44 protein-coding genes and 1 pseudogene (1 of these 45 running past the window's edge) are annotated in these 57,671 nt (G+C 61.7%); 8 read left to right on the top strand and 37 right to left on the bottom strand.

Annotated elements, in window-relative coordinates; all coding sequences use genetic code 11:
- Positions 1-1,583: the 3' portion of a YhgE/Pip domain-containing protein gene (locus tag BW11_RS08030; protein WP_140445253.1), read on the top strand. Its footprint begins 622 nt before the window's first position; only the last 1,583 of its 2,205 coding nucleotides appear in the window; its start codon lies off the left edge, out of view; it ends in the stop codon at positions 1,581-1,583.
- A gap of 10 nt (positions 1,584-1,593) precedes the next feature.
- On the opposite strand, the gene BW11_RS08025 is transcribed toward BW11_RS08030, so the two are convergent.
- From BW11_RS08025 to BW11_RS07970, 12 genes are all read right to left on the bottom strand, one after another.
- Positions 1,594-2,130 carry an FMN-binding protein gene (locus tag BW11_RS08025; protein ID WP_140445254.1) on the bottom strand — a complete coding sequence of 179 codons (537 nt, stop codon included), beginning with the start codon at positions 2,128-2,130 and terminating at the stop codon, positions 1,594-1,596.
- 4 nt (positions 2,131-2,134) lie between these two features.
- Positions 2,135-2,935, bottom strand: a complete 801-nt coding sequence (locus tag BW11_RS08020; RefSeq protein ID WP_043167371.1) for an ABC transporter ATP-binding protein — start codon at positions 2,933-2,935, stop codon at positions 2,135-2,137.
- Positions 2,936-2,975: 40 nt separating this feature from the next.
- Complete coding sequence (locus tag BW11_RS08015) at positions 2,976-4,328, bottom strand: ABC transporter permease (RefSeq protein ID WP_140445255.1); 1,353 nt, start codon at positions 4,326-4,328, stop codon at positions 2,976-2,978.
- A gap of 57 nt (positions 4,329-4,385) precedes the next feature.
- Complete coding sequence (locus BW11_RS08010; RefSeq protein WP_140445256.1) at positions 4,386-5,693, bottom strand: ABC transporter permease; 1,308 nt, start codon at positions 5,691-5,693, stop codon at positions 4,386-4,388.
- 37 nt (positions 5,694-5,730) lie between these two features.
- Positions 5,731-7,008, bottom strand: coding sequence for a DUF2318 domain-containing protein (locus BW11_RS08005; RefSeq protein WP_043167377.1), 1,278 nt, complete (start codon positions 7,006-7,008; stop codon positions 5,731-5,733).
- Between the two features lie 101 nt (positions 7,009-7,109).
- The gene (locus tag BW11_RS08000) at positions 7,110-7,817 is read right to left on the bottom strand and encodes an iron transporter (RefSeq protein ID WP_140445257.1); all 708 of its coding nucleotides are present in this window, start codon (positions 7,815-7,817) and stop codon (positions 7,110-7,112) included.
- Positions 7,818-7,928: 111 nt separating this feature from the next.
- Positions 7,929-9,755 (bottom strand): FTR1 family protein, encoded by a 1,827-nt coding sequence (locus tag BW11_RS07995; RefSeq protein ID WP_375137652.1) that lies wholly within the window; start codon positions 9,753-9,755, stop codon positions 7,929-7,931.
- A 270-nt stretch (positions 9,756-10,025) separates the two neighbouring features.
- Positions 10,026-11,411, bottom strand: a complete 1,386-nt coding sequence (locus BW11_RS07990) for an MFS transporter (RefSeq protein ID WP_107044346.1) — start codon at positions 11,409-11,411, stop codon at positions 10,026-10,028.
- Between the two features lie 141 nt (positions 11,412-11,552).
- Positions 11,553-12,749: a hypothetical protein gene (locus tag BW11_RS07985; RefSeq protein ID WP_140445258.1), complete on the bottom strand. Its 1,197-nt coding sequence runs from the start codon at positions 12,747-12,749 to the stop codon at positions 11,553-11,555.
- Between the two features lie 32 nt (positions 12,750-12,781).
- Positions 12,782-13,408 carry a response regulator transcription factor gene (locus BW11_RS07980; RefSeq protein ID WP_258184600.1) on the bottom strand — a complete coding sequence of 209 codons (627 nt, stop codon included), beginning with the start codon at positions 13,406-13,408 and terminating at the stop codon, positions 12,782-12,784.
- Positions 13,409-13,674: 266 nt separating this feature from the next.
- The gene (locus BW11_RS07975; protein ID WP_140445260.1) at positions 13,675-14,220 is read right to left on the bottom strand and encodes a hypothetical protein; all 546 of its coding nucleotides are present in this window, start codon (positions 14,218-14,220) and stop codon (positions 13,675-13,677) included.
- A gap of 54 nt (positions 14,221-14,274) precedes the next feature.
- Positions 14,275-14,817 carry a hypothetical protein gene (locus BW11_RS07970; protein WP_140445261.1) on the bottom strand — a complete coding sequence of 181 codons (543 nt, stop codon included), beginning with the start codon at positions 14,815-14,817 and terminating at the stop codon, positions 14,275-14,277.
- Between the two features lie 214 nt (positions 14,818-15,031).
- Here BW11_RS07970 and BW11_RS11870 point away from each other — a divergent pair, with 214 nt between their 5' ends.
- Entirely contained in the window at positions 15,032-15,157 is a 126-nt protein-coding gene (locus tag BW11_RS11870; protein ID WP_258184601.1) for a hypothetical protein, read from the top strand.
- A gap of 349 nt (positions 15,158-15,506) precedes the next feature.
- On the opposite strand, the gene BW11_RS11680 is transcribed toward BW11_RS11870, so the two are convergent.
- Both BW11_RS11680 and BW11_RS07960 read right to left on the bottom strand, forming a co-directional pair.
- Positions 15,507-16,259 (bottom strand): hypothetical protein, encoded by a 753-nt coding sequence (locus tag BW11_RS11680; RefSeq protein ID WP_219846740.1) that lies wholly within the window; start codon positions 16,257-16,259, stop codon positions 15,507-15,509.
- 14 nt (positions 16,260-16,273) lie between these two features.
- Positions 16,274-16,645: a hypothetical protein gene (locus BW11_RS07960; protein ID WP_140445262.1), complete on the bottom strand. Its 372-nt coding sequence runs from the start codon at positions 16,643-16,645 to the stop codon at positions 16,274-16,276.
- 337 nt (positions 16,646-16,982) lie between these two features.
- On the opposite strand from BW11_RS07960, the gene BW11_RS07955 reads away from it, so the two are divergent.
- From BW11_RS07955 to BW11_RS07945, 3 genes are all read left to right on the top strand, one after another.
- Positions 16,983-18,347: an FAD:protein FMN transferase gene (locus BW11_RS07955; protein WP_181162548.1), complete on the top strand. Its 1,365-nt coding sequence runs from the start codon at positions 16,983-16,985 to the stop codon at positions 18,345-18,347.
- A 353-nt stretch (positions 18,348-18,700) separates the two neighbouring features.
- Entirely contained in the window at positions 18,701-18,976 is a 276-nt protein-coding gene (locus BW11_RS07950; protein ID WP_107044342.1) for a DUF1778 domain-containing protein, read from the top strand.
- Positions 18,967-19,500 (top strand): GNAT family N-acetyltransferase, encoded by a 534-nt coding sequence (locus BW11_RS07945; protein WP_258175636.1) that lies wholly within the window; start codon positions 18,967-18,969, stop codon positions 19,498-19,500. The genes BW11_RS07950 and BW11_RS07945 overlap by 10 nt, the downstream gene beginning before the upstream one ends.
- Before the next feature lie 91 nt (positions 19,501-19,591).
- Here the strand turns inward: BW11_RS07945 and BW11_RS07940 are convergent, their stop codons facing one another.
- The 10 genes from BW11_RS07940 to BW11_RS07895 all read right to left on the bottom strand — a co-directional run bounded on the left by BW11_RS07940 (position 19,592) and on the right by BW11_RS07895 (position 38,216).
- Positions 19,592-21,439, bottom strand: a complete 1,848-nt coding sequence (locus BW11_RS07940) for an ABC transporter ATP-binding protein (protein ID WP_140445264.1) — start codon at positions 21,437-21,439, stop codon at positions 19,592-19,594.
- An 85-nt stretch (positions 21,440-21,524) separates the two neighbouring features.
- Positions 21,525-23,309, bottom strand: a complete 1,785-nt coding sequence (locus tag BW11_RS07935; protein ID WP_140445265.1) for an ABC transporter ATP-binding protein — start codon at positions 23,307-23,309, stop codon at positions 21,525-21,527.
- A 297-nt stretch (positions 23,310-23,606) separates the two neighbouring features.
- Positions 23,607-24,080 carry a MarR family winged helix-turn-helix transcriptional regulator gene (locus BW11_RS07930; RefSeq protein WP_140445266.1) on the bottom strand — a complete coding sequence of 158 codons (474 nt, stop codon included), beginning with the start codon at positions 24,078-24,080 and terminating at the stop codon, positions 23,607-23,609.
- An 82-nt stretch (positions 24,081-24,162) separates the two neighbouring features.
- Positions 24,163-25,191 (bottom strand): aldo/keto reductase, encoded by a 1,029-nt coding sequence (locus BW11_RS07925; RefSeq protein WP_140445267.1) that lies wholly within the window; start codon positions 25,189-25,191, stop codon positions 24,163-24,165.
- 1,215 nt (positions 25,192-26,406) lie between these two features.
- A complete protein-coding gene (locus BW11_RS07920) occupies positions 26,407-27,585 on the bottom strand; it encodes a class C sortase (protein ID WP_140445268.1) in 1,179 nt (392 codons plus the stop codon).
- Between the two features lie 22 nt (positions 27,586-27,607).
- The gene (locus tag BW11_RS07915; protein WP_140445269.1) at positions 27,608-29,548 is read right to left on the bottom strand and encodes a SpaH/EbpB family LPXTG-anchored major pilin; all 1,941 of its coding nucleotides are present in this window, start codon (positions 29,546-29,548) and stop codon (positions 27,608-27,610) included.
- Between the two features lie 69 nt (positions 29,549-29,617).
- Positions 29,618-32,314: a SpaA isopeptide-forming pilin-related protein gene (locus BW11_RS07910; RefSeq protein ID WP_181162549.1), complete on the bottom strand. Its 2,697-nt coding sequence runs from the start codon at positions 32,312-32,314 to the stop codon at positions 29,618-29,620.
- 677 nt (positions 32,315-32,991) lie between these two features.
- Positions 32,992-34,536, bottom strand: coding sequence for an amino acid permease (locus BW11_RS07905; RefSeq protein ID WP_375137651.1), 1,545 nt, complete (start codon positions 34,534-34,536; stop codon positions 32,992-32,994).
- Positions 34,537-34,765: 229 nt separating this feature from the next.
- A complete protein-coding gene (locus BW11_RS07900) occupies positions 34,766-37,498 on the bottom strand; it encodes an FtsX-like permease family protein (protein ID WP_140445270.1) in 2,733 nt (910 codons plus the stop codon).
- Between the two features lie 13 nt (positions 37,499-37,511).
- A complete protein-coding gene (locus tag BW11_RS07895; protein ID WP_140445271.1) occupies positions 37,512-38,216 on the bottom strand; it encodes an ABC transporter ATP-binding protein in 705 nt (234 codons plus the stop codon).
- A gap of 246 nt (positions 38,217-38,462) precedes the next feature.
- Between BW11_RS07895 and BW11_RS07890 the strand changes: the two genes are divergently transcribed.
- The gene (locus BW11_RS07890) at positions 38,463-39,947 is read left to right on the top strand and encodes an amino acid permease (protein ID WP_140445272.1); all 1,485 of its coding nucleotides are present in this window, start codon (positions 38,463-38,465) and stop codon (positions 39,945-39,947) included.
- Between the two features lie 13 nt (positions 39,948-39,960).
- On the opposite strand, the gene BW11_RS07885 is transcribed toward BW11_RS07890, so the two are convergent.
- From BW11_RS07885 to BW11_RS07830, 13 genes are all read right to left on the bottom strand, one after another.
- Positions 39,961-41,370 carry an ATP-binding protein gene (locus tag BW11_RS07885; RefSeq protein WP_140445273.1) on the bottom strand — a complete coding sequence of 470 codons (1,410 nt, stop codon included), beginning with the start codon at positions 41,368-41,370 and terminating at the stop codon, positions 39,961-39,963.
- 305 nt (positions 41,371-41,675) lie between these two features.
- Positions 41,676-42,728 carry a ketol-acid reductoisomerase gene (gene ilvC / locus BW11_RS07880; RefSeq protein ID WP_043166757.1) on the bottom strand — a complete coding sequence of 351 codons (1,053 nt, stop codon included), beginning with the start codon at positions 42,726-42,728 and terminating at the stop codon, positions 41,676-41,678.
- 620 nt (positions 42,729-43,348) lie between these two features.
- On the bottom strand, positions 43,349-44,401 hold the full coding sequence (gene ilvC / locus BW11_RS07875; RefSeq protein ID WP_140445274.1) for a ketol-acid reductoisomerase: 1,053 nt from the start codon (positions 44,399-44,401) through the stop codon (positions 43,349-43,351).
- Positions 44,402-44,771: 370 nt separating this feature from the next.
- On the bottom strand, positions 44,772-46,124 hold the full coding sequence (locus tag BW11_RS07870) for an MFS transporter (RefSeq protein ID WP_140445275.1): 1,353 nt from the start codon (positions 46,122-46,124) through the stop codon (positions 44,772-44,774).
- A gap of 516 nt (positions 46,125-46,640) precedes the next feature.
- Positions 46,641-47,759 (bottom strand): hypothetical protein, encoded by a 1,119-nt coding sequence (locus tag BW11_RS07865; RefSeq protein WP_140445276.1) that lies wholly within the window; start codon positions 47,757-47,759, stop codon positions 46,641-46,643.
- Positions 47,756-48,511 carry an ABC transporter ATP-binding protein gene (locus BW11_RS07860; protein ID WP_140445294.1) on the bottom strand — a complete coding sequence of 252 codons (756 nt, stop codon included), beginning with the start codon at positions 48,509-48,511 and terminating at the stop codon, positions 47,756-47,758. The genes BW11_RS07865 and BW11_RS07860 overlap by 4 nt, the downstream gene beginning before the upstream one ends.
- A gap of 35 nt (positions 48,512-48,546) precedes the next feature.
- Positions 48,547-49,680 (bottom strand): peptidoglycan-binding protein, encoded by a 1,134-nt coding sequence (locus BW11_RS07855; protein WP_140445277.1) that lies wholly within the window; start codon positions 49,678-49,680, stop codon positions 48,547-48,549.
- A gap of 78 nt (positions 49,681-49,758) precedes the next feature.
- Positions 49,759-50,517, bottom strand: coding sequence for a hypothetical protein (locus tag BW11_RS07850; protein ID WP_140445278.1), 759 nt, complete (start codon positions 50,515-50,517; stop codon positions 49,759-49,761).
- Between the two features lie 706 nt (positions 50,518-51,223).
- Positions 51,224-52,285 (bottom strand): hypothetical protein, encoded by a 1,062-nt coding sequence (locus BW11_RS07845; protein WP_140445279.1) that lies wholly within the window; start codon positions 52,283-52,285, stop codon positions 51,224-51,226.
- Positions 52,286-52,396: 111 nt separating this feature from the next.
- Complete coding sequence (locus BW11_RS07840; RefSeq protein WP_140445280.1) at positions 52,397-53,038, bottom strand: response regulator transcription factor; 642 nt, start codon at positions 53,036-53,038, stop codon at positions 52,397-52,399.
- Positions 53,039-53,164: 126 nt separating this feature from the next.
- A complete protein-coding gene (locus BW11_RS07835; protein ID WP_140445281.1) occupies positions 53,165-53,911 on the bottom strand; it encodes a hypothetical protein in 747 nt (248 codons plus the stop codon).
- Positions 53,912-54,469: 558 nt separating this feature from the next.
- Positions 54,470-55,060 carry an IS3 family transposase gene (locus BW11_RS11865; protein WP_258184604.1) on the bottom strand — a complete coding sequence of 197 codons (591 nt, stop codon included), beginning with the start codon at positions 55,058-55,060 and terminating at the stop codon, positions 54,470-54,472.
- On the bottom strand, positions 54,978-56,039 hold the full coding sequence (locus BW11_RS07830; protein ID WP_258184605.1) for an IS3 family transposase: 1,062 nt from the start codon (positions 56,037-56,039) through the stop codon (positions 54,978-54,980). The genes BW11_RS11865 and BW11_RS07830 overlap by 83 nt, the downstream gene beginning before the upstream one ends.
- 364 nt (positions 56,040-56,403) lie before the next feature.
- Between BW11_RS07830 and BW11_RS11860 the strand changes: the two are divergent.
- Positions 56,404-56,805: pseudogene (locus tag BW11_RS11860) on the top strand (transposase); the annotation flags it as partial.
- Positions 56,806-57,005: 200 nt separating this feature from the next.
- Positions 57,006-57,671 carry a transposase gene (locus tag BW11_RS11855; protein ID WP_258184606.1) on the top strand — a complete coding sequence of 222 codons (666 nt, stop codon included), beginning with the start codon at positions 57,006-57,008 and terminating at the stop codon, positions 57,669-57,671.

The following is a 57,671-nucleotide window of genomic DNA, read 5'->3' as shown; positions in this document are numbered from 1 at the left end:
TCGGCAACACGTCGTCGATGATCGGCGACTACGCGTCGATGACCGGTTCGGCCGACGCGCTGCTCGCTGATTCGGCCGAGCTGATCGCCGGAGTCGGCGGTTCGGCCGATGCCGCCGGCAAGACGCTCAAAAGCGCCAGGTCGGGGGTCGACGACGTGTCCGGGGCGATGAACGATGCGGCGGACGCGCTGTCGAACGCGCTCAAGGCGAGCGCGGCGAGCTACGGCGCGGTGTCCGACGCAGCCGACAAGCTGTACGCTTCGACCGCCACTCAGGCCGAGGACACGGCCGCCGCCCTCGACACGCAGGCGGCTCACGTGGGCGATCAGATCGCCGAATACGAGTCGATCCGCGCCGATATCGCGTCCGTGCAGGCGGCACTTCCCGAACGGCTGCAGGGGTTGCTCGACCCGACGCTGGATCGTCTCGACACGGCGATCGCCCTGCAGAAGACCTTGCAGCAGCGTCTGAGCGACGCGGCCAAGACCGTGCGCGATCGCAGCGCCGACTCGCAGGCGCGTCGCGCCGAGATCAAGAAGCTGGCGGCGCAGGCGAAGGCCGCGATCGAGGGCGTGAAATCCGATTTCAACGCGTCGATCCAGACGCAGATCGACCAGATCGAGTCGTCGGTCAATCAGGCGACGGGCGCGCTCGACACGGCGTCGGCGAAACTCGACGGCACGCTCGACGAACTGGGCACGACGGTGTCGGGCGCGCGCAAGAGTCTTGCCACCGTACGCACGACGCTGGAATCGGTGTCCGCCAAGCTCGCGAAGGCGGGCAAGGAGCTGGGATCGTTCAACGAGCGGCTGTCGAAGGCGCTCGACAGCGGCGATATGGCGATGGTCAAGGAGGTGCTCGGCAACGATCCGGAGACGCTGGCGAGCGTACTGTCGGCGCCGGTTGAGTTGAAGCGCAAGGCCCTGTTCCCGGTGAGCAACTTCGGTTCGGCGCTGGCCCCCCTGTACATCATCCTGCCGCTGTGGGTGGGCGCGCTGCTCATGGTGGTGACGCTCAAGACGAGCGTGTCACGCCGTGTGCGCGAGGAGCTGACCGAGCGGGCGGGCGGCGTCGAGCCGCGGCCGCATCAGCTGTTCCTCGGCCATTACGGGGTGTTCGGGCTGATCGCGCTGATGCAGAGCACGTTCTCGCTGGCCGGTGCGCTGCTGTTCATCCACGTGCAGTCGGTGCATCCGATGCTGTTTATGCTCACCGGATGGGTGAGCTCGTTGGTGTTCTCGTTCTTCACGTACACGATGACGGTGAGTTTCGGCAACGTGGGCAAGGCGATCGGCGTGCTCATGCTCATCGTGCAGATCTCCGGCTCGAACGCCGCGTATCCGTTGCAGATGCTGCCCTCGTGGATCGGACGGATCAGCCCGCTATTGCCGATCACGCATTCGGTCAAGGCCCTGCGTGCGGCGATTGCGGGCATCTATGCGATGGATTACTGGTGGGCGTTGGGCGCGCTGCTGCTGTTCGTGCCGCCGCTGCTGCTGATCGGGCTGCTGCTGCGCAAGCCGCTGGTGAGGTTCAACCGGTGGTACGTGGAGAAGGTCGAAAGCACCAAGGTGATCGCGTAGCGTTGCAACGCTACTGGACGGAGGCCTGCTGACGGACGACGTCGAGGGCCTTGTTGAAGGCGTCGGACGTCCAGCTGGCGCCGGCGACCTTGTCGACCTTGAGGCCCTTGAGCGGCTTGCCGTCGACGACGCCGTTGATCGCGTTGGCGAAGTCGGTCTGATGCTGCTTGGAGATCTGCGTGAACGGGTGGCCGATCACCTCGACCGTCTCGACGTTCTGATCCTTGATCGTGAAGTGGACGTCGATCGAGTCCTCGCCCACCGGGCCGTACTGGCCGTTGACCGAGTAGGTGCCGTCCTTGTAGTTGCCGGTGTCCTTGCCGCTTGCGGCGTCGGAGGAGGCCGAGTCGTCCGTCCCCGCGTCCGCGTCGCCGCTGGACTGCGACTGCTCCTCCTGGGACTGCTGGGTCTCACCGGAGTTGCCCGAGTACTGGTCGTCCATCGGCGTGGCCTTCGACTCGCTGCAGCCGGCCACCCCGCCCAACAGGGCCAGCGTGGCGGCGGTCAGGGCCACAGCCTTGACGGCCTTATCGTTCCTATCGCTCATATTCTCACTCCTCGCCGCCGGTTTTGGCGGCCTTGGTCGGATCGGCGAACCCGATCGGCAGGTCGCCCTCGCGCTGGGCTCCCTCCTCGGTGGAGCCGGTGAACGCCGGGCGACCGCCCTCGGCCTCGTACGCGGCTCGGGCCTTCTCATCGTTCCACTTCTCACCGACGAGCACGCCGTGGTTGAGCATGATCTCGCGTTCGGCGCAGCTGGCGACCAGCGCGTCGTGCGTGACGACGATGATCGTCGTACCCTGATCGTGCAGCTGGCGGAACAGGTCGAGGACGATCTTCTCGTTCTTCTCATCGAGGTTGCCGGTCGGCTCGTCGGCGAGGATGAGCTTCGGATCGTTGATGAGCGCGCGGGCGATGCACACGCGCTGCTGCTCGCCGCCGGAAAGCTGTCCGGGCAGGTGGTGGGCGCGGTCCTTGAGTCCGACGCGATCGAGCGCCTCGAGCGCCTGCTTCTCGTCGACGACCGAATGGTAGTACTGGGCGACCATCACGTTCTCGACGGCCGTCAGATGCGGCACGAGGTAGAACTTCTGGAACACCAGTCCGATCATGTTCTTGCGTACGTCGGCCAGCTGCGCGGCATTCAAGTCCTCGAGCTTGCGGCCCTCCAGCTTCACGGAGCCCTTGGACGGCGAGTCCATGCAGCCGATCATGTTCATGAGCGTGGTCTTGCCGGAGCCGGACGAGCCGACGATCGCCAGCCATTCGCCCTGCGGCACGGTGAGGTTCAGGTCGTCCACGGCGTGCAGATCGCCGTAGATCTTCGAGATGTGATCGAGTTCAAGCAGCATGATGATTCCTTTTTCGCGGGTTGACGCGGATTGTGCGCGATTACTCCTCGCGCAGCACGATGGCGGGGTCGATGCGCGAGGCGCGCGAGACGGGCGGGATGGAGGCGAGCACGGCGATCAGCGCGCTGAAGAGCACCGATCCGATCGCGAGCGGCCAGTTGACGGGCAGCGATCGCTGGAAGACGACGCCGGTGAGCACGCGGGCCAGCGCATAGCCGACGCCGGTGCCGATCAGGCCGCCGATCAGGCCGTACAGCGCGCTTTCGACGTAGAACTCCATGCCGATGGAGGCGCTGGATGCGCCGAGCGCCTTCCTCAGGCCGATCTCGTAGCTGCGCTGGGAGACGATCGAGCTGATCGTCGTGGAGACGCCGACGAGGGTGAGCACGAGCACGACGATCGAGACGATCCAGAACAGGGTCTGCAGCATCGTGATGATGCGCGTGTCGGAGGAGGTGATCTTGGTGACCTGCTGCGCCTTGACGTGCATCGAGGTCATGTCGTTGATCGACTTGACGGTGGCGGCGAGGTCGTCGCCGGATGCGGAGGCGGAGTATTCGATCACGTCGACGCCGCGCGTGACGCCGGTGAGCTTGTCGACGTCGGTGCTGGTCGCGTAGATGATCGAGTCCTCGCTGCCGCCGGTGTCGACGATGCCGGCGACGCGGAATTCGGTGCCCTTGGTGTCCATGATGTCGCTGGAGACGCGGCCATCCTGCGTGGGTTGGGCGGAGGTCTCTCCGGTCTGGCCGGAGGTCTCTCCCCCGGTCTCGGCATTCGCCGAGCCAGCCCCCTCGTCAGAGGGGGCCGAGGAGGAGGAATCCGTCGCACCGGACTGGGTCGAGGAAGAGGAGGCGGCGTTGTCGGAGGCTCGGTAGCCGATGGTGATGCCACCGCCGATCTTGGCGTTGAGCGCGTCGGCGACGTCGCGGCCGATGAGCACCTTGCCGTCGGTGGGCCAGGAGCCTTCGACGTTCCAGTGGTGGTTGAGGTTCTCGACCTGCGCGGGGTCGACGCCGGCCATCACGTACGGCGCGGCGTTGACGCGCACGTTCTCGTAGCGATAGGTCGCGTACTTGGCGGAGCCCTTGGCGCGCACCATCTCGGTGGTGTGCTTGACCATCGCCGCGTCGATGCCCGACTTCGCGGCGGAGGAACCAGCCGAGTCGGACGACGCAGAATCCGTCGTCTCGCCGGTCGGGGTGACGATGAGGTTCGCGCCGTACGCGCGCATCTCGTCGTTCATCTGCTGCGGCACGGCGATGCAGATCGCCGCGAGGCAGAACAGCGTGGCCGCGCCGACCAGCGACGCGACGACGGCCATGATCGCACGCGAACGACGGCGGAACACCGCGCCGAAGAGCATGCGGAAGAACATACCGGTATTGGTCATAGGTCGGTTCCCTCCATCACGATGTCGTTTGCGATTCCCCGCATCACGCGCTCCAACTCAGCGTCCATGGAGCACCTCCGCGGGCTTGACGCTCAGAATCGAGCGGATCGACGAGGATGCGGCGACGAGCACGGTCAGCGCGAGCAGCACGAACACGAGCACGAACACCATCGGGCGCATCGTGATGCCCGAGGAGAACACCACCTGTCCGATGAGCTGCGCGACGCCTGAGCCGAGCAGCGCGCCGACGAGCGCGCCGACGAGCGAGATCGCGGCGGTTTCGGCGAGCATCAGGCGGGAGACCGCGCCGTCGGTCGCGCCGATCGCCTTGAGCAGTGCGAGCTCGCTGGAGCGTTCGGAGATCGAGGCGGCCATGAGATTCGCGACCGCGACCGCCGCCGCGACGAGGCTCAGCGCGGTCATCAGGATCATCACAGCCTGCGTCTTCTGCAGCACGTTGCCCTGCAGGGCGGCGACCTGACGCACCTGCTTGGCAACGGCGCCCGGAATCACCTCCTCGATCTGGTAGGCGATCGAGCTCGGGTAGGCGGTGCAGTACCACGTCTCCCACTCATCCTGGCTCAGTGCGGCCGGGTTCTGCGAGGCCTTGCGCGCCAGATCGTTCTCCGGCGTGGTCAGCGCCTTGACCTCGATCTTGTCGACCGAGTCGGGCAGGTTCGCGAGCACCTGCGCGGTGGACGAGGCGATGTAGAGCGAGCCGTTGTCGTCGTCGCCGGAGTCGTAGACGCCGGTGAGCCTGATCTTCTGCTCGTTGGTCTTGCCGTCGGCGGTCTTCTTGGTGAGGGTGATCGTGTCGCCGGTCTTGACTCCCAGCTTCTGGGCGAGGGTCGTGCCGATGACGCCCTGATCGGTGTCGTCCTTCGGCCATGCGCCGTCGAGCTTCCACCACGAGCGCATGCCGTCGACGCCGACCACGGTCGACTCGCCGGACGCGAGCTTGAGGGTCTTGTTGAACCACGTGCCGACGATCGGCACGTCCACGCCGTCGACGGTGGCGTGCACGTTGAGCTGCGGCGCGAAGTTCGTGATGTTGAATGCCCAGAAGATCGTCTTGATCTTCGGCGCGTCCGATTCCTTGAGGAACGCGGTCGGGTCGGACTGATCGCCCGCCGCCGCACCGGCCTCGGTGTTGTACAGGTCGGAGACCACCGCGTCGGCCTTCGGCTGGACGGTGATGTTCGAGCCGTACGTGGACAGCTCGGCGTTGAGCTTGTCACCCACGTCGAAGACGACGCCGAGCATCGCCACCGACACCGTGGCCGACAGGCACACGGTCAGGGCGATGAGCAGTCGCCGACGCAGCTGACGCGTGAACGACCGCGCGATCATACGCAGAAAGAACATGATGTTGCCTCCCGTCTCACTGCTTGAACTGACTGCATCACTGGAAGTGGGCGCTCAGCGCGTCCAGATCGGCGGTTTGGATCGTGATCTTGCCGCCGCCCATCTTGAACGGGAACGGTATCGGGTTGCATCCGCCCTTGAAGCCGATCGTCGCCAGGTTGATGGCGACCTCGCACTTCTTGCAGATGATCTTGCCGTCCTTCTCGTAGTAGCCGGCGTCGCCGCAGTTCTCGCACGCGTCGAGGCCGATGCCGTACGCGCCGCCGTTCTTCTTGATGATGATGAAGCGCATTTCGGTGCCGTCCTTCGCCTTGTATTCGAAGCGATGCAGGTGGCCGTCCTCGACCTGCGCGAACGTGATCGTCGCGACGCCGTCCTTCAACGAGTAGTCCTCCGGCGGGGAAAGGGTGATCTGCTGAGTGGTGGCGGACACGCCGACGGTGAGCGTCAGGGTCACGCCGATCATCGCGACGAGGCTCCACACGGCCGAGGCGATCGCGTGACGGCGGAACGCCTTGTGACGGCGCACGGTCGCCTCGTTGACGCCGGGCTCGGGCTTCGTCGTCATGCGGAATCCGGCGATCATCGAGGCGACGGCCGGGATCGCGAACACCAGCGCCTGCACCATGATCATCTGCTGGTTGTGGTTGATCGAGAAGACGAGCGGCTGGAACAGGAATCGCGGGAAGTACAGGGAGTGCGCCTGAATCATCTGCAGCAGGCCGGTCGCGTGCTGGATGAACAGGATCGCCATCATCAGCACCGAGGCGACGGTGAACGAGATGCGCACGGCGGTCGAACGCATCGTGCGGAAGATCAGGGCGACGATCGCCGACATCGCGAGCCCGAGCAGGAAGCCGAGGGCGCGCAGCAGCATGTCGGAGGTGAAGACCGGAGCGTCCGGCTCCACCCAGATCGTCAGCTGGAGGATCACGTCCGGCAGGGCGTAGAAGAGGGTCAGGGCGATCGCGATCGCGGACACCGCGTTCGCGAGGTGCATCCAGATCGCGTGTTTGCGCCAGTCCTTGACGATCCACGGGGAGGCGATCACCGCGGCGATCGCGAGCAGGTCGACGACGACGGCGACCGTGAGGACCGGCTGGTTGACGAAGGTGCGCTGGTTGATGACGGCGGTGGCGCGCAGGGTGGCGAACACGATAGCCGCGATCGTGCCGAGGATGAATCCCCACAGGCGCCAATGGGAGCTGATCGGCTTGTCCTTGCCCTCGCCGACCGTGAGCATCACGCTCAGGCACATGATCAGCAACGCGGGGGCCAGCGTCCCCGGCATCACCGCAACGAATTGTTCAAGCATTCGCGCCCTTTCCTTGTGGGGTTTTGGCTAATATGCCGCAAACGGACTGAAGCCCCCTCTTGAAGTTGAGGGGGCTCTGTTGGGTTGTCATGCGGCGGAAATTACCACTGACGCGGGGTGTACTCCCAGTTGTCGAAGGTGACCTCGATCGGCTCGGTCCAGAAGTGGCCCTTGACACCGGTCTCCGGGTCGACGTGGAGCATCCAGCCCTTCTTGGCCGGGGACTCGATCGAGAGCTTCAGCTGGTAGGTGCCGGCCTTGTCGAGCTTGACGTTGGCGCCGTAGTGCGGGCCGTCGGAGGCGTTCATCTGCATGAAGGTACCGGAGGTGGCGGTGCCGCCCTCGACCTCCTTGCCGGTGGACTTGTCGATGATCGTGTAGTTGACGGTCAGGTCCGGGATGAAGTCGCCCTTGCCGTAGCCGAGCTCGGTGCCCTTCTCATTGGCGTGGATGTCGGCCTCGAGGTGGAAGGAGGCGTCCGCGGCCTTGAGGCCCATGGAGGACGGCTCCATGTCGATCGGCTGGAAGTAGACGGCGCCGACGGTCAGCGGGCCGGCCTCCTGATCCTGCTCCTCGGCGGTGCCGGACGGGCCGACCGGGACCTCCTCGAAGCCGGTGCCGGCGTCGGAGGCGGCGGCGTCATCGGAGCTGGAGGAGTCCGAGCTGGAGGAGTCGGAGGACTGCGAGGAGGAGTCCGACTTCGTGTCGGCGGTGCTGGTGTTGGAGGAGCCGCAGGCGGCCATCGTGAAGGTCATCGAACCGGCGAGCAGCAGGCCGAGCAGGGCGGCCATCTTCTTGTTCTTCATCATTTCTTGTTCTCTCCTATGTTGGGGTTGTGATTGGAGTTCACAGATTGGTTGGTTGTTGAATTATCGATTACTCGGGGAAAGTCTGTATGGGTGGATGGTGGATTCGGCCGGTCACTTCGCGGCAACGGCTCCGGCGTTCGCGGACGCCTTGAGCCTGCGCTGCTTGATGAAGCCGACCACGAACAGCGCGATCACGGCGATGGCGGCAAGCACCTGCGCCACGATGCACTCGACGTACGGGTAGAAGCCGAGCCAGTCGTTCGTTGGCACGCCCTGCAGGTAGATGGCCGGAAGCAGGTCGCCCTCGATCAGCGCGTGCACACCGCCGCCGGCGAAGACGACCACGAGCACGGACATGAGGATCGACGTGACGAGGAAGAACGGTCCGATCGGGATCTTCACCGACGTGAATCGGATGATCAGGAAGATGATGACGAGCACGACGGCCGCGGCGATGCCGCCGGTCCACATGCCCTTCGAATCCTGGCTCATCGAGTAGATCGACTCATAGAAGATCACGGTTTCGGCACCCTCGCGGAACACGGCGAGGAAGCTCAGCATCGCGAGCGAGACGACCGTGCCGAACGCGATCTGCTCACCGGATTCGACCTGCGAGGAGGCGGTCTTGACGGCCGCTTCGGTCTTGGTCCTGATGTAGCGGTTCCATGCCTCGACTGAGCTCTTGTTGAGCATCCAGTTGCTGGTCCACAGCAGCATGCACATGGCGATGAGCGCGCACACGCCCTCCATGATCTCCTGCTGCGGGCCGGAGCCGCCGAACAGCAGGCCGAAGATCACGGCGATGACGCCGGAACCGGCGAGGCCGACGAGCACGCCGACGTAGATCCACTTGGTGAGCTTCCTGTTGCCGGACTTGACGAGGTAGGCGATCACGGCGGCCACGACCAGCAGCGCCTCAAGACCCTCGCGCACGAGGATGATGAACGACTGGCCGACGGCGCTGGTGATGAACTTGGTGAAGCCGCCCTCCTTGTCCGCGGCACCGCCGTCGAGGATGCCCGCATCCTTGACCAGCATGGCCTTCAGGTCGTCGATGAGCTTCTTGGTCTCCTTGAGGGAGGCGCCGGTGTTCATCGCCTTGCGGGACATCTTGAACTGGTATTCGACCTCGGAGACGCGGCTGCCGCTGATGGCGTTCATCACGTTCTTTTCGAAGCCGAGCTTCTCGTAGTACTGGTAGTAGGCGTTGTTGACGAGGGTCGCGCCCTTGGCGCCGTCGCCCTTCTCGTAGGCCTTGTAGGCGTTGTCGAGGATCGGGGTCATCTCGTTGGCCACGTCGGTCCAAGAGCGGTTGCCCTTGCCGGGGTTCTTCTTCTTTTTGGCGTCGAGCTCCTTGCGCTCCTTGGCGAGCTGATCCTGCAGGGCCTTGGCGTAGGCGCGCGGCTTGGCGAGCTGCGCATTGGCGTCGAGCTGCTGGCCGGTGGCGTCGAGGTCGGCCGTGAGGGCCGCGATCTTCTCATCGATCTGCGCATCGTTGCCGGGCACGTAGGAGAGGTTCTGGATGTCCTGGAACGCCTGCTGCTGGGCGGCCTGCTTGTCGGCGCCGATCGTCTGGCTGACGACGGCGGTGAAATTGGAGGCCACGTAGATCGAGTTGTACGCGGCCATGAAGTCGGAGGTGGAGCCAGCGGTATTGCCGGACTTGTATTCCTTGACGCCGGACTTGAGCTGCTTGTCCATCGCCTTGGCGACGGCGGTCCACGACTCGTAGTCGGTGGCGGAGCTGGTCGACGATTCGGCCGCCGAGGCGGTCTGCGGGGCGAGGATCGCCAGCGGGCCGCTCTGACCGTTCCGGGCCGATCCCCCGAACGGGGCGACGGCGAGCGCGGCGATCATGAGCACGGCCAACAGCGCCGCGGCTGACGAGCACAGGCCGGCCGAGGCGCGTTTGAGCACAGCGAACGCGCGTGAAGACATGATGTTTGAAATTCCTCTCTAATCCAAAACTGCCCACAGGATAGAAGAAAAAAATTTTGAAACAACAGTCTTGATTTTTGGGCGCAGTCGAGGTAGTCGGGGTTTTCCGATGGTTTTACTCACGGTGAACCGTTGGGAAACGGCCAAAATTCAAGCCATCTCCCGATTCGACATGTCTCACCATGTGGACATCGGGCGCCACTGTCTCACTCTCGTTCCGCATCGCAAGACGCTGCAAACGTTCGCGGTTCCCGCATCCTTGGCCCTCTGTCACCCCTCCAGCACCGCCATCACCCTGCGCTCGTCGTAGAACGCGAAGACCACGCCGCCGATCGCGCACAGGACAGCCGCGCACACGGCGGCGATGCGATATCCGGCACCGGAGGCCATGCCGATCGTCGAGACGCCGGTGAACAGCAGCATCGCGACCGACTGCCCCATCTTCATCGCGAACGTGCGGGCCGCGTAGAACATGCCCTGACGGTCCTGGCCGGTGGTCTTCGAACTCGCGTCGGCGATGTTCGCGACGATCGCCTGCGGCAGGATGCCGAACGCGGCCATCGGGATCGCGCCGACGACCGACAGGATCAGCCCCTGCGCCATCGGAGGCAGGAACGACACCGCGCCCGAACCGAGCGCACCGGCGAACGCGAACGCGCAGGTGAAGATCACGAACGCGGCGAGCAGCGGGCGCTTCTTGCCGGCACGGTTCGCGAGGATGTTGACCGGCACGTAGAACAGCACCGATACGCCGGTCATGAGCACGAAGTAGATGGTCGTCGTGGTCTCGGGGAGTTTGAGCAGACTCGTCACGAAGAACGGCAGACCGGTCTGGAACGTGGTGATCGCCACCCAGTAGACCACGTCCGAGCAGACGAACTTGCGGAACTCGCCGTCGGAGAAGGTCTGCTTGAGCGATTCGACGGTCGATTCGGAGGTCGGCTTCGAGTCGACGTAATCGCGCTCGTTGATCGTCAGCGGCGGCACGAGCATGCACAGGCAGGCGACGATCGCCATGATCGTGAACGTCAGACGGATCGCGCCGACGCGTCCGAACGAGCCGACGAACCCGCCCCAGATGACGGGCGCGACGTACGCGACCGCCGTGCCAGCGACCCACGTGAAGGAGATCGCGGTGGAGATGGCGAGCTGCTGCTTCGAGTCGTGGCCGAGTTCGGCGATCAGCGCGTTGTACGGCGTGCAGTAGAACGTGAGCGCGATGTAGTAGCCGATCACGGTGACGAACAGGACGGCGGCGTTTACCCAGCTGGTGCCGTTGACCGGACTCCAGAACACGAGCACGGTGACGAGGGCGAGCGGGGCGGCGGCGAATTTGAGGAACGGCATGCGTCGGCCGGATCGCGCATTGCAGCGGTCGGACAGCGAGGCGACGGCCGGGTCGACGAACGCGTCGAAGAAGCGCGCGAACGCGGTGATGCCGCCCACCACGGTGACGACACCGAGGATCGCGAGGCCCTGCGGCACGAACACGGTCTGGCCCTGCGCGATGGTCTCATTGTCCGGCTGGTAGAAGTAGACGAGCCAGTTCGAGATGATGCCGCTGAGCAGCGCCCAGCCGAACTGGCCCACCGCGAACGCCCAGATCTTGGCGCCCGGCAGGTCCCTGACCGTGTTGTTCCTCACCACATCCATCATCACCACACCTCCGTGACGAGTGTTCCGACGTGTCCGATTATCGATGTATCGATGGCATCCGACCGCCAGCCTATGCGTGGCACCCACCGGCCGCCTCGCACCCTCGCGCCGGCACCCGATGTTGACACAGTGTCAATCGTATCATGGGCGCTCATATGGCAGTTGGATTCGTACGGTCCAGGTGTTGTCCTCCAGTGTGGTGCGCATGGTGCCGTTCAGACGGCGGATGATGTCGCGGTGCGTGGCGAGCCCACGCCCGGAGGATATCTTCTGTCCCCTCTGCCGGGAGCCGAGGGTGACGGTGTTCATCTGGACGATGCGTATGCGCCGTTCGTCGGTGTCCACCATGAGCGAATAGTCGTCGCCGGGAACGCAATGCCGACGTATGTTGGCGAACAGCTCCGTCACAAGCGAGCGGACCTCCTCGCGTACATCGGCGTCGTACCGGTCGAGGAATCCGGTTCCCGTCACGCCGGCCGTTCCCTCGAATCCCAGTGCGGCGAGCTCGCTGCGTCGTGCTTCGACGAATTCAGACAGCGAGCCCGATCCTGATGTCCGCGACTCATGCGGTTCGGACGATTCTGCGGCTTCGACATCCCGGGTCTCGTTCTTCGCGCGGCCACCGGCATGCGGTGCGGGTCCATACGCGTCGGGACCGTCCATGCGCAGCTGGTCGATGACGGCGTGCGCGCAGTCGAGGGCCTCGCGGGTCTTCCCGTCGATCCTCTCCAAGGTCTCTCTTTCCACGCCGTCGGCGTCCAGCATGCGCGTGTTGGCGATGGTGATCACGTAGGTCAGGTCGTTCGTCAGGATGTCATGCAGACGACGCGCGGCCAGCATGTCGCGTTCCAGTATCTCGTTGCGTTCGCTCAGCATGCGGATGCGCAGCAGGTCCCTCTGCCGTTCGCCGTACGCCCGATACCGGCGGATGCCGTATCCCACCGAGACGCTGATGCACTGGACGATGAGCACCGAGGCCGCCACCCCCATGCCGATTCCCATCGATGCGGGGACGAGAAGATTCACCGCCGTGTTGACGGCGAACAGGCCCGCCGCCATCCACATCGGAGCGAGCAGGAACACGATCCCGAACGCCGCGGCCACGCCGAACACCATATGGGAGGAATTGAACGACGGGACCGCTATGCACAGCGTGGCTGTCAGGATCACGACGACCGACCCGGTCACCGGCCTCAACGCCACTGACAGGCACGCCGCCGCGTACACCACCCCGACCACGACGTACGGCCAATCGCCCGCGGCCAGACCGCGACCCGAATACACGTCCAGGGCCAGCATGCAGCACATCATCGCAAGCAACGCCAGCCTGCGCGCCACATGCCCCCGTACCGGGCGCCCCCTCCGGCCGGTCAATGCGCCGGCCTGTCGCACAGCCACATGGAGACCAGATGCACGCGGTTGCGCGCCCCGGCCTTCGCGATGGCACGCTTGAGATACGTGTTCACCGTCGCCTCGCTCAACCCCAGTCGCCCCGCGATATCAGCCGACGTGTCCCCGCGACTGCACCACGCGACGATCTCCCGCTCGCGATCCGACAACGCCGCCACCCCTGACGCCACATGCGAGCGCAGCCGCTCGAACGCGCCCTCGGGCGAGGCGAAGACGACATCCCCATAGGCTCCGGGAGCATCCTTCGCGTGCACGAGCGCATCCACCAGTCCCTTGAGGTCCGCCTTGCCCACGATGGCCTGCGCCCCTACCTTGGCCGCATCGGCCGCGTACTCGTCAAGGCTGAACGAGGTCACCGCGATCATCACGGTCCGTGAATCCCGCTCACGGATCGCCCGGATGACCGACAGACCGTCCATGCCTCCCATCGACATGTCCACCAGCAGCACATCCACCGGTGACGATCCCAGACAACGATCCACCGCCGTCCGCCCCGAATCGGCCAGCCACGCGACCACATACCCCCGCGGCAGAACACGACGCAGATACCCGGCCATGGCATTCAACGCGAACACGTCATTGTCCACAATGCCGATCCTAACCATCAACCATCCCCACGGCCGTTCCAATCAAACCACTGCCAATCCTACCCCGCACTACACCTTGCACAAGCCAAGCAGCTTCAACCAGTAATTACACTCCCTATTAACCATCAGCTCCGCAGCTCCTGATATCTTCATTTCATTGGAAAGGACGTCTGTCTGCGATACACCCACAGGTACGGCCAAGGATGATATCAAGATACCCGACAACATCACATTAATTAGCTTCACTATTTACCTCATCTTGCTGATTATCGCCGTTTCATGCGGCGCTTATTCATTTCCGCGAACTGCCGTTGACGTTCCTCACGAATCTCCTGAGCGGTTTGACGTGTGATGGTGCGAAACTCATCCCACCTGGGGTCATCACGGCTAATTCCCTCATGCCAAGGAGTATCCACAGCAAAAACGAAGATAAGACGCACCAGCCACAGGAACGAAGCACACCACACAGCCAAGGACACATCATCAAGAACAATCATGGAAACCACAGCGGCCACCACAGCGAACAGCAGTATTTCGACAATCACCATGACAATGGGTATGCGAGGCCCGTCCCGATGCTGACGCACCACGAATCGGCGATCGATGAGAGTCTCAATCACATCACCAATCGTCACCGTGCATAGGGCAGCCAACAGCAATATCATGAATGATGCACTACGAAGAGGCGTAAGTCTCGCCGCTATGTCCAGAACGATCAACGAGACCGGAAACCTCACCGCCAACGCAACAAACAGACTGCTCTTCAGCACCAGCCCCAGCGGGTAAGGTTTCCAATCCGATTCTTCAGACATTACTATCATCTTTCCAATTTATACAAATGGAGCATATTCCGCAACACTTAAAGTTCACGAAAAACACTGTCGCATAACCCCATCAATTCCCAAAATCATTTCAAAGATTTTTTGAGCCTCACTACCCATTTGGGCCATAAACATTCCATTTCTCATAGCTCGCCAAATTCCTTTCACACCACCATATAATTTACGCGCACTCTTAATCCATCCAATAACTTTGCCAACAGGAACTCCATACTGAACAACAAGAAGTCCTATTTCATATGCGCATCCCGGGAGATTGGAATATGGCTGTACTCCATTATTGACAACTGTTCTATCAAGAGCATCATCTAAACGATGAGCATAATTAGGAGTCGTTCGAGGATCAGCCCACTTCAAATCTACAGGAGCACTTTCAAGTCGACGAAGAAGACCATCCAACTGTGCATCAGTCATAGCCGGCGTGGAAGAAATTGACATATCTTGCATAACACTATTTGTAATGTGCATCGATCCTTCAGCAGCCGAAGCAGGTACCACAGTACCAACAGCCAAAGAGACGACTGTGGCAGCTCCGACAATAGCAATCCACATAGGTTCTCTCGCTTGCATTATATCCTCCTAACTAATCATTAGCTGAATGCTAATAACTACGATAAGAGGAGGGATCCATACCATGAAATCCATGTCATCATTTTTAGGACCGTCCAGATATGACGTCTCCGTTAGCAGTGCAGCTGCTTTGTCGACATTCGCTGACATTTTGTCCGATTCCGAACTCCGTCAGAGTTACCAGGAGTCACCGAACCCCCTTACGATGAGACGTATGAGCACACCTGCACCACATACGATGGCGTTCCCGCACGCGCTCGGCACCGGACTGCTGATCCAATCGCCGCTCGACCCGGACGGTTTCGCGATCGACGACTCGCTGTCTAGTTCGAGTGGATAGTTGACGCATGTTCCGAGGCATGGTTGACGAGTTGGCGAACAGGACCGGGAAGGAGACCAGGGAGCGGATCGTGGCGCTCCGGCGCGAGCTGACGGCCGGGGGATTGGACGCGGGGCCGGAGTCCATCGCCTGTGTGTGTCAAGTTGGTGTCTGCGTTTTGTGCAGTGTTTTTCCGCACTGCGGAAAAACACTGCCAAACCTGTCGAACAAACATTGAAGCAAAACACCCGAGCCGAGGAAACGGCCCAGATCCTCGTACGCGAGGTTCGAGGCCGACCTGCCCAACGAGACGTGGCAGTCGGACTTCACCTGTATTTTAAGTTGGCGTTTCTGGTTTCGTCACTAATTTTTATCTTGCAATAACAACATAATAGGGTATTAAATAACCACCCAATTGAGCTTCATACATTACATTAATAGCAACTCCTGCAATCCCGCTATAACGATCATTATAGGAGAAATCATATCTATCACGAATAGTTACCCTTCCAGCCAATTTGCTCCAAGTAAATTTATGAATCGCATAGTAGAGATCACGCTGCTCAACACTGCCAGAATTAGGAAAAATATCTGATCCTCTAGATGCTCCACTGCGCTTGATTCGCGTAAAAACCGGAGAAGAAGATACTCGAGCAGCATTCGCTTTTAAAGGATAATAAGTATTATTTAATGAATTGTTTGAAGCAGCGTGAGTCAGAAGCTCAAAAGACAGCCGATATCCCTGCATTTGAAAATATGCATTGACCGCAGCAACTGCAGGCGTATACACCGGATGAAAACCAGCATACGTAGCATTCAAGGGCTTCTTGTAGAGAGAATACTCAGATATTTGAACATCAATAGCATCAATTATAGACTGAATTCTGATTTTTTCCGAATTCTCTACTTCACTGCTTGACAAAGCATCAACATACATCTTTCGAGCCTGCTTCAGCTCTGTCTCAACATCAGTACCATTGGCAGCCAGTTCATTCTCAATAACAGAAATGGCATCTTGCATGTCGGCACTTACGGATCTATTTTCTTGAGCATTCGCCGACAAAGGCATCATTGCAAAGAATGCGGTAGCAACACACAACACAAATGTGATTAATTTTTTCATATTATTTACCTTCATTATAAAATACTTTCAAATATGTGATATTCATTGTTCTGGGATCCTTTGATGATCACCAATGTATCGTAACCGTTGAAAACTGTTTTATGCGGTCTTCCATACAACGCACTTGGTTGTACGCCAAGATCAAATTCGGCTATCGTGCCTGCGATGATGCTCTTATCATCTTCAGTCAAATTACCTGTGGAATACGATTCGTCATCCAGAACGGTATCGGCCACCTCCTCATTATCCGCAATCGCGATCCTGTAGTATCTGAATCCATCACCGTGGAAACTTGTCTCTGACTCATCTTTCAATACCTTTACCTTTTCAGGAAAGGTTATCGAAAACTTTGAGGATATATCGTCAATCGGATTGTACGTCGCCATGTTTATAGAATATGAAACAACTACATATACTAGTGGACCAAACACGACGATAAGCACAATCGCGATCAGACAAACAATTAGCAGCTTATTCCCTGAAGATGATCTATCATTCAACATCTCTCCTTTGAAATATCTACAGCACAATCATATTGACTGCTTTGCCTTTCGGACATTTACCATGATAGAGAAAGAGCATCTCCATCGGAAACGCTTGTCATCATTTCTGGGACTTACCAATGCGGTGGCATCACCCCGTTCATTCGCGATCGCAAACGCAGGGATGAGTTACCAGGAGTCACGTTACCAGGAGTCACCGAACCCCCTTACGATGAGACGTATGAGCACACCTGCACCACATACGATGGCGTTCCCGCACGCGCTCGGCACCGGACTGCTGATCCAATCGCCGCTCGACCCGGACGGTTTCGCGATCGACGACTCGCCCTCCGCCGCCTCGAGTCCGGCACGGCGCGGCATCTCGAACTACGACGCGATCGACATCCTCATCGACGAGTACGAGCAGGCGCTCTCCCGATTCCGCAGACACTCGCTCGTCGACGAGATGCGACGTGCCGAGCATGGCGGATCGTTCGACTTCCCCGACTGGGCTGCACCGTTGTTCGATCTGTATGATGCACTCGTCTACGCCACCGACGGCGCGATCGACCCGTGCATCGGCGAGGACCTCATCCGACTGGGCTACGACGCGCAGTACTCGTTCCGTCTCTCCCCCGACGCACTTGCGCCAGCCGACTCCGGCACAGGCAAACGCGCCGGCAGCGGCAACCTCGCCGGAGACGCCGCCAACGACCACAGGCGTCCCGCCAAATCACCAGTCGCCGCAGAGACCGTCTCGGCATCGCCTGCCGCCGCAAACGGCTGGAACCTCGGCTCGATGCATGGTCGTGCCACATGGCGAGAGGATGTGGAACGTCGCGGCCCGGGAGGCACGACGCTCGTCACCCACCGCTCGGTGGCGCTCGACTTCGGTGCATGTGGCAAGGGCTATCTCGTCGACCTCATCGCACAGCGATTCCTCGGAGAGCACACGGGCATTGTCCTTTCTCAATCAGACGGAGACGCAAACGCAGCCAGCGGCCCGACCAAGGTCGGTCAATCCGGCGATGCGGGTTCCCACTACGTCATCGACGCGGGCGGCGATCTGCTCGTTCGATCCCCTGACAAACCACTGACCATCGCACTCGAAGACCCGACGAACACCGAGAACGCGGTCGGCACCGCGCGGGTCGGCACGGGCGCAATCTGCGCGAGCGCCCCCAGCCGACGCCACTGGGAAGCGGCCGGCCACCGTCTCCATCACCTGCTCAACGCCGTCGACGGCCTGCCCGCAAACAACGTCGCCGCCACATGGGTGTACGTGCCCATGTCCACACACACCGCCGCGGCCCGCCCCATCAGCACCGACTTCTCCACCGCGCTCGCCGACGGCGTGGCCACGGCCCTGTTCACCACACCAGCAAACCAACTGCACAAGCGGCTAACCGAATACACGGCTGCGCGCGGCAGCTCGCAACGCGCCCCTCATGACAGCCCGTCCAACGTCGCGCGCGCCACATCATCCGAGCCCAATGCCGCGCGCGCCGCAACCCCGAATTATGCGGCGTTCGAGTGCGCCGTGCTCAATTCCGACCGCACCGTCGTGCGATCGACCGGGTTCCCCGGCGATTTCTTCATCCGGTAGTGCCACTCAACATACGTCAATCGTTCTAAGAACGTTATGCGGCAGGATTACGTGCCGCTCAACGCCAAAATGATCGATTTTCGCGTTGAGCGGCAGCGATCTTCCACCACAGCCAGCCTCGGCGCCGCATAGTCAATATTGACAGTCTGTCAAAACGGCTATTTTCCAACGATTCGCATTGCCATCGCACTCGCTTCGACGACAGCGGACAATCGCAATGGAGGTCAAGTCTGCCGCTCAACGCAAAAACACACGAAAACCGCGTTGAGCGGCACGGTTTGCTGCCTCGACACTGCCTCGGCCCAACCCGCCAATTCACTTTATGTACGCATTTTCTCCGTACAATAGAACGTATGGCCACCATAGCAACGAATCAGAAGACCTCACGACTGGACATCAGGCTCACGGACGAGCAACGCAAGATCATCGAACGAGCCGCCGCGCTGAAGGGCTCCACCCTGACGCAGTGGACGGCGCAGCACCTGTTGGACGCCGCGCGCGCGGACATCGAGCAGGAGACGACACTTCGACTGGAATCACAGGCGTTCGACGATTTCCTCGCCGCACTCGAGGAGCCCATCCCAGATTCGACCGCGGAACTCATGACAAGGGACCCCGAATGGGCGTAGACCAGCACAACCAACAGCACAACCAACGCATCTTCCAACGTCCCCGTCGTATGGAACCCGGCGAGGATCTTGCCGACTTCCACTGTGGCGTGCCCCTCATCGACGAGTGGGCGCATACACGCGCCACGTCGGCCGCCAAACACGGAACGGCGGTGGTGTACGTCTCACGCACCACCGCCGGAGATACCGCGGGATTCTACACACTCAGCTCATACGCCGTGGAACGCAGCCGCGTGCTCGGCGGCTGGCTGCGACGCAACACCCCCGACCGCATCCCCGCGATATTGCTGGGTATGCTCGGCGTCGCACTGCCCTATCGGGGTGAGGGACTCGGCTGGAGACTGCTGCAGGATGCCATCGCTCGGGCGCGCGCGGCCAGTGAGCAGATCGGCGCACGCGCGCTCATCGTCGACCCATACGACGACTCGGCGGAATCGTTCTACGCCCATTTCGGTTTCCAGGAAATTCCCGGAACGGACAGTATGTACCTGCGGCTCGTCTGGAGACCTGATCCAGAGACCTAATCTTCTGACGCGACCCGCGGCACGGCTCGCCTCCGACCCCCGCGACCACGGACCGGCCTCACGGCCGGACCCAACTCTGTCCTCGCTCGGCTCAGCCCGCGAGCGCGAACTGGCTGTTGTAGAGGTCGGCGTAGAAGCCGCCGGCTTCGAGCAGCTGCTCGTGGGTGCCGCGTTCGATCACGTCGCCGTGGTTCATGACGAGGATCATGTCGGCGTCGCGGATGGTGGAGAGGCGGTGCGCGATCACGAACGAGGTGCGTCCGACGGTGAGCGCGTCCATCGCCTTCTGGATGAGCTCCTCGGTGCGCGTGTCGACCGAGGAGGTGGCCTCGTCGAGGATGAGGATCGGCGCGTCCTGCACCATCGCGCGGGCGATGGTCAGCAGCTGCTTCTGCCCGGCGGACAGGGACGTGTTCTCGTCGAGCACGGTGTCGTAGCCGTCCGGCAGGGACATGATGTAGTGGTGCAGGCCGACCGCCTTGCACGCCTTCTCGATCTGTTGATCCGTGACTCCGGGCTTGGCGTAGGCGATGTTCTCGCGCACGGTGCCGTGGAACACCCAAGTGTCCTGCAGCACCATCGAGAACTGTTCGTGCACGTTCCAGCGCGGTACACTCGCGGTGTCGACGCCGTCGATCATGATGCGTCCGCCCGCGATCTCGTAGAAGCGCATGAGGAGGTTTACCATCGTGGTCTTGCCGGCGCCGGTCGGGCCGACGATCGCGACCTTCTGTCCGGCTTTGACGGATGCCGAGAAGTCATGGATGATCGGCTTGCCGGGTTCGTATTCGAAGCGCACGTGGTCGAATTCGACGTCGCCCTTCACCTCGCGCCCGCCGGCGTACTTCGTGCCGAGCAGCGCGGGCTTGGCCGATTCGTCGGCCATCTCCGGCTCCTCGAGGAAGCCGAACACACGCTCGGATGCGGCGGCGCAGCGCTGGAGGTTCTGGAACGCCTGCGCGAACTGGCTGAGCGGCTGCGTGAACAGTCGCACGTACATCATGAACGCGACGATCACGCCGAATTCGATGTCTCCGTTCATCGCGAGCGCGGCGCCGACCACGCACACGACCACGTAGCCGAGGTTGCCGACGAACATCATGAGCGGCATCATGAGTCCGGAGAGGAACTGCGACTTCCAGCCGGAGTCATACAGGTCGTTGTTGTACTTTTCGAAGCGTTCGATCGAGTCGGCCTCGCCGTTGTACGCCTTGACGATGATGTGGCCGGCGTACATCTCCTCGACGTGTCCGTTGACGTCGCCGAGTGCGATCTGCTGACGCGTGAAGTAGCGTTGCGACGCCTTCATGATCGTCATCATGAGCACCAGTCCGATGAGGCTTGCGCCGATCGCGGACAGCGTCATGATCACGTTGTTGTAGAACATCATGACGAGTGCGCCGACGAACAGCGTGGTCGACGTGATGAGCGAGCCGAGCGACTGGCCGAGGGTCTGGCCGATCGCGTCGACGTCGTTGGTGATGCGCGAAAGCACGTCGCCGTAGCTGACCTTGTCGAAGTAGCTCAGCGGCAGCTTGTTGATCTTGACGCTGATCGATTCGCGCAGTCGCTGGGCGGTGCGCTGGGTGACGTTCGCCATGAGCCAGCTCTGGATGTAGCCGAGCACCGCGTATCCGACGTACAGGGCGACGAGCGTGAAGCCGATGCGCGAGACCGCGTCGAAGTCGACGGCGCCCATGACCGGTTTGCCGTGGACCATCGCGGGCAGACCCTTGGTGATCTCGTTGGTCATGTCCTTGAGCTTGTCCGGTCCGATGATCTGGAACACCGTTCCGGTGGCGCCGAGCACGAGCGCGATGATGATGACGGGGATGTAGTTACGGCAGAAGCGCACGAGCTTGCCCATGGTCTGCCCGAAATCCTGCGGCTTTTCGACGGGGCCGCGTCCCGGTCCGCCGCCCATTGGTCCTTTTGGCATATCAAAGTCCTTTCATATTCATGCATTCATGCATGTGATTCGTAGTGTTGCCGTGTTGTCGGCTGGGATTGGCTGCGGGCGACGCCTACGCCATGAGTTCGGTCTGGCTGAGCTGCGATTCGGCGATCTGGCGGTAGACCTCGCAGTTCTCGAGCAGTTCGCGATGCGTACCTTCGCCGACGACGCGCCCCTCGTCGAGCACGACGATGAGGTCGGCGTTCATGATCGTGCCGATACGCTGAGCGACGATGAGCTTGGTCGCGTCCTTCGCGTGGGTCGCGAGCGCGTCGCGCACCTCGCGGTCGGTCCTGAAGTCGAGCGCGCTGAACGAGTCGTCGAAGACGAGGATCTCCGGATCGCGGTAGACGGCGCGCGCGATGGACAGGCGCTGCTTCTGGCCGCCGGACACGTTCGAGCCGCCCTGCGCGATGGACGAGTCGAAACCGTCGTCCATGCGGGCGACGAATTCACTGGCCTGCGCGACGTCGGCCGCCTCGCGGATGCGGGCGTCGCGGACGTCGTCGCGCGCGGGTTCGCCATCCGCCTCGTCACCGTACGAGATGTTCCCCGCGACGGTTCCCTTGAACAGCACGGAGCGCTGCGGTACGTAGCCGATCTTGTCGCGCAGGTCGCGGATCCGGTAGTCGCGCACGTCAACGCCGTCGACGAGCACCTGCCCTTCGGTCGCGTCGTAGAAGCGCGGGACGAGGTTGACGAGAGTCGATTTGCCGGAGCCGGTCGAGCCGATGAACGCGACGGTCTGACCGCGCGTGGCCTTGAACGAGATGTGCTCGAGCATCGGTTCACGCGAATCGGGGTAGGTGAAGCTCACGTCGCGGAACTCGACCTCGCCGCGCAACGTTGTTTCACGTGAAACAGGCGCGGCTCCCGAGCCGTCCTTGACGATCGGCTCGGTGTTGATGACCTCCAGCACGCGCTGCGCGGACACGTCGGCGCGCGGCCAGAGCACGAACACCATGCTCATGAGCAGGAAGCTCATGATGACCTGCACGGAGTAGCTGGAGAAGACGACCATGTTGGAGAACACGGTGAGCTTGTCCGTCAGGGCGGCCGCGTCGATGAGATACGCGCCGATCCAGTAGACGGCGAGCATGAGACCGTTCATCACGGTGTTCATCAGCGGCATCATGATGGCCATCGCGCGGTTGGTGAACAGCTGCGTGTCGGTGAGCTCCTTGTTGGCCTTGGTGAACTTGGACTCCTGATAGTTTTCGGCGTTGTATGCGCGCACGACCTTGAGGCCGGTGAGGTTCTCGCGCGCGACCAGGTTGATGTTGTCGGTCAGCGCCTGCATCGCCTTGAACTTCGGCATGACCATCGCCATGAGGACAACGATCGTGACGAGCAGCACGACGACCGCGATCGCGGTGGCGGTCGTCCATTCGACGCCGTCACTGGAGATCTTGGCGACGGCCCAGACCGCCATGATCGGCGATTTGACGATGAGCTGCAGGCCCATCGTGATGAACATCTGGATCTGCGTGATGTCATTGGTCGAGCGGGTGATGAGGCTGGCGGTCGAGAACCGCTCCATCTCGGCGGGGCCGAACGACTCGACTCTGCGGAATTCGAGCGATCGCAGGCGACGCCCGAAGCTGGCGGCGACGCGCGCCGAGATGAAACCGGTGACGATCGCGCAGGCGACCGATCCGAGCGAGACGAGCATCATCTTGCCGCCGGCGATCCAGATGTCGGCCATCCGGCTGCCCGGCGTTTCGACGAGCCTGGTGATGTCGGACATGAAGTCGGGCAGCTTCAGATCGAAGTAGATCTGTCCGACGATGGTCACCAGCGCAAGAAGCATCTGAGCGATCTCCGATTTGGAGAGGTATTTCATGATGCGAAGCATTGGAATCCCCCTGTCTGGTTTGAGTTGGGTTGGATTGGGCTGAATTGTGGGCTGTGGGTTGAGTTGCAGTCCGGTTTGCGGGCCGGACCGGGTTGAGTTGCGGGCCGGACCGAGCGGATTGACCGTGGTCATCCCGCAATCCGCCCCGGACTCCGCCCAGACCGTTCCGACCGTGCGCACCAACCCACAGCCTTCTGAAATTGTTCTGAGTCTTAAATTACTTACACCCAGAGATATTACACGCGATGCTTGGCGTTTCCTGATAATGCGGCCAGAGAAATGGACTCGCTTACTGCCCTACTGCTCGAACGCCTTGCGCACTTCCTCGGCGGTAGGGCGCGGCTCGCCCGGACGGCAGATCGACATGTACGTCATGAACTCGCGCGACAGATCGACGAACTCGCGCGTGCGCCGCTCCCCCATCTGCGAGAAGATCCAGCACACCGCCGAACGCATCTCCTCCATATCGCGCCGGGCAGTCGTCTCACCGTCCCGCGTCAAGCGGACGTGCACGACGCGACGGTCGTCAGGGTCGGATTCGCGCACGATCATGCCCTTCTTCTCCAGCGCGGACAGCACGGTGGACACGCGGCCCGAGCTCACACGCAGGGCATCGGCGATCTGCGAGGGGGTCATTGCCCCGTGGACCGCAAGCTGGCGGATGACGAAATGCTCGCCATGGGAGCCGCGGGTCACCTCGCGCTGCATAGCCGACTTGTGACACCACACCTTGGTGGCGAGCTCGTCGAACGCCTCCTGCTCGAACCCCATACACGCCTCCATCTCGAGAGCAATCCCCCATAGATTATCTCATAGCGTAAACAACTCTCACCGAGAGCGATCTGTAGCGCCCCTACCCCAGCGTCGCCATCTCCTCGTCGGTCAGACGCAGGTCGACCGCGGCGAACGAGTCGCGGATCTCGTGCGGGTTGCGCGCGCTCGGAATCGTGAACAGTCGATCGTAGCGGGTCAGCTCCCATGCGAGCACGACGCGCTGATACGAGACACCGCGCGCGGCCGCGACAGCGCGGAACGGCTCGTAGGCGCGCGCGTCGAACGGATCGAGGAACCCGCCGAGCGGCGACCAGCACACGAAGTCGAGGCCGAGCTCGGCGCAATGCGCCATCGTCGACTCCGGATCGGGGTGGGACGGCGAGAACTGGTTCTGCACGGCGATCAGCCCATCCCCGAGGATCGCGCGCGCGACGTCGATCTGCGCGTTGTCGACGCGCGAGATACCGGCATAGCGGATCACGCCCTCGTCGAGCAGGATCTTGAGCGCACCGATCTGATCCTCGTACGGCACGTCCGGATCGGGCCCGTGCGAGTACAGCAGATCGAGCGCGTCCACGCCCAGATGCAACGCGGACTCCTTCGCGTCGCGGATCATCGTCTCGGGCCGCGAATCGGCCATCCAGCCATACCGGCTGCCGGCCGCCTGCAGACGCTGGCGGGATTCGCCGAGCTCATCTCGTGTAGCGCCATCACCGGACACGTCATCGGACACGCCGTCGGACGCCACAGTCGTGTCGATTGTCCTGCGATACCCGGTCTTCGTGGCGACGAGCACCTCGTCGCGCGGCCCGTCCCAGCTGGCGAGCGCATCGCGCACCAGCATCTCGCCGTAGCCGAAATCGCCGTCCACACCGGTGCCGTCCACACCGGGCGCGCTCGGCAGGTAGTACGACCATGCGGCGTCCAGGTAGCGCACGCCGGCGTCAAGTCCGGCGTGGATCGTCGCGATCGCCGTATCGCGATCCGGCCTCCCCTCGATCGACAGCGCCATCGTGCCCATGCCGAGTCGCGGGACGCGATGCCCCGCGAAATCTACGTCGTTCGCATAATCCGTCGCGCCACGCAGCGCGGAATCCCCGTTGCTCATGACTCCATCATCGCACGAAGGCGAGGCTACCGGACGCGCCACGCCACGCGAAACCGCACCACGACAAGCAAATGCCGGACAAATGAGACATCGAAGCGCGAAACGCCGCAAGGGCAATATCGAACCGGTCCAATTGCCGCGTTTCCTGTGATATACGTAACAAAATATGCGAGAAGATGTCCAAATACTGGCCAAGGGGGCACCCCGAGACTATAGTGGATTCATGTAAGGCACCGAAGCCCTCAAAGGAGAACCCGAGGAAGGGGAATATCATGGAACGGAACGTTTGCTGCATAGCCGGCTGCACCCATCAGGCGGAGGAGGCGGGCATGTGCGGAATGCACTACACCGCGGCCCTCGTCCACGGAGCACTGCAATACGCGACACCTGCCGGGCGTCCGTCGCGTTCCTGAACGCGCGACACGACGTCGGACGACACGGGACAAACCATGAATGATGAACGTCGAAAAGGTCGGCCGAATCGCACATATTGCATGAATCGTGAGTAGAGCAGCCCATGGACGGGCGATGCGCGCGGAACTGCGAACACCGTGCGCGGGAATGCTGGATCGAACCCAAGTCGAAGAGGATCGAAGAAACCGGGGTCACAACACCATCGGACATCGCGGATGACTGACACCACGACTGACAGACGTATGCTTTGAGCCGCACAACGGCGAATGACATGAGTCGATGCAATCGCAGATATAACTGAACGAACAATTGAATCACGCACGTATAAAAGCGACCGAAAGGTCGCTTTTTTCGTTCATCACGTCCTCATCACCCCCGTCACCCGTCACCCAACGCCCACTGCACAACCCAACGCCCAACACCCCGCCACCCAACACCCGTCACCCAACACCCGTCACACATCACCCGTCACACATCACCCGTCACACAACCCAACGCCCAACACCCAACACCCATCGCGCACCCCAACACCCAACGCCCAACACCCAACACCCATCGCGCACCCCAACACCCAACACCCAACACCCAACACCCAACACCCAACACCCCGTCACCCGTCACCCACCGCGCACCCATCACGCACTCTCAACACCCATCGCGCGGTGTTTTGCCCATGAAGCGGTGAGCCGTTTTGGCGAATTGGCGGAATTCCGCCATTTTCCGTCACCGCGCGATGGGAGATACACCGCTTCATGGGACAATCACCGCACGATGGACAGCGCAACCGCGCGATGGACACGATCACGGAGCACCGGCACCGACATCAGCACCGACACCGACATCAGCACCAGCACCAGCACCGACATCAGCCGCACGGTGACGCCCGGTACTTGACACGCGAAACACACGAATAGCGTGGAATAGCACGGTGCCGACGAGCACGACCGCAACGGCAAGCACCGCCGCCCAGCCGGAGCGCAGCCAGGCATCGGGCGAAGCGGGCATGCGGATCGCACGCGATCGAGCGGAACCGGACGGGTCGACGCCGGCGCGTTCGAGATCGCGGGCGCGCTCGCCGGTGACCAGCAGTCGATGCGTGTTGACGCCATACGGCGTGCAGGTGAGGAGCGTGACCAGATCGCGGCCGGATTGCGACGCGAGCAGTCCGGGTTGCGACGTGCGCAGCGCGGACTCACCACCACCAACGGACTCGCCACCGCCCGCAGTTCCACCACCACCAACGGACTCGCCGACGCCCGCAACTCCGCCACCGCCCGCAGTTCCGCCGCCGCCCACCGCCACGGCATCCGGGTCCACGACGCGGATGCCGATGACGCGGTAGACGTGCGTGTCGCCGAGCACGGTGATGGTGAACGCGTCGCCGCGCTCGAGTTCGTCGAGACGCGTGAACAGTTCGGCCGACGGCAGCCCGCGATGCCCGGCGATCACGCTGTGATTGCCCATGCCGCCAATGGGCAGCGCGCTGCCGGGTACGTGGCCGACTCCGGCTGCGAGCGCGCGATCGCCGACGCCGTGGAACACCGGCAGTTTCAGGTCGATGACCGGGATCACGAGTACGCCCATCACCCCGTCGCCGTTCGGATCGAGCAGATCCTCATAGCGCGGGGATGCGGCGGACGACCGGGACGCTGCGGACGACCGGGACGCGGCGGACGACCGGGACGCGGCGGACGACCGGGATGCGGCGGACGACCGGGACACGCCGCCGCCCGTAGCGTCCCCCGGCACATCGCCCGCCAATGCGGCGTTGTACCGTTCGGCTTCGGCGAGCAGGCGTTCGCGCCGCTCGTCCGAGACCGAACGGGACGCGCGATCGTAGCCGGCGATGATCTGTGCCTGATCGCGGCGGGCGGCGGATTCGGCGATCGCCGGGTACGCGCACAGGGCGATCCCGGCGAGGACCAGCATGGCGGCGATCGCGGACGGCAGGGCTCGCCGCACGCGCGATCGCACGCTCATGCGGTGTCTCATGCGCGGCGCCTCATCTGCGGCGTCGGCGCATCACCGCGGCCAGCGTCACGCCGCCGCCCGCGAGCAGGACGCCGATGACGCCGAATGCGATCACGCCGGCGGCACCGGTGATCGGGAGTCCGCCGCGATAGTTCCGCACCTCCCTGTACGCGTAGCCGGCGGTCTTCTGTCCGACGACCGTGCCGGTGAATTCAACGTCGGTGCGATCGTCTTCGGTCGCGGTGTCGACGATGCTGAACGGGATCGGCTGGGTGATGATGGTGTATCCGTCGGGCGCCTGCGTTTCGGTGAGCGTGTAGGAGCCCGGTCGCAGGCCGGAGATCCACAGTTGTCCGGAGTCGGAGACCGCCAGATCGCGGGTGAGTGCACCCCGATCCTCGTCGACGATCCCGCCGTCGGCGTCACGCTTCGGCAGGCGATAGCGTCCGGATTCGGTGAGCGGAACCACGCCCTCGTACGTGTCGGCGACATCGCCGCCGAGCGCGAAGACCGCGCCGGAGAGCGGCTTGCCGTCGCCACTGGTCTTGACGACCTCGAGACCGTACGAGAAGGCGGTCACGCGGTCCTTGTCGGTGTCGTGCGACTGGGAGTGATACGGGTCGTTCGAATACTCCAACGTCACCTCGTTCGGGTTGCCGGTCGGGCCGACGGCGGCGCGATCGTTGACGATCGCCCGGTAGCGCACGTGGATCGCGTCGTAGCCGCGGATGCCGTCGTAGTACGTGCCGCTCAGGTCGAGGCGGAACGTGTATGTTCTCTCGTCGGCGCCGGAGCCCTCATCCGCTCCCACGCTCAGCCCGTACTGTTCGGCGGTGAGACGCGTTTCCGCGTCATCGCCGGCAGGTTCGGCGGATGCCGTGACGCCGTACACCTCGATCGACTCCCCAACGAGCGTCAGTCCGGCGGACATCGTGTCGGCGATCGTGAAATCGCGATACATCGCATTGTTCGGGAAGACCGGCACGTCGGCGCGCAGGTCGAAAGTGACAGCGTCGCCGATCGCGATGACGTCCGAACCGGAATCCTTCGCGTCGCGGCCCGACACGTGTCCGTCGTCGCGCTGCTCGTTGATCGACTTGTCGACACCCGGGGACGAATGCTTGGCCACCGCCTCGAACCGTTCGGCGACGAGCCATTGCCTGCTTTCGGCGTCGTACTGCGGTGTGAGGTTCGCGATCACCGGCCGATGGACGCGCGGGCCGCCGGACGTGATCACGAGGTAACCGCCGAGCGGCAGTCCGGCGAAGGTCGCGACGGCGTCGGACGCGTCTCCTCCGCTCACCGCACCTGTCACGCCGGTGTGCGATTCAAGACCGGCGAGACCGTTCCCCTCGGATCCTTCGGTTCCTTTGGATCCGGCCGACCGCTCAGCGATGAACCTAGCGAGTCGATCGGCGAAATCGGCGATCTGCCCGGCCGTCGCGGTTGTCGGATCACCCGTCTCGTCGTTCTGCAGTCCGGCGTAGGCGTCGCCGACCGAATCGTCGTCCGCGATGAAATCGACGCCGTGCTTCGCGTCGTAGTCGCGCACGAACTCGCGCAATGGTTCGGCCCACGCGTAGGGCGGCGCCGCAGGCGATGCGCCGTTCACGTCGAGCTTCAGCTCGATGACCCGATGCGCGACGCTCGTCGACCCGGTTTCGACGCCGCGTACGACGAGTTCGGCGGTCGAATCCTTGGAAAGCGGAATCCCGGTCGAGGCGACGGGCAGGGTGCCGGGATTGGCGGCGAGCGCCGCCGACGGCGCCAACGATATGCCAGCGATCAGCGCGATTGCGCCGATCACCGCCGCGACCGTACGCGACGCGACTGCACGGGTTCCCCGGAACCGGGAGAACCGTGGCGTTCGGCCGGATTCGCCGCCGTTCGGCCCCGGATCGGACGTCGCCGCAACGACCGTATTCCGCACGTCACTCGTGCGAAGTGTGGACTGGTGATTGGTGAACATCATTGTTCCTTTCTATGTGATTTATGTGATTGTTGTGCGATGCCATGGGCGGATGGTGAGCCGATGCATGCGTCATCGGCGGGCGTGGCGACGCGACGCGTGGGTGACGATCAGCGCGCCGACGAGCAGCAGCGTGACTCCGGCCGCCGCGATGGCGACGATGCCTCCGGCGCCGGTTTTCGGCAGGGTGGTGGTTTTGGCGACGTTCGTGAAGACGAAGATCAGCGGGCCGGTGAACGGTCGCCTCGGGTTCGGCGTGAATCCGGTGATGGAACCGTCTTCCGCCTTGATGGCCACGTTCGTCTGCTCGGAGTCATAGGTGCCGAGCAGGGTCTTCTTGCCGACGACCGGTTTGCCGCCGGCGCCGGACGTCACCTTGGCGTAGTGCACCGTGGCGGCCAGTCCCTGATACCACTTGGGCGTGTCGGAGGTCTCAGCCTCGTCCTCATCTCCGTCCGATTCATCGGCCGGTTCACCGTTCATCTTGAACTTGCCGAGCCAGTTCGGCCCGACGTCGACGTACACCTTGTAGGACACGCCTTCGGGGTTGTAGCTGACGCCGAGATCGAATTCGTCGACTTCCTCGGTGATGGTGAGCTCGTATGATCCGGACTTGTCGAAGGTCAGCGGACTGAAGTCGACGACGCCATAGTGCTTGCCCAGTTTCGTGCCGGTCGACTTGACCCCGACCGTCTCGTGGATCTCGCCGCGACTGTCGGCGCCGTCGATGGTGAAGCGGAAGCGATCGTCCTCGAACGCCTCGTCGCCGCCCTCGAGCGTTTTGGAGGCGGGGATGCGCAGGTACACCGGCAGCGGCTGGTCCCCGATCGTCACGATATCGGCGTCCGTGGCCGCGCGATGATACACGCGTGATCCCGCGTCGACGCTGATCGTGGCGGTCGAACAGCCGAGCTGCCTGCCCTTGATCATCGCGTTGATCGCATCCTGCGCTCCGGCGGTGGTCTCGAACCGTTGCGTGGTGGCGGATTCGTCGCCCTTATCGCCGAACGTGACCGTGTACCCGCTTCCCTCCGCGGACGCTCCGGACAGGTCCGGCTTGCCGTCGTCGCCGATCGGGGCGGCCTCGGCGAGCGGCTTGAGACCGTCTCCGCTCGCCGTGAAATCGTTGATCGCGATGGCCTTGCCGCCGTTTCTGACGTATACGCCGTCGTCCACACGGATCGTGTCGAGTTTGGAGGTGCGGGTGATGTTGTTCGTGGCGGTGTACCAGCTGGACGCGTTCCTGAAGTTGTCGGCGCGCCCGGTGACGCCGTCGACGAGCACCTCGGCCTCGCTCCCCTGCCCGCCGGTGATCGACAGGCCGGTGATCGCGCTGCCGGAGTCCGTGCCGGCGACCGTGACCTTGACCGGATTCGGATCGGGCAGGTCGTAGCCGGCCGGCGGGTCGATCTCCTTGAGGTAGTAGTCGCCCGGCTGGAGGTATTCGAACCGCACGACACCGTCCTCGCCGCTGTCCGCGATGTCGGTCTCCTTCATCCTGATGCCGCCGTTCTCGTCGCGCTGGATCTGGCCGGCCATGGTGAGGTCCGCCTGACGCGCGGGCTTGGTGGCGGCCTTGTCCTCGTAGAGGCGGAATCGCGCGTATCGCAGCGGCTGCTGGTTGGTGGCGTCGATCTTGCGCGCCGCGACGTCGCCCAGAATCACCGCCTCGCCGGAGATGTGCACGGCACTCAAGTAGGTGACGCTGGTGCGGTAGTGATAGTCGAGGGATTGCAATTGCTCGACGGTACCGCCGAAATGCTGATACAGGTGAGTGAACGCCAGTCGCTCGGTGTACTCGCCGTCATCGCCGCAGGCCGGGATCGACATCGTGACGGTGTTGTCCTTGGTGGAGATCCGGTCGGTCGGATGCTGCGTGGTCTCAGGGTCCGTTCGATACTTGAACGTCGGGGTGATGTCGGTCGGATGCACGGTTTTGCCGGGTGATTCGGACGATTCGGTCGATTCGGTCGAGCTGATGGGAGTCAGGTCGACCGGCGCCCCGCGACCGGTGAGCGTCGTGTCGATGACGACCGACGCGTCCTTGCCCTTCGGGTTGCGCAGCATCGAAACGGAGAGGTTGTTACGAGCCGTGGTATTAAATGCATGATGACCGCTGCGCGCCTTGGTAAGGTTGTACTCGTACGGACGCTTCGGCAGCACGGTCAGGTTGATCGGCGCTATATCGATCGCCGGACCTTCCGGCGTATCGTACGGCCGTTCGCCTTCACCGGCCGGCTCGTATGCGTCCTCGATGAACGCCAGACTCTTGTGCGAACCGGTGTCGGCGATCTTCAGCACGCCCACGTTCGTGAGCAGCGTGACGCCGGTCAGCACAGCGCCGTCCTCCAACGGGCGCGACACGGTGATCGTCGTGTGGTCCGGGTCATCGATGCCGAAATAGGAGATCACGTCCGCGGCGGAATCGGGCATGCCCTGCGGCGCATGCTCGAGTTTTTCATCCGTGTAGTCCTGTCCGGAGTCGCGGATCGCGTCGTACACCGCGTCGGCGAACACGGCCGAATCGGGGAACTGCTCGTCGATGTAGCCGCGCACGTCCGCCCACGTCACGCCATCCGGCAGCGTGGTGGACGACGGGCCTTCGGCGACGATCGTCGTGTCGGCCGCATCCCTGTCCGCGGCAACGGCGACGGAACCGCCGCGGACCGAGGCGAACCCGGTGACGGCCACCGGGGCCGCTGCAGCCGCCGGCGACAATACGGTCAGCAGCATCGCCGCGACGGTCAGACACGTCCCCATCCTGCGCATCAGGGATTCCGGCGCACGGCGTTTCGCCGGCGTTGGCCGTGCCGATCTTGCCGGCCAGGTCGGCCTGATCGTGTCCCGTGTTCCCGAAGTTCTCCGTCTCCGCGAGGCTCCCGGCCCGCAGATTCCGCGGCCATTCGGCCTGGTGGTATGCCATTCGTGCCTCATCGCACGTCCTTCCCTAGAAATGTGTCGTTATGCGTCCCCCGAACCCCGATCCGGCGTTCAGACGAAGCGATCCCGCACACGAGTCGTCGTCGACCCGTACCAAGGAACCGCTGTTCGAACGGTCCCATGCAAAGAAGACAGCCCGACACATCGCGATTCAGGAGAATTCGGCCGGTTGGTGACCTTTCACCAGCAGATGAGAACCACGCCCAAGGCCATACAGATATCGGCTACGCGTCGATCCGCCGACAGGAAAAGACTGCAATGCCGACGATAACGCCATCTCAGGCAGACATGTCACGAACAGGCGGGCGATCCATCGCGTGCGCGCGCCTCTTTACACGCGCATCGCGACCACAACACTCCCGGCCTCCCCTGCGTCACATATGCGTCTTCACAGTTCTTTCACGCATATCGCGCGCAGCACGCCGACAATCGCGAATCGTCCGCCAGCGGAACCCACTGACGGACGAGATCAAGGTCGCACCCGGCCGACCGCCAGGGCCACGAGCTCAGCGGCCCAACGCGGCCTTGAGATCGCGATTCTGGAAATGATCGTGCAACAGGCAGTAGCCGCCGAACACGGCGAGCCACACCAAGCCGGCGATCGCGGAGCCGATCGTGTCCGAGGCGAGGAACAACGTCACATAGATGAACACGAAGAACACGATCGCAATGGTGTTCGTCACCTTGTAGGCCGGCATCACGAAGCCGTCGGGGATGAAATCGGCCGAACGGCGGTAGCGCCGATGCGCGACCATCGTCAGGATGTAGATGAAGATGATCACCGCGGACGAGGCGGACGAGAACAGCACGAACGCGCTCGACACCTGCGGGAACGCGTTGATCACCGGCGACAGCAGCACCAGCGCGGCCGACACGAGGATCGCACGCGCCGGCACGCGACGCTTCGAGACGACGCCGATCCTCTGGAACGCCGGCGACTCCGACTCGATCGCCAGCTGGTAGAGGTGACGGCCGGCCGAGTACAGCAGCGAGTTCAACGACGACGACGCGGCCGTGATCACCACGAAGAACACCAGCGCGGACGCCCAGTTCAATCCCGCGTACTGGAACACCATGATGAACGGGGAGGCGAACGAGCCGTCCTTGTTCGGCTTGAACGTGGTCCACGGCACGATGCACATGATCGCCACCAGCGCGCCCACGTAGAAGATCAGGATGCGCATGATGATCTCGTTGATCGCCTTCGGCAGCACCTTGCGCGGATTCTGCGTCTCCGACACCGTCACGCCGACGAACTCGATCGCCTCATACGCGAAGAACACCATCTGGAAGCTCATCAGGAACGCCAGCCAGCCGTTCGGCGCGATCGAGAAGTTCGTGAACAGGTTGTCGAGACCCGCATGGCCGGCGGGCGACGGCGCGCTCTGGCCGACAATCTGCACGGAGTCGTAATGGTAGCCGATCACGACCATCACCACGGCGGTGACGATCATCGCACAGATCAGCGTGATCTTGATCATCGAGAACCAGAACTCAGCCTCGCCGAACGCCTTGACGGCGATCAGGTTGATGGTGGCGAGCACGACGAGGAACGCCAGCTCGATCAGCCATTTCCACGCGCTCAGGTCGATGCCGAACGTGTTGAAGAACGTGATGAAATACGTCGAGACGGCCGTGATCTCGGTCATGCCGATGAGCACGAGCACGATCCAGTACGACCATCCGGCGAACTTGCCCCAGCCGTTGCCGAGGTAGCGGGTGATGAAGTTGATGAACGTGTGCTGGCTCGGATCGCGGTACATCATCTCGCCGATCGCGCGCATCAGCATGAACATGACCAGGCCGACGCCGATGTACACGAACACGATCGACGGGCCGGTCAGGGCGATCGACTTGCCGGAGCCGAGGAACAGGCCGGTGCCGATCGTGCCGCCGATGGCGATGAACTGGACGTGGCGATTGTTGAGGCCGCGATCCATCTCGTTGTTCGCATCGAGGCTCTCGACGGACTTCAGCGTCGCACCGTCCGCGCCTGCGCTCGTACCACCTACGCCGTTCATGCCGCCCGAACGCGTGTTCGCATCGCTCATACAGCCGACCTCACTTCTCGATTCGCGTGTTCAATGCAGGTTCAAACTGTAGCACCGGACCGGCCGAAGAAGTTCATTCAGTTCAATTATCATGTAACGTCTCTGTGAACTTTGCAAATCCGAGTTCAATTTTTCTCTTGCGCTTTGCGACTCAAAATTGAACTTTGTTGTTCCAGCGTAGGCCGCGTGGGGGCGGCGGTCCGCTATTGTGGACACGCTCAAGGCATGATTATTCGATACTCTTCAGCGAGACGGCGGGGTCGATGCGGTCTAGGACTGGGTTGGTGAGGAGCTGGACCAGTAGTGCGAAGGCGAGGGTCACTGCGGCGGCGATCAGATAGCTCGCGGGCTGCACGTGGACCTCGAAGTACATGCCGGGCATGTTGAGGGCGGCGGTCAGCAGCCCTCCGACCCAGCGCCCCAGAGGCAGTCCGACCACGATGCCAACGAGGGTCAGGATCATCATCTCCTTGTTCACGTACGTGTGCACTTCGCGATCGTAGAAGCCGAGCACCTTGAGCGTGGCCATCTCGCGCACGCGTTCGGACACGTTGGTGTTGGCGAGCGTGAACAGCACGACCAGCGCGAGTCCGCCTGCGAGCCCGACGATCAGGGCGACGACCGCGGCCATGAGCTTGAACTCGAAGCTCCGCTCGAGCTTGGCGTTGCTGACGGCGCTCAGCACCTTCGCGTCGCGGCCGAGCTTGGCGGCATAGTCGATCTGATCGTCGTCCGAACCCTTCAGGTTCGCATAGATCGCGTTCAGTTCGACGCCGTCGGAGACCGTGTCGGACGCGTCGTCCCCGGCGTCCGCGCCGAACAGCTGCTTGTAGTAGGCGGTGGTCATGTACAGGTCGGAGCCGATCACGGACTCGCTGACGGCGTAGACGCGCGCCTTGGCGCGTTCGGAACCGCCGTTGTGCAGGGTGATCTCATCACCTGCCTCGACGCCGAGCGAGGCCGCGGCGGATCGCGAAACGATCACGCCGGAGCCGGTGAAGGTCGGCGAATCGGCGACATCGGTGGCCCCGGTCCCGCCGGTATCGCCCAGCTTGATCTCGTCACCGGTGTGGTAGTCCCCCATCGTGCCGTCGGCGACGACACGCAGATCGGCGATCCGCACCAAGTCGCCGGCGGCCGGCACGGCGACCAACTGGACGGTGGTCGACTCGTCGGCGGCGTTGGTCATCTCGCCGCTGTCGATGCGTGCGGGCGTCATCGCGCCGTCGAGCTTGCCGTCGCCGCGCAGTCGCTGCTCGACGGCGGCGAGATCGTCGTGATCGGTGACGACCATCAGGTCGTAGCGGTAGATGTCCTGATACTGGCGTGCGGGGATCGCGTCGACGCTGTCGTTGATCGCGAGGCCGCACACGATCAGCGCGGTGCAGCCGGCCACGCCGCCGACCGTCATGATCAGACGCGATTTGAATCGCATGATGTTGCGCACGGTCACCTTGTTGAGGAATCCCATGCGACGCCACACCGGGCGCACGCGTTCGAGCAGAACGCGCGTGCCGGCCTTCGGCGCCTTCGGACGCATCAGCGCGGCCGGCGTCTGGCGCAGTTCGCCCGCGCACGCGACGATGGTCGCGACGACGATGCCGACGACGAACAGGGCGATGCCGGCCGATCCGTACACCCAGTCGTATTCGAGACGCACGCCGGGCACCGCGTACAGGCCCTGCAACACAACAAGCAGGAACGCAGGAATCCCGATGAACCCGGCGACGAGTCCCAGTCCGCCGCCGATCAGGCAGGCGAGCGCGGCGAACAGCACGTAGCGGGCGGCGATCGCGGCCGGCCCGTAGCCGAGGCCGACGTAGGTGCCGATCAGGCCGCGCTCCTCCTCGACCATGCGGGTCATCGCGGTCAGGCTCATCAGCACGGCGACGGTCAGGAACACGACCGGGAACGCGCGGCCGATCGATTCGATCGAGCTCACGTCGGATTTGAGCTGGCTGAACCCGCCGATCGCGGAGCGTGTGCTCACGTACCAGCGCGCCTGCGCGATCTTGTCGGGCACCTGCGCACGCTGCTGGTCAAGTTGCGCTTGCATTTGCGCCTGCACTTCGGCAGGCTGCAGACTCGCCTTGGCTCGGGCGTCGTCGATCTTCCGCTGGGCCTCGTCGATGAGCTGCTGACGGCGCGCCTTCTGGCGTTGCGACTGGATCTGCTCGGCAATACGGTCGACGACGGCTCTGACGGTCCGATCGTAGCGGTCGGAGAACGTGTCCTCGGTCTTGGCGCCGCTCACGGTGAGGCTGATCGAGGTGTAGACGTCGCCGGTCACGCCGTCGGAGGGCGCGAAGAACGCGTAGTCGGAGGCGGCGTTGTTGCGGAACGCCTCGCTGCTGATGCCGTCCGGGTTGCTCAGGTCGGCGAGGTCGAGCACCTGCCCGGTGATGGTGAGCTGCGTGGGGAATGAGGGCGAATCGTCAGCGGAATCCGTGTTGGCATCATCCGTGGCGACCGGGGTGACGGTGAGTTTGTCGCCGATCCTGTAGCCGCTGTCCTTGAGGAACTTGCGGGTGACGGCCACCTCGCCGGCCCTTGTGGGCATGCGGCCGGATTCAAGATACGGTCGGTCGAGAGCCGCGGCATCGCCCGAGCCGCCGCCGGCGCCGCCGCCTGCGATCTCGTTGATCGTCACGGTCTTCTCGGCGCCGTCGATCGGCACCTTGACGGCCTGGCTGCGCATGCCCTGCACGGTTTCGACGCCGTCGACCGCGCGCAGGGCGTCGACGTCGTCGGACGTCAGCCCGAGCGTGGAGACCACCTGGATGTCACGCAGACCCTGCGCATCGTAGAACCGGTCGGCGCCACGGAACATGTCGCGGCATCCCGCGTAGATGCCGGTGAGCACGGCCACGCCGAGCAGCGAGATCACCGCGATCGACACGAATCGCTTCCACGAGCGCAGCCAGCAGCGCAGCATGTCCTTGACGAACGCGCGTCCGGTCATCACACGCCTCCTCTCACCATTCGATGTCGGCGATGGGCGTCGGATGCTCGTTGACCTCGGCGGCGGTCACGCGGCCCGAACGGAAGTGGATCACCTTGTGCGCCATCGGGGCGAGCGCCGAGTTGTGGGTGATGATCATCACGGTCATCCCCTGCTCGCGGCAGATGTCCTGCAGCAGGGTGAGCACCTCCTTGCCGGTCTCGTAGTCGAGCGCGCCGGTCGGCTCGTCGCACAGCAGCAGCTTCGGCTTCTTCGCGATCGCGCGGGCGATCGACACGCGCTGCTGCTCGCCGCCGGACAGCTGCGCCGGGAAGTTGTCAAGCCGCTCCCCCAGCCCGACCTTGCGCAGCGTGTCGGCCGGGTCGAAATGGTCCGGGCAGATCTGACTCGCCAGTTCGACGTTCTCCAGCGCGGTCAGATTGGGCACGAGATTGTAGAACTGGAACACGAATCCGATGTCGTTGCGACGGTAGGTGATGAGGTCGCGTTTCTTGAGATCCGTGATGTCGCGCCCGCCGACGACCACGCGACCGGAGGTGGCGGTGTCCATGCCGCCCAGGATGTTCAGGGCCGTGGTCTTGCCCGCGCCCGACTGGCCGAGGATCACGGTCAGCTCGCCCTGATCGGCGGTGAAGCTCGCGCCGTCGAGCGCCCGGATCGGTCTGCCGCCGCCCGTCGGATACTCCTTGATCACGTTGTCGAATTCGATGTACGCCATGTCGCTCACCTCATTCTCTATTTAACCCTATTTCGCTGGGTAAAACGGCCGCCCCATATCACGCGGTATCACCCATATCTCGCGCAGATCGAGACTGCCGGCGAGGCGGGGACATACAATGGCGGTCATTGCGATCACGACGATTGCGATGACCACGCCCGCCGGTGCCTCCCACAACCGGGCATCCGGGACATTCGGGAGCGGTCAGACCACCGAGACAAGAGAGTTAAAGAATCGAGAGAGATCATGAGTTCCACCAATCCCGCGGCACCGCAGGTCCAAAAGCCGCGCGAGACCGATGACGTGCCGGTGCCGGCGACGCTGCGCAAGTCGCTGAAGAACCGCCATATCCAGCTGATCGCGCTGGGCGGCGCGATCGGCACGGGCCTGTTCTACGGCTCGAGCGAGTCGATCGCGCTGGCCGGCCCTGCGATCCTGCTCGCCTACCTGATCGGCGGCCTCGCGATCTTCATGATCGTGCGCGCGCTGTCCGAAATGAGCGTCGAGGACCCGAAGGCGGGCGCGTTCAGCTACTACGCGACACGCTACTGGTCCAAGCGCGCCGGCTTCATCTCCGGCTGGAACTACTGGTTCAACTACATCCTCGTCTCCATGGTGGAGCTCGCCGTGGTGGGCTCGTTCGTCAACTACTGGTTCCCGGCGATCCCGACGTGGGTGTCGGCGGCCGTGTTCCTCGTGGTGATCTGCGCGGCGAACCTGCTGGGCGTCTCCAAGTTCGGCGAGTTCGAGTTCTGGTTCGCGATCATCAAGATCGTGGCCGTGATCGCGATGATCGTCGGCGGCCTCGCGGTGATCGTCTTCGCGCTGCCGACCGACTCGGGCGTGAAGGCGAGCTTCGCGAACTGGTTCACCGTGGGCGGCGGATTCCTGCCGAACGGCCTGATGGGACGCGCGTCCGACGGCTCGTGGACGGGCCTGCTGATGGCGCTCGTCGTCGTGATGTTCAGTTTCGGCGGCACCGAACTCATCGGCATCACCGCCGGCGAGACCGAGGATCCGAAGACCACGATCCCGCGCGCCACCAACGACATCATCTGGCGCATCCTCGTGTTCTACATCGGCGCGCTGGGCGTGATCATGGCGGTCGTGCCGTGGAACACGATCGACGGCAAGTCGAGCCCGTTCGTGCAGATCTTCGACTCGGTGGGCGTGCACGCGGCCGCCGGTATCTTGAACTTCGTGTGTCTCACCGCCGTGATGAGCGTGTACAACTCCGGCCTGTACGCCAACTCGCGCATGCTGTACTCGCTCGCCAAGCAGGGCAACGCCCCCGCGTTCCTCGGCCGCTTGAACGCGCATGGCGTGCCGGTGGCGGGCGTGCTCACCTCTGCCGTGATCACCGCGTTCGCCGTGGTGGTCGTGTTCGTATGGCCCGATTTCGCGTTCAACTATCTGATGTCGATCGCCACGATCGCGGGCATCATCAACTGGACGATGATCATGATCACCGAGATGAAGTTCCGCCGCGTGGTGGCGGCCGGCGGCGCGCCCGAGGACACCGATCTGGCCGGCAAGTCCGGGCAGGAGGCGCTCGACGCGATCCACTTCAAGCTGCCGTTCGCGCGCGTCACCCCGTGGGTTGTGCTTGCGTTCCTCGCGCTCGTCGTGGTGCTCATGTGCTTCTCCGCCAGCTATCGCGTGGCCGTGATCGCCGGCGTGATCTGGCTGGCGATCCTATTCGTCGCCTATCAGGTGAGTAATAGGAAGTAACGCGCGCAGCGAATCAGTCGAACAGCTCGTCGACACCGACCAGCCGGACATCGGATTCAGACGATGCGGCGTCGTCGAGCAACGGTTGCGTGAAACCGCCAAGCGAGAACAGCACATACGTGCGACGGTCAATCCCCGTGCGCGAGGCGCGGTCGCGCAACAGGTTCAGCACCGAGCGATCCACCGGAGTATTACGGAACTTGCACTCACCCATGATCGCCGCCGCCCCCGATCCATCGACTGCCATCACGTCTATCTCATCACGCCGGTCCCACCAACGCCCGACCTCGCGCGCGTGGAACGGCAGACGCCCGGCTATGCTCTCGCGCCACACCCACTCACGACATAGCGCTTCGAACGGCTTGCCCGCGAAATCATGCAGCACCGGCCCGACATGCCGTTCGTACACGCCGTCCACATCGCCCCGCTCCAGTTCCGAGCGGTAGGGAAACACGAACGAATACCAGAATCGGAAGAAGTTGTCGCTCAACTGGTATAGGCCCCGAGCACCCTTCGCCCGCTCCTTGAGTTTCGCGGTGACCGGGAACTCGCGCTCCACGATGCCGAGTTCCATGAGATTGGCGAGATAGGACGAGACCGTAGCATTTGTCATCATCGCGTGTGTGGCGATTTCGTTCAGCGAGGTGGCGCCAAGCGCGATGGCCCGTATCACACTGTTGTATTTCGCCGTCTCCCGCAGCTCCTCATGCAGCAAGAACTCGACTTCGCTGTACAGCGGGGAGATGCGCCGCAGGATGTGGCGCTTGATGTTCGCCTCTATGGACTCGTCCGGGTCGAACTCCTCAAGGTACCGGGGGATGCCGCCCAACATCGCGTATGCGAGCACCTTGTCCTCACCGCCGTAGTCGGGGAAGAACCGCACTGCATCCCAATATGGCAGAGGCAGCATCTTCAGAATGCCGGTCGCCCGACCATACAACGGAGACTTCTCCCCCAACAGCTTCTTCTCGATGAAGCTCATAGCGCTGCCGCAGATGACGATCATCAGATTCGCATTACGCAATGTGTGATCCCAGAGATTCTGCAGCACCGACGGCAGTGATGGATCGGACTTGACCAAGTACGGGAATTCATCGAACACGACCAGTCTTCGCGCGCCGCCCCTCGGCTCGGGCAATCGTGCCAACTCGTTCAACGCGCTCTCCCAGGAGGGGTAACGGCTGAGGTAGTCCCGACCGGGGGCGCCGGCCTCGAACATCAGGCGGGAGAACGATTCCAGCTGCTCCTCCTTGGTGGCGTTCTGGGCCGCGAAAAACAGCGTTTCCTTGCCGTGCGAGAAATGACTGAGGGTCTCGGTTTTTCCCACGCGCCTCCGACCGTATACGAACACAAGCTGCGCCTTGCGCGCGGCGAAACATTCCTCAAGTTGATTCAGATCGTCTTCACGCCCAATGAATGCCATGACGCCTCCCTTGCTGTTCGCGGCCCTTGCCTCCGTCACTGCGTCGTCGGATAGCTTATTGCATCACGATTTATTGTATCACGATTATAATAATTAAGATAAGATAATGTCTACGCTGCAGCGAATCGTTCTCATTAAGAAAAGTGTGAGCCGATCGCACGGGATCGCCCACGATCGCCCATAGACGAAAATCCCCGAAACCAGCGGAAGGAAGCTGATTTCGGGGATTATTCATGTTCGATTGACGCAGCGTCAACCCTCACACGTTTGTTAGTGAGAACGATTCGCTGTACGCCTTAGATCGCTCACTGCACCTGAGCGCGGGCGATCTTGCCGGTGAAGGAGTTGGCCTCGTCGGCATCCTTGACGCCGTCCTTGTTCCAGGAGAACATGGCGCGCAGCTTCGGGCCGACGGTCTCGATGCGCTCGTTGGAGTACTTCTCCTGCAGCTCCTTGAAGTGCGGGGCACCGGCATCCTGATCGTCGATGAACTCCTTGGCGAAGGAGCCGTCCTGGATGCGGCCAAGGTGGTACTCCATGCGCTTGCGGCAGTCCTCGTTGATGACGGTGTTGGTGTAGTCGCCGTACTGGGCGGTGTCGGAGCAGGACCAACGGGCCTTGTTGAGGCCACCCTCGTTCATCAGGTCGACGAGCATCTTGAGCTCGTGGCACACCTCGAAGTAGGCGATCTCCGGCTGGTAGCCGGCGTCGGTCAGGACCTCGAAGCCCATCTCGACGAGCTTGTTGACGCCGCCCATGAGCACGTTCTGCTCGCCGAAGAGATCGGTCTCGGTCTCCTCCTTGAACGTGGTCTTGATGGCGCCGGCGCGCAGAGCGCCGAGGGCCTTGGCGTAGGCCAGGGTCAGCGCCCAGCCGTCGCCGCGCGGATCCTGCTCAACGGCCACGACGACCGGGACACCACGGCCGGCGGCGTACTCACGACGCACGATGTGGCCCGGGCCCTTCGGGGCGACCATGAAGACCGGGTGATCCTCGCTCGGCTTGATGTAGCCGTAGTGGATGTTGAAGCCGTGGGCGAACGCGACGGCCGCGCCCGGCTTGATGTTGGGCTCGATGTCGTTGGCCCAGATCGTACGCTGGTACTGGTCGGGGGCGAGGATCATGATCACGTCGGCCTCGGCGGCGGCCTCCGGGACGGACTTGACCTCGAGCCCCTGCTCCTTCGCGAAGTCGACGGACTTGGAGGTCGGACGCAGGCCGACGACCACGTCGACACCGGAATCGCGCAGGTTCAGCGCGTGGGCGTGGCCCTGAGAGCCGTAGCCGATGATCGCGACCTTCTTGCCTTCGAGCACGGAAAGATCGCCGTCGTTTTCATACCAGATCTGTGCAGCCATGTAGCACTCCTTTAACTTGCGTACCTTCCGCGACGTACGGTTCGCGCGGTCGGCACACGGTGTTGTTGTGGTTGCGCATGTAGCGCATGTGGCGTTCGTCCGTGTCCGCCGGATTGCCGGTCGATGTTCCGGTGTTCCGGCCGCGGGGTCGGGGCGATGCCAGGCGTTGAGGATTGTGTCCTCGAAACTGGGCTCCATCCTACCGACACGCGCCCCGCCGGCACGTTTCCGTCCATAAGGTGGGCCAAATCACGACTTTGTGAACCATATCGTGGACGCATCTATATGGAACGAAGACACCATGACACATTCCGGGGTCAGTCACTAATCCCGAGGGATTCAACGCCAAGAATGGCCGTATCCGCGCTGAGTCCCACCAATCCGCGCGCGAATACGTGGGACTCAGCACAGTTCCGGCCGATTTCGTCCTCGAATCCCCGGAATCAAGATAGGCACGCCACTTCCGCACATCCATACGCCCACGCATCCGCATTACATATGGACGCCAATATACGACAAGGCCGCCAACCCGATGGAGATCGGAATGGCGGCCTTTGGTCATACGACTTCAGTCGCGTTTAGGCAACGCTCATGCGGCCAAGCTGAGGGCCGCGCCGGGCTCACTGAACCTGGGTACGAGCGATCTTGCCGTTGAAGGACTCGGCCTCGTCCTGATCCTTGGCCGGGCCGTTGTTCCAGGAGAACATGGCGCGCAGCTTCGGGCCGACGGTCTCGAGGTGCGGGTGGGAGAACTCCTCCTGCAGCTTCTTGAACTTCGGAGCGCCAGCAGCCTGATCATCCATGAACTCCTTGGCGAAGGAGCCGTCCTGAATGCGCTTGAGCTGGTACTGCATGCGCTTCTTGGTCTCCTCGGTGATGACCGTGGAGGTGTAGTCGCCGTACTGGGCGGTGTCAGAGCAGGACCAACGGGCCTTGTTCAGACCACCCTCGTTGGCGAGATCGACGAGCATCTTGAGCTCGTGGAAGACCTCGAAGTAGGCGATCTCCGGCTGGTAGCCAGCCTCGGTCAGCACATCGAAGCCCATGTCGCACAGGTGGTTGATGCCGCCCATGAGGACGTCCTGCTCGCCGAACAGATCGGTCTCGGTCTCCTCGGTGAAGGTCGTCTTGATGGCGCCGGCGCGCAGAGCACCGAGAGCCTTGGCGTAGGCGAGGCACAGCGGCCAGGTCTTGCCATCCGGGTCCTGCTCGACGGCCACGACGACCGGGACGCCACGGCCGGCGGCGTACTCACGACGCACGATGTGGCCCGGGCCCTTCGGGGCAACCATGAAGACCGGGTGGTCCTCGGACGGCTTGATGTAGCCGTAGTGGATGTTGAAGCCGTGGGCGAAGGCCAGAGCGGCGCCTGGCTTCAGGTTCGGCTCAACGTCCTTCTTGTAGACGGCGGCCTGGTACTGATCCGGCAGAAGGATCATGACGACGTCAGCCTCGGCGACGGCTTCCGGAACGGACTTGACCTCGAGGCCCTGCTCCTTGGCGAACTCGACGGACTTGGAGGTCGGACGCAGGCCGACGACCACGTCGACACCGGAATCGCGCAGGTTCAGCGCGTGGGCGTGGCCCTGGGAGCCGTAGCCCAGGATGGCGACCTTCTTGCCATCGAACACGGACAGATCGGCGTCCTTCTCGTACCAGATAGTTGCTGCCATGATTGGCACTCCTTTATGTTGTTCGGTATGCCGAACGAAAACTGCACGCCCGGCAATCGGTGAGATTGCTGACGGCCTTCGGCGAGAAAGGATTGTGTCCCTTGACGTTGAAAGTCATCGATCACTGGGTCTTATTTCTAGTCGCCCGGTGACTGACGCGGTCCCCCGCGTCCAAATATTGAGTTGTGATTTTCAGTTATGAAATCTTGCCGGACTACAGCTGGAATGTTGGGCTTCAGCCGCAGTCGATAGTCCCCTTGGATCCCCTTGTCAGGGGAGCTGGCCCGCGAAACGGGACTGAGGGGTAGTCTCTCCCCCAGTCAGCTTCGCTGACAGCCCCCTCATCAGAGGGGGGGGCCGAGCAAGGAAGTCACTTGGTGAAGTCGACGTCCTTCGTCTCACGGCAGGTGAGCACCGCGACGAGGCAGCACACGGCCATCACGCCGAGGTAGATGCCCACGGAGTGCACGCCCCAGTGGGAGGACAGCCAAGTGGCGATGGTCGGCACGAAGGCCGCGCCGACGATGGCGGCGAGGTTGTAGCCGATGCCGGAGCCGGAGTAGCGCACGTTGGCGTCGAACAGCTCGGGCAGGAACGCGCCGATCGGGCCGAAGGCGGTGCCCATCAGGGCGAAGCCGACGCACAGGAACACCATGTTCGCGAAGAAGTTGCGCTGGCCGACGATCTGGCCGTTGAGCAGGAACGGGAACAGGGCGGCGAACACGACGAGGGCGCAGGAGGAGAAGGTGATCACGCGCTTGCGGCCGAGCTTATCGGCGTTGACGCAGGAGATCACGATGAACAGGGCGAACACGCAGATGGCGATCATCAGCATGAGCAGGTACTCCTGGTTGGTGAAGCCGAGGCCACCGCCGCCCTCGCCCTGCTCCTTGGTGCCCCAGGCGAGGGACCAGGTGGCGAGCGTGTAGAACAGCGTGTAGGTGACGGCCACGAGGAAGGTGGCCTGAAGGACCTGCTTCCAGGACTTCCTGAAGACCTCGGTGAGCGGGGACTTGACGACCTTCTTCTGCTCCTGGGCCATGCGGAAGATCGGGGTCTCCTCCATGTGGACTCGGACGACGAGACCGATGATCACGAGGATCGCGGACAGCAGGAACGGCACGCGCCAGCCCCAGGCGAGCATCGCGTTGGAGTCGTTGAAGGACTCGAGGATGAAGTAGGTGCCGTTGGACAGGAAGAATCCGATCGGAGCGCCAAGCTCCGGGAAGGAGCCGTACAGGGCGCGCTTGTCCTCAGGCGCGTTCTCGGTGGCGACCAGCGCGGCGCCGGACCATTCGCCGCCGAGACCGATGCCCTGAATGAAGCGCAGCAGGCACAGCACGGCGACCGCCGCGACGCCCCACTGGTCGTAGGTCGGCAGGCAGCCGATGAGGAAGGTGCCGATGCCCATCGTCATCAGGGAGACGACCAGCGTGGTCTTGCGGCCCATGCGATCGCCGAAGTGGCCGAACACCAGCGAGCCGAGCGGGCGGGCGATGAACGCGATGGCGAAGGTCAGCAGGCTCATCAGCAGGGCGACGGTCGGGTTGTCCTTCGCCGAGAAGAAGATGTGCGGGAAGTAGTTGGCCGCTGCGGTGCCGTAGGCGTAGAAGTCGTAGAATTCGATGGCCGTGCCGACCATGGAGGCGGCGATCACGGTCTTGACCGAATCGCGGGCCAGGCTCTTCGCCTTGCCTGCTGCGGTCGTGTCGACTGAAGTCATGAGAGGAATCCCTTCCAATCTCGTTTGGTTCTTGTCTGTTCTCTTCCGGGAATGCTTGCCATTGGACCGTCCCGATGCCGTAGACCCGGCGCCTTGTGGGCTGTGGGCCGCGGACCTTGAAAGGACGTGCAATGAAAAAGCCCCGCTATCTTGCGCAGGGCTTCAAACGTGATCGATGCTTGCCGCCCTGCCTTCGCCAGCGGGGCTCAAGCTCATCAAGCCGAAATCAGTCCGCCAGCGAAGACGGGATAATAATTCGTGCGGACAGCAGAGCGACGTTAACGACGGTCAGAACCAGTTCGCTAACGGTGTTGAGGGCAGTGTATCCAGTCATCGCGGCGGCCTCCTTTCGGTCTCGAAGTATGTCATCAAGCGGCTTGTCTTGGCTTTCCGCTCGATCTGGACACAGAACATAGGCGCGCGCAATGCGACAAACCAGCGGGGGTTCACTATGTGAACAGCGTCACTGTTCGTAATACGGCGGACACGGAAAACAGGTGTTCGGGCGTCGGGCGTCTATCGGGTCTTGAAGTAGTGGAAGAGCTGGGATTCGCGGATGGTGAGCGCCGTGAGCAGGGCGGCGATGAGCGCGCCGGCGAGCAGGGCGATCGGCGTGCGGATGGCGGTCTGGAACACGGCCAGCGGATCGGAGGTGACCATGCGCGCGCAGTATGCGCCGATCAGGCTAATGGAGACGATGGTGCCGGCTCCGGACCAGACGAGGGTCTCGACGCCGACGCCGAACAGCTGCGCGCCCTTGGACTGTCCCGAATGCAGGGCCCCGGCGTATTCGAGTCGGCGTCGGCGCACCGCGATCACGCCCATGAGCAGGCCGATCGCGAGACCGGCGTAGGGCATGCTGCGCGTGGGGCGGTTCGCGTAGGAGGCCTGGGCGTCGTAGTGGGAGTCGAAGCCCTTGTTGAGCGCTGTCACGCCGGCCGAGCCCGGGGACGCGCCGGTGACGTCGGGTACGCGCGCCACGGACAGCAGCAGCGTGTCGAGCACACTGTCGGCGGGCCATTGCTTGGCCCAGCATTCCTCGAACGTGCCGTCCGACGGCGATACGGGCGTGACGATCGCGTACGCGAAGCGGGTGTCGCGTCCGTCGTTGGGCCAGTCGAACACGCCCGCGACATGGGTCGCGCCCTTGTCGGTGGGCAGCGGGGAGCCGGTGGTCAGTCCGAAGTCGCGGGCCATGGCGGTGGACACCCATACGCCGGATGCGTCCGCTCGGCGCGTGTGGTCCGTGGCCGTGATCAGGCGAATCATGCCGGGGGTCACCTCGTAGGAGGACACGTCACGACCCGGAGTGGCCAGCGGGGTGACCTGCGGTCCCTGACGCATCGCGCCGGACACGGACGGCAGTCCCGACGCGGACGCGGACGAGGACGAGGACGCGGGCGCGGCGAGGGCGTCACATGCGGCTCCGTCGACAGGCGAGCCGACCACGGTCTTGACGTCCGCGTATGCGCGGATGCGCGTGACCGCCTGCGATTCGAGCGTCTCGACCGATACGGCCTCGTAGCCACCCAGCAGTCCGCCGGCCAGAAGCACCGCGATCGCCATCACGAGCGCGTGCGCCGTGCCCGCGCCCACGTTGCGCCATACCTCGGAAAGCACCGCCCATAGTCTCATCGCGACTCCTCCCCCCGTGCGCCGGTCCCTACGGCGTCCACATCGGCCATGTCCACATCAGCCGCATCGTCGTCAACCGTATCGTCGGCGCGGATGCCGGGCGCATAGTCGGCCAGATCGATGATCCGTCCGCATGCATCGCGCGTGTCCGGATCATGGGTGGCGACCAGCACGATCATGCCCCGGCCAGCGAGATTGCCCAGCACGTGGCTGACCGAGCGGGCCGTGCGCGTGTCGAGCTGGGCGGTCGGCTCGTCGACCAGCAGCATGTCCGGACGCGAGCACACCGCCCGGGCCAGCATCAGCCGCTGCGCCTCACCGCCCGACAGGTCGCTGAATCGACGGTCGGCCGCGTACCCCAGATCGAACAGGCCCATCGCCTCCATGGCGAGTGGTTCGGCGTCGCGCCGACGCATGCCCTTGCACAGCAGCGGGAAGACCACATGGTCCAGAGCCGTTCGTCCGGCCACTCCGTACGGGTTCTGGAACACCCAGCCGATACGGTCGATCCCATGGCGTTCCACGCTTCCGGCGTACGGCTTCTGCCAGCCTGCGAGGATCGACAGCAGCGTCGATTTGCCGCATCCGCTCGGTCCGCATACCGCGACCGTCTGGCCGGACCGCACCGTGAAGTCAAGCCCTTCGAACAGCAGGTCGGTGCCCGCGAACCGGTGCGCCAGTCCGTGCACCGACACGTAGCGATCGCCGCCGTCGGCATCGTCGATGCCGTGCGACCGCACCGCCGCGTCCATGGATTCGCCCGTTGTCGCCACCATCCCTGCCGCCTCTACCGCCCGCATGACAGGCCGTCAAGCGCGCGTCCGATGGTCACGCGCGTGATCGAGGAGGGGTCGATCGAGGCACCCGATGCGTCCGTGGGGCTTACGAGACTCGCGCCCAGTTCACCGCCGATGATCGTCACCTTGATCGGATCATCCGATCCGCGGCCACCGTTCGTTCCCTTGGATGAGGCGGGCACGATGCATCCGGACTGTCCGTCGATACCGAACACGGCTCCAGAGGGCACGCGCAGCACGCGGATCGGCTCGGGCAGGGTCACGGTCGCGTCGAATCCCGTCGACCGCGCATCCTTCGGCATGCCGGTGAATTCCGGAGTCGCGGCGACCTTCGCACAGAACCCGGCATCGGTCACTTCGGTGGCGCCGGCCGGCAGGGTGCCGCTCTGGCCCAGGACCGTGATCGTACGGTCCCGATCGGAGGGCTGGCCGTTCTTGATGGCGAGTTTGACGATGGTGCCGCCGATCGAACCGACCGAGCTGCCGGCCGTGACCGAGAGCCCCTGAGACGCGGTCCACGAGCCGACCGCAACCTGCGGTGACGGGATCCACAGGGTGTCGGCGAGGGCGAGCGAACCGTCGGACGTGTTGCCGTTGTCCTTCATCAGCTGGCTCACGCCCTGCACGGTGCGCCACGTGTACCTGTTCGAGCCGGGCGAGGACCGGTAGCCCAGACGGTTGAGCTCGTCGTTCAGCGCACGCACGTCGTCGCCCGTATCGTTCGCCTTGAGATCGCGGTACAGGGGGGATGCGGTCGCCAGAGCCACGACCATGCGATCGTTGACCCGGTATGCGCGGCGCCCCGACGTCAGTCCTTCGCCCGACCAGTCGGTCGTCACCGTGCCGGTCGCGTTGCCGATCAGCTCCCGATCGGCGGACATCGTCGGCACGACCGTGACCTGCTGGCCACCCGAATACTCCTGCACGCCCGCCGGCGCGCTTGTCGCCTCGCCGCCGGCTCCCAGCAACGCCGGCGCGCGATCAGGCAGCCACAACGCGCACGCCCACACCGTGAGCGCCGCCACCGTGATCACGGCCAGCAACAGCCAGACCACCGGAACCGTACGGGCACGTGACCCCTTCGTCCGTTCCCGCTTGGACCGCAATCCCTGCTTTCCCCTCATGACTTCCCCCAACTCATATGCCGGATATCCGAGCCTAAGCCAGCTCCATCTTATATGCACAATTCATGTCGTACATGCCTAAAATGGATGTTCCAGCTTGTCAACGGGGTATGAGGCGAACACGCTGTTGGCCACCTCGCATCCCCGAACACCCGGGTCCTTGACATTGATGCTGAAGGCCTTGAGATCACCCTCCGCCCGTTCGGCGGCATACTGCTTGGCGGTGTATTCCTTCGGAACAAGGTTATTGCGGTGAAGACAGTCCACGATCGCCTCGTTGACGTTGGCCGCGAGGTTCGGATTCCCCTGTTGCATACTGAACACTTCATTGACCGGACCGACATCCTTGAAGCATAGCTGCCTGTCCTGATCGAATTTCTGTATCTGCGATGGGGTTCCGTTGGCATAGTACGCCGCCTCTTCATATATGCCGTTGGGGTATTTGTTAAGGATTATTTCCTTGTACCCCTTATCCAACAGGCATTGTTTGTAGTTCATCCACGTTCTCTCATAGTCGGAAACCGTAACGCCACCGTTGGCCTTTGCACGCGTGAGAATCTCACGGGCCGAGTCCGAGGTCTCCGGATACGAGAGAATCTGGTCGATATAGGCATTGAGAGAATCAGCCTTCTTCTGCCCCGATCCGACCAACTCGTAATCTTCATCAAGTTGATCCCCTGACTGGCCTTCATTATCCACGGCAGAGGAATCAGTACCGGTGGAGCCCGATCCGTCGGACTTTTCATTAGAACAACCCCCAACGGCAACCAACATCACCAACGCACAAATGGCCGCGAAAAACCGCGGCCATCCGGCGCATATCTTGAACAAAGACATGATTAATCCTTATTAGATAACGAAGCAAGTAATAAAAACAGCAGCAGATGCAATAATCCTTTTATGAACTTTCATGAAAATCACCGCCCTCCGTGAGGAGTAAGCTGACTATCCTCAACTGCATCATATAGCTAATGCTACGTCGCCATAGCTTATCTACTATGCTAATACTAGTACAGCAGAATTGAAAGAGGCAAATGTAACTACTCATTTTGTGTAGGCCGCACCTTTACGAGCATGTGGCTCAGCCGGCTTCCCTCCGCGGCCACGCCCGTCAGATCATCGGTCCGCAAGCGCGAGCAGGTAAGGCACTCATAACGTCTGACGCGCATCAGCACGGCACCGGCTCTCGCACCTCCTAAACCGATGCACAGGGATGTCACAACGAAACGTAAGGACTACCCCGCACTTCATGAGCGACTACTCATTTTGTGTAGAAACATTCATATAAGATACAATATATTCACATATTCAAGATAGAATTGAGTAAAATAAAGAAAGAGGCAAACATGAAAACAATAACAATAATCATGATACTGTGCATTACATCAGTCACGCCAATACAATACGCAGATTACAATTCGATCAATAACGCAAGTACAAACGCATCTGTAATGCTCGTATGTCCACCTTGGCTTCAGTGGCTATGCAACCCTATAAAAAATAAAAACAATATAATCACAACAAGAAAGAAAGCATGTAAATACTATAATCTTAACGGGATCGAAGCAATTGCCTTCCATTCGTCATTATATATGCCATATACACAGCTTCCACCAATACTTGATATATTAGCCTTTTGAAGCGATAAGCCATAGCCCGAAGAAAAAAAGCCATCCTGGGAATGTTTTATAGCATCATGACCCTTGTCAATTTTGTTTGAACATTCAATATTCATATTACCGCTAAGAACAGAAACTCTGATATGATAAACACAACCCGGCAAAGAATGTTTTAGAATATTTGCATAACATTCACGAACAAATGAAACAACAACATATCCAATATATGAATTAAAGAAGCAAGTCCCCTCACAATCCCACGAGCCTTTATATCCAAGTCGTTTAAGCCTCGCGTCCTCATCTGCAATAAGCAATTTCAAATCATTCATATTCTTTATATCAGGAAAATCAACATCTCCATCAAGACAATCAAGAGCATATTTCATTCCCATCAATGCTTCACCCACATAACCGTTAACCTTTACTAGTTCAATACGCTCAACCTCGCTCGGAGCTTTCCTTATCAAACGTTGCAGCTCACGCGTAGCAAGCGACAAGGATCCACTCATACCATCATGTATAGTGACGGCAATTCGTCGCCTTCTAACATCCTCGGCTTTCTTTAAATTCAGCATTTTTTCTTCCTCTTGTCTTTTATTAGCAATATTTTTCCAACTTATTGACTTGCCCAATAAATAGGAGACAACAAAAAAGGAAGATAAGCTCGCCAAAGTCATGTAACTATACTGACCAATATTAAAATTAAGTGTAACAAAAATTTGACAAACAATAAGCGACAATAAAAGGAAGAAAGAAATAACAGCCTTAAATTCATACGCAGCAATACCTAACGAAATTAAGATTCCCCAAATCTGTGAAGGGCCGCTATCCGAACTTTGACTTATAGAAAAGAAAATAGATGCGACAATTACTATAAAACAGCCAAACTTAGCATTCAATAATACACAAAAAATAGCAACAAGATGAATAACAGCAAATACGAGAGAACTAATGTTTCTAGGTGGATTATAATACCATTCAGCCACAGACCAAGATTCTGCCAAACCAACCAAAACAAAATATACTATAAATTTTGACCTACGAGTTAGAATATTATATATAAAATTGAGGAATCTAAATAAGCACTGTCGCAATTTCTAATCCTCACCGTTAATCCACATCCAAAGCGCTTGAAAACGGTTCTTTGCACCTAACTTATTTTTGGCATTCTGCATATGCTTGCGTACCGTTGACACCGCTATATTCATCTTATGAGCAACTTCTTCATCCAACATTCCTTCGGAAGCATAATCCATCACTTCCATTTCCTTAAACGTCAAACTATTTGCATTTCTCTGTCGCTCCTCCACAAGACGTTCATGAGCATGACGAACCGTATCAAAACCTGCGCCGCGAACACCTTCGCGTTTTATTATATTAATACTATTAACCAAGTCAGCTTCACTATTCTTGCTGCAAATGCCTTGAGCCCCACTGTTAGCGGCCTTAATAGCATATCGCTCCACAGGAAAAGCAGTCATAGCAAGGATCGGCATCACATCAATCTTCTCTCGAATTCGACGACAAAACACTGGACCCTGCATTCCATTCAGCGACATATCAACAAGTAACATATCTGGGCGACTCTTGGACTCAAGGCATAGAGGCTCAGCATCTTCACCAGAAGTCACCATCCACTTAACACTCAGTTCATCGATCAGATCTGTTAATATTTCTCGTAACGAATGCAACGAACGCTCATCATTATCAACAATCCCTACGCTAAATGATTTTGCCATCTTCAATAAACCATCGCTTAGAATATAATATGACAGTAAACTATTATAACTCACTAAATGACTCTTAAAATTAGTACCTCCTCATTTCGACAGACTTATATGAAACAAACTAAAGCAGAGTTAACATCACCACAATTGAGCATATGGATCACTCTGGAGACCCATATGCCAACCATTAGCGGCAAAACAGGCTCTGACCTTCGGATCCTGAATGTCGAACTGCGAATACTTTCCTGACCCAATCTCACTCTTGAAGGTACTGATACTGAAATCCATCGACACCGCACCGCTTCGCTTGAGGCAATCCGCAACACCTTCTGTCTGATCGGCGTATAGCGATGGATTACCTACCTGAGCGGTATACAAAGTATCGATGGCCATTATCTTCTTGCCATAGCATTCATGATAATCCTCGGCATATTTTTCCTCCTGCTTCTGAGTACCTACCATATGCGACGGCATTTCATACACCCCATTGGGCCATTTGATCAGCTCAAACGGCTTGTAGCCACGAGATACCATGCAGGACTTGTAATCCGACCACGCCTTCTCGTAGTCGGACGCCGACAGTCCACCGTTCTTTTTCGCCCGCTCCAATACGGGCTTCTCGTCCTTGCTGGCCCACGTCAGCAACTGATCGATATAATCGTTCATATTGCCTGCAAGCTTCTGACCGGGGGCGGCAGACGTCACGCCGTCATTCCCACCGGTTGACCTACTGGACGATGCGCCATCCGCTTGCGGCTCACTCTTGCTGGCATTACTTGAAGGAGCGCCGCAAGCAGATGACAAACAGATGCAGGCAATGATCCCAACCACCTTCATTATCGGCCTGACATAAAACGCAGTATGCATCATTGCCTCCATCTGCATCAGCCTAGGCGACCAGCCTTAGCATCATCATTATAGTTGCAAGGAGAGCCCCATTTCTCGGCAATTGCCCTCCCACCAGGACCTGCTTCGACATAGCTAGCAAGCCCATCCTGAATTGCACGCGCATACACACGCACAGTATGCCGACTAGTGGAAATCGCCAAGGAATAATCCTGGCTATCGCTAACATTAATTTCTGTGTAGCATCTGAAATCACAAGGGAGCTCTTTTGCGTTAGCAGTCATGGCACCAACACCCATAACCCCCAAGCATACCACAGAAGAGACTCCTCCAGCTATGATCCTTTTAAAGATACCATGACCGTGGATGACATCGCCACCGGATGAGCCGAGAACGCGTCTTGCAGAAACAACGCATTCGCGAACTGCTCAAGGGCGCAGGAACCGGTTCAAGGGCGCAGGCACCGGTCGAGTCCCGTCTGTGTTTTGTTTCAATGTTTGTTCAGCAGGTTTGGCAGTGTTTTTCCGCAGTGGGGGGTGGTGACGTTTTGTTGGACTTCATTGTCTGAATGGTCGTCCTGAACGTTATCACATGTGTTCAGGCGACGAGCCCGAGCTGGATGCGTTTGTCCATGATGCTCATCCCGTATTCGAGTTTGATGCGCTTGTCCCGGTACCAGACCATGTACTCGTTCAGCAGGCCGATGAATTCGTCGACCGTGACGCCTTGGAAACTGCGCTTGTGGAAGAACTCCTGCTTGAGCCGGCCGAAGAACCCCTCGGCGGCCGCGTTGTCCGGGCTGCAGCCCTTCGCGCTCATCGACCTCGTCAATCCATGGTCCGTGCAGATGCGGATCCACTCCGGCCACCGGTAGTGGCAGCCCCGGTCCGAGTGGATGACGGGCGTCTGGCCGGGGCGGAGCGTGGCGCACGCATCCTCGAGCATCCCGTTGGCCAAGGCCGCGTTGGGGCTGGTGCCAATCGTCCACGCGACCGGCATGCCGTCATAGCAGTCGATCACCGGCGACAGGTACACCTTGCCCGCGGGGATCGAGAACTCGGTGATGTCGGTGACCCACAGCTCGTTCGGGTTCACGGCGTGGAAGTCACGGTTGACGAGGTTCCTCGGCGCCCGGCCGATCTCGCCCTTGTAGGAGCTGTACCGCCTCGAGCTCTTGAACAAGGGCACCAGCCCGTGCATGGTTCATCAGGCGCATGATCCGCTTCGCCGACGCGATGACGCCCGCGCTCCTGAGCTCCTGATGGATGCGCTTGTACCCGTATCGTCTCCTGCTGTTCTCGAACGCCTCGCGTACCAGGGCCAGCAGGTCACGGTCCCTGTCGGGCCGGTTCGTGGGCTTCAACTGGTAGTAGTACGTGCTGCGCGCGATACCGACCCGTCCCAGCAGGTCCTCGGCCCGGACGCCGTGCTCCTCACTGACGGCCCTGATCAGCGTCGCCTTCTCTCGGTTGGTCAGGTTGTCCGGGTCTGCGCCCGGCTCTTTTCCCACCAGCTCCGCGGGCTTGCGCATGATCGCCAGCCGGACTTCCATGTCCCGGCATTCGGCACGCAAACGCTCCAGATCGGCGTTCAATGTCGCGATCTCGCCACGCATTGCCTCCGGATCCCGTCGTGTCGCATTATCCCCGTCGTCCGGATCGTCCTTCGTCACCGCGATTCCCTTCATCCCGCCGAGCAGCTGCCGCTTCCAGTTTCGCACGACCGATGAATCCACGCCCAACCCGTCCGCCGCCTGACGCGACGTCATCCGACCGGACGCGACCCTAAGCACGGCCTCCCGCTTCAGACGCTCGGGTATCGGCCCGTGGCGCAGCCGGCGTTCGCCGGGCGCGAGCTCGTCGATCCACGAGGCCAGCACCTCCTTGCTAGGATACCCCAGCTGGCGTATCGTGCGGCTCACGCGCCGGCCGTGCGTCAGGTAATGATCCACCGCGGCCCGCCTCTGCCCCAACGTGTAGCGCGCATACCGTTCACCCCTGCCCGAAGGCACCCCGGTCTCCTGCTCCTCGAGCCAGTCCCGATACCACATGCGCAACGCATCCCGACTGGGATAACCCAACTCGCGGATCACATCCGCCGCGCAACACCCGTACCGGACATACAACTCCACCGCACGCCGCCGCTGCTCACTCGTATACTTCGCCATGGCCCGCCTCCCGGAACCTCCAGTCCAAGAAAACGGCACCACCTCGCACTGCGGAAAAACACTACACACAACGCAAACACACACTTGACGTTGATAATGGTTATGCCGGTTTAGCTGGCCGGTGATAATGGAAGTGGCGGCCTAGCGGTGACCCCAAACTTGACTGACGGCCCCGACGAGCGGGGCCTGTCCTTATTTTGATTTGTCCCGCCCGGCCACCGACCCGGAGGCGCATGGCGCATGACCTCATAGGAGCGTGGACGCTCCATCGGATCCCTGCAAGAACCATGGTAGCGTGTCCCGTCAACGTCCTGTCTGGGCCGGAACGCCCCGGGAAGGCAACGAACCGACGAAGGAGACGACGATGGAGACGCCGACCACGGTCATCGCCGGCGTGGACACCCATGCCGACACCCACACCCTCGCACTGCTCGACACGAACGGCAGGGTTATTTCCACCGAAACGTTCGAGACCAGCCCGGACGGATACGAACGCCTGATCGACGCCCTCGGCAAGCCCTCACGCTGCGCCGGAATCGGCGTGGAGGGCACGAACTCGTTCGGCGCGGCGCTGGCCAGACGGCTCTCGGCCGGAGGGTTCCCCGTATACGAGGTGCTCAGGCCGAACCGCGGAGTGCGACGCAAGGACGGGAAATCCGATCCCATCGACGCGATCGCCGCCGCGCGCGGCGTGCTCGCCGGCGAAGCGACGAGCCTGCCGAAAAGCTCGGACGGCTGGGTCGAGGCGCTACGGCACCTGAACGCGGAACGCTCCCAGCTGGTCGCGGCGATGACCATGCTGGCCAACTCCACCGGAGGCCTGCTGGTCACCGCCCCCGAACCGGTCAGGGAACGATACCGGGGGCTGCGCACCGAGACTCGCATGAACCATCTGGCCTCATGCCGGCCGTCAGGAGGTCTTGTCGCACACAGCGTGCTCACCGCACTCAAAAGCGCTGCCAAGGCGTGGAAAACACTCAAGGAGCAGGCCGACCTGCTCGAGGAACGCATGCGCCGCATCCTCGAGGCCAACGCGCGTCCCCTGCTCACATCTACTGCGCCGGCACCATCACTGCGGCCACGATCGCCATCGTCGCCGGGGACAACCCCGAACGCATCCGCGACGAGGCTGCGTTCGCCAAACTCTGCGGCGCATGCCCCATCCCCGCATCCAGCGGCAAAACCAACCGCCACAGGCTCAACCGGGGCGGCAACAGGCAAGGCAACATGGCGCTGCACCGCATCGCCATCGTCAGACTCAGATACCACCAGCCAACCCGTGACTACGTGTCAAAGAAAACCAGGGAAGGCAAAAGCAAACTCGAAATCATCCGCTGCCTCAAACGCTACATCGCCCGCGAAGCGTACAAGGCGCTTCTCGCCATACGCAACGGCAACGCAGGACAACGAGAAACACCGCGGGAACGCGGCGTGCGACTACGCCGTCTGCGCACGAGCCACGGCATCACGCAGCAACAGGTCGGCGAGGCATTGGCCGTACCCTCCAGCAGAATCAGCGAAATCGAACGCGGGACCCGCAACCTGCCCGGACTCGAACAACGCGCCACCCAATGGATACACTCCATCACCACCCCGACGACACAACACTCTCAACCATTTGACAATAAATAG

Source organism: Bifidobacterium sp. UTCIF-38 (assembly GCF_006454495.1).
GTDB lineage: Bacteria > Actinomycetota > Actinomycetes > Actinomycetales > Bifidobacteriaceae > Bifidobacterium > Bifidobacterium callitrichos.
This window is presented reverse-complemented; position numbering and strand designations above follow the sequence as displayed.

What these genes read in the sequence shown, in the direction of transcription:
- BW11_RS07870 (WP_140445275.1), bottom strand. Translation starts at nt 46,124, where the DNA reads ATGACTTCAGTCGACACGACCGCAGCAGGCAAGGCGAAGAGCCTGGCC.
- BW11_RS07930 (WP_140445266.1), bottom strand. Translation starts at nt 24,080, where the DNA reads ATGGGGTTCGAGCAGGAGGCGTTCGACGAGCTCGCCACCAAGGTGTGG.
- BW11_RS07915 (WP_140445269.1), bottom strand. Translation starts at nt 29,548, where the DNA reads ATGATGTTCACCAATCACCAGTCCACACTTCGCACGAGTGACGTGCGG.
- BW11_RS07975 (WP_140445260.1), bottom strand. Translation starts at nt 14,220, where the DNA reads ATGTCTGAAGAATCGGATTGGAAACCTTACCCGCTGGGGCTGGTGCTG.
- BW11_RS07925 (WP_140445267.1), bottom strand. Translation starts at nt 25,191, where the DNA reads ATGAGCAACGGGGATTCCGCGCTGCGTGGCGCGACGGATTATGCGAAC.
- BW11_RS08010 (WP_140445256.1), bottom strand. Translation starts at nt 5,693, where the DNA reads ATGTTCTTTCTGCGTATGATCGCGCGGTCGTTCACGCGTCAGCTGCGT.
- ilvC (WP_043166757.1), bottom strand. Translation starts at nt 42,728, where the DNA reads ATGGCTGCACAGATCTGGTATGAAAACGACGGCGATCTTTCCGTGCTC.
- BW11_RS08005 (WP_043167377.1), bottom strand. Translation starts at nt 7,008, where the DNA reads ATGCTTGAACAATTCGTTGCGGTGATGCCGGGGACGCTGGCCCCCGCG.
- BW11_RS11870 (WP_258184601.1), top strand. Translation starts at nt 15,032, where the DNA reads ATGAGCACACCTGCACCACATACGATGGCGTTCCCGCACGCGCTCGGC.
- BW11_RS07830 (WP_258184605.1), bottom strand. Translation starts at nt 56,039, where the DNA reads ATGGCGAAGTATACGAGTGAGCAGCGGCGGCGTGCGGTGGAGTTGTAT.
- BW11_RS08025 (WP_140445254.1), bottom strand. Translation starts at nt 2,130, where the DNA reads ATGAGCGATAGGAACGATAAGGCCGTCAAGGCTGTGGCCCTGACCGCC.
- BW11_RS07990 (WP_107044346.1), bottom strand. Translation starts at nt 11,411, where the DNA reads ATGATGGATGTGGTGAGGAACAACACGGTCAGGGACCTGCCGGGCGCC.
- BW11_RS07955 (WP_181162548.1), top strand. Translation starts at nt 16,983, where the DNA reads ATGAGCACACCTGCACCACATACGATGGCGTTCCCGCACGCGCTCGGC.
- BW11_RS07905 (WP_375137651.1), bottom strand. Translation starts at nt 34,536, where the DNA reads ATGAGCGATGCGAACACGCGTTCGGGCGGCATGAACGGCGTAGGTGGT.
- BW11_RS07850 (WP_140445278.1), bottom strand. Translation starts at nt 50,517, where the DNA reads ATGTCTTTGTTCAAGATATGCGCCGGATGGCCGCGGTTTTTCGCGGCC.
- BW11_RS07840 (WP_140445280.1), bottom strand. Translation starts at nt 53,038, where the DNA reads ATGGCAAAATCATTTAGCGTAGGGATTGTTGATAATGATGAGCGTTCG.
- BW11_RS07945 (WP_258175636.1), top strand. Translation starts at nt 18,967, where the DNA reads ATGGGCGTAGACCAGCACAACCAACAGCACAACCAACGCATCTTCCAA.
- BW11_RS07885 (WP_140445273.1), bottom strand. Translation starts at nt 41,370, where the DNA reads ATGGCATTCATTGGGCGTGAAGACGATCTGAATCAACTTGAGGAATGT.
- BW11_RS07970 (WP_140445261.1), bottom strand. Translation starts at nt 14,817, where the DNA reads ATGCAAGCGAGAGAACCTATGTGGATTGCTATTGTCGGAGCTGCCACA.
- BW11_RS07910 (WP_181162549.1), bottom strand. Translation starts at nt 32,314, where the DNA reads ATGCGCAGGATGGGGACGTGTCTGACCGTCGCGGCGATGCTGCTGACC.
- BW11_RS11680 (WP_219846740.1), bottom strand. Translation starts at nt 16,259, where the DNA reads ATGAAAAAATTAATCACATTTGTGTTGTGTGTTGCTACCGCATTCTTT.
- BW11_RS07995 (WP_375137652.1), bottom strand. Translation starts at nt 9,755, where the DNA reads ATGTCTTCACGCGCGTTCGCTGTGCTCAAACGCGCCTCGGCCGGCCTG.
- BW11_RS07895 (WP_140445271.1), bottom strand. Translation starts at nt 38,216, where the DNA reads ATGGCGTACATCGAATTCGACAACGTGATCAAGGAGTATCCGACGGGC.
- BW11_RS07935 (WP_140445265.1), bottom strand. Translation starts at nt 23,309, where the DNA reads ATGCTTCGCATCATGAAATACCTCTCCAAATCGGAGATCGCTCAGATG.
- BW11_RS07860 (WP_140445294.1), bottom strand. Translation starts at nt 48,511, where the DNA reads ATGGACGCGGCGGTGCGGTCGCACGGCATCGACGATGCCGACGGCGGC.
- BW11_RS07900 (WP_140445270.1), bottom strand. Translation starts at nt 37,498, where the DNA reads ATGACCGGACGCGCGTTCGTCAAGGACATGCTGCGCTGCTGGCTGCGC.
- BW11_RS08020 (WP_043167371.1), bottom strand. Translation starts at nt 2,935, where the DNA reads ATGCTGCTTGAACTCGATCACATCTCGAAGATCTACGGCGATCTGCAC.
- BW11_RS08000 (WP_140445257.1), bottom strand. Translation starts at nt 7,817, where the DNA reads ATGATGAAGAACAAGAAGATGGCCGCCCTGCTCGGCCTGCTGCTCGCC.
- BW11_RS07835 (WP_140445281.1), bottom strand. Translation starts at nt 53,911, where the DNA reads ATGCAGATGGAGGCAATGATGCATACTGCGTTTTATGTCAGGCCGATA.
- BW11_RS07890 (WP_140445272.1), top strand. Translation starts at nt 38,463, where the DNA reads ATGAGTTCCACCAATCCCGCGGCACCGCAGGTCCAAAAGCCGCGCGAG.
- ilvC (WP_140445274.1), bottom strand. Translation starts at nt 44,401, where the DNA reads ATGGCAGCAACTATCTGGTACGAGAAGGACGCCGATCTGTCCGTGTTC.
- BW11_RS08015 (WP_140445255.1), bottom strand. Translation starts at nt 4,328, where the DNA reads ATGACCAATACCGGTATGTTCTTCCGCATGCTCTTCGGCGCGGTGTTC.
- BW11_RS07920 (WP_140445268.1), bottom strand. Translation starts at nt 27,585, where the DNA reads ATGAGCGTGCGATCGCGCGTGCGGCGAGCCCTGCCGTCCGCGATCGCC.
- BW11_RS07855 (WP_140445277.1), bottom strand. Translation starts at nt 49,680, where the DNA reads ATGAGGGGAAAGCAGGGATTGCGGTCCAAGCGGGAACGGACGAAGGGG.
- BW11_RS07950 (WP_107044342.1), top strand. Translation starts at nt 18,701, where the DNA reads ATGGCCACCATAGCAACGAATCAGAAGACCTCACGACTGGACATCAGG.
- BW11_RS07865 (WP_140445276.1), bottom strand. Translation starts at nt 47,759, where the DNA reads ATGAGACTATGGGCGGTGCTTTCCGAGGTATGGCGCAACGTGGGCGCG.
- BW11_RS07960 (WP_140445262.1), bottom strand. Translation starts at nt 16,645, where the DNA reads ATGGCGACGTACAATCCGATTGACGATATATCCTCAAAGTTTTCGATA.
- BW11_RS07940 (WP_140445264.1), bottom strand. Translation starts at nt 21,439, where the DNA reads ATGCCAAAAGGACCAATGGGCGGCGGACCGGGACGCGGCCCCGTCGAA.